This is a genomic window from Pseudoalteromonas sp. CO342X (assembly GCF_004208915.1).
Classification (GTDB): Bacteria; Pseudomonadota; Gammaproteobacteria; order Enterobacterales; family Alteromonadaceae; genus Pseudoalteromonas; species Pseudoalteromonas maricaloris.
On record NZ_SGPH01000012.1, the window covers coordinates 115,344 to 160,050 of the forward strand.

Annotated in this window: 45 protein-coding genes and 1 tRNA gene (1 of these 46 running past the window's edge); 26 read left to right on the top strand and 20 right to left on the bottom strand. The window is 42.6% G+C overall.

What is annotated here, in order from left to right; genetic code table 11:
* A protein-coding gene (locus EXT47_RS04385) for a response regulator (RefSeq protein WP_039496869.1) crosses the window boundary here: on the top strand, positions 1-89 show its 3' portion. Its footprint begins 1,864 nt before the window's first position; only the last 89 of its 1,953 coding nucleotides appear in the window; its start codon lies off the left edge, out of view; the stop codon is at positions 87-89.
* Positions 90-116: 27 nt separating this feature from the next.
* Here EXT47_RS04385 and EXT47_RS04390 read toward each other — a convergent pair whose 3' ends face one another.
* The 5 genes from EXT47_RS04390 to EXT47_RS04410 form a co-directional block, all read right to left on the bottom strand.
* Positions 117-371, bottom strand: coding sequence for a hypothetical protein (locus EXT47_RS04390; protein WP_010378914.1), 255 nt, complete (start codon positions 369-371; stop codon positions 117-119).
* Complete coding sequence (locus tag EXT47_RS04395; RefSeq protein WP_039496874.1) at positions 355-792, bottom strand: phage holin family protein; 438 nt, start codon at positions 790-792, stop codon at positions 355-357. The genes EXT47_RS04390 and EXT47_RS04395 overlap by 17 nt, the downstream gene beginning before the upstream one ends.
* 2 nt (positions 793-794) lie before the next feature.
* The gene (locus EXT47_RS04400) at positions 795-1,124 is read right to left on the bottom strand and encodes a hypothetical protein (protein WP_130125970.1); all 330 of its coding nucleotides are present in this window, start codon (positions 1,122-1,124) and stop codon (positions 795-797) included.
* A gap of 415 nt (positions 1,125-1,539) precedes the next feature.
* Positions 1,540-2,115, bottom strand: coding sequence for an outer membrane beta-barrel protein (locus tag EXT47_RS04405; RefSeq protein ID WP_017216222.1), 576 nt, complete (start codon positions 2,113-2,115; stop codon positions 1,540-1,542).
* A gap of 61 nt (positions 2,116-2,176) precedes the next feature.
* Complete coding sequence (locus EXT47_RS04410) at positions 2,177-2,740, bottom strand: BON domain-containing protein (protein ID WP_010378923.1); 564 nt, start codon at positions 2,738-2,740, stop codon at positions 2,177-2,179.
* Positions 2,741-2,975: 235 nt separating this feature from the next.
* On the opposite strand from EXT47_RS04410, the gene EXT47_RS04415 reads away from it, so the two are divergent.
* From EXT47_RS04415 to EXT47_RS04435, 5 genes are all read left to right on the top strand, one after another.
* On the top strand, positions 2,976-3,860 hold the full coding sequence (locus EXT47_RS04415) for a mechanosensitive ion channel family protein (protein WP_039496878.1): 885 nt from the start codon (positions 2,976-2,978) through the stop codon (positions 3,858-3,860).
* A gap of 164 nt (positions 3,861-4,024) precedes the next feature.
* The gene (locus EXT47_RS04420; RefSeq protein ID WP_039496879.1) at positions 4,025-4,471 is read left to right on the top strand and encodes a PA2169 family four-helix-bundle protein; all 447 of its coding nucleotides are present in this window, start codon (positions 4,025-4,027) and stop codon (positions 4,469-4,471) included.
* A 10-nt stretch (positions 4,472-4,481) separates the two neighbouring features.
* Positions 4,482-4,649 carry a DUF1328 domain-containing protein gene (locus EXT47_RS04425; RefSeq protein ID WP_010378934.1) on the top strand — a complete coding sequence of 56 codons (168 nt, stop codon included), beginning with the start codon at positions 4,482-4,484 and terminating at the stop codon, positions 4,647-4,649.
* A 40-nt stretch (positions 4,650-4,689) separates the two neighbouring features.
* On the top strand, positions 4,690-4,881 hold the full coding sequence (locus EXT47_RS04430) for a hypothetical protein (RefSeq protein WP_010378936.1): 192 nt from the start codon (positions 4,690-4,692) through the stop codon (positions 4,879-4,881).
* Positions 4,882-5,098: 217 nt separating this feature from the next.
* Positions 5,099-6,724 (top strand): methyl-accepting chemotaxis protein, encoded by a 1,626-nt coding sequence (locus EXT47_RS04435; protein WP_084204344.1) that lies wholly within the window; start codon positions 5,099-5,101, stop codon positions 6,722-6,724.
* Positions 6,725-6,921: 197 nt separating this feature from the next.
* Here EXT47_RS04435 and EXT47_RS04440 read toward each other — a convergent pair whose 3' ends face one another.
* Positions 6,922-9,078 carry a TonB-dependent siderophore receptor gene (locus EXT47_RS04440; RefSeq protein ID WP_039496883.1) on the bottom strand — a complete coding sequence of 719 codons (2,157 nt, stop codon included), beginning with the start codon at positions 9,076-9,078 and terminating at the stop codon, positions 6,922-6,924.
* Positions 9,079-9,431: 353 nt separating this feature from the next.
* Between EXT47_RS04440 and EXT47_RS04445 the strand changes: the two genes are divergently transcribed.
* The gene (locus EXT47_RS04445; RefSeq protein WP_039496885.1) at positions 9,432-10,748 is read left to right on the top strand and encodes a PepSY domain-containing protein; all 1,317 of its coding nucleotides are present in this window, start codon (positions 9,432-9,434) and stop codon (positions 10,746-10,748) included.
* 59 nt (positions 10,749-10,807) lie between these two features.
* Here EXT47_RS04445 and EXT47_RS04450 read toward each other — a convergent pair whose 3' ends face one another.
* From EXT47_RS04450 to EXT47_RS04460, 3 genes are all read right to left on the bottom strand, one after another.
* Positions 10,808-11,179, bottom strand: coding sequence for a hypothetical protein (locus EXT47_RS04450; protein WP_039496888.1), 372 nt, complete (start codon positions 11,177-11,179; stop codon positions 10,808-10,810).
* 145 nt (positions 11,180-11,324) lie between these two features.
* Positions 11,325-12,089: an ElyC/SanA/YdcF family protein gene (locus tag EXT47_RS04455; RefSeq protein WP_130125971.1), complete on the bottom strand. Its 765-nt coding sequence runs from the start codon at positions 12,087-12,089 to the stop codon at positions 11,325-11,327.
* A gap of 100 nt (positions 12,090-12,189) precedes the next feature.
* Complete coding sequence (locus EXT47_RS04460; protein ID WP_010370874.1) at positions 12,190-13,077, bottom strand: LysR substrate-binding domain-containing protein; 888 nt, start codon at positions 13,075-13,077, stop codon at positions 12,190-12,192.
* A gap of 290 nt (positions 13,078-13,367) precedes the next feature.
* On the opposite strand from EXT47_RS04460, the gene metE reads away from it, so the two are divergent.
* Positions 13,368-15,644, top strand: a complete 2,277-nt coding sequence (gene metE / locus EXT47_RS04465) for a 5-methyltetrahydropteroyltriglutamate--homocysteine S-methyltransferase (RefSeq protein WP_039496892.1) — start codon at positions 13,368-13,370, stop codon at positions 15,642-15,644.
* Between the two features lie 58 nt (positions 15,645-15,702).
* Here the strand turns inward: metE and EXT47_RS04470 are convergent, their stop codons facing one another.
* Entirely contained in the window at positions 15,703-18,063 is a 2,361-nt protein-coding gene (locus EXT47_RS04470) for an EAL domain-containing protein (RefSeq protein ID WP_039496894.1), read from the bottom strand.
* A gap of 185 nt (positions 18,064-18,248) precedes the next feature.
* Between EXT47_RS04470 and pyrC the strand changes: the two genes are divergently transcribed.
* The 3 genes from pyrC to EXT47_RS04485 all read left to right on the top strand — a co-directional run bounded on the left by pyrC (position 18,249) and on the right by EXT47_RS04485 (position 21,613).
* Complete coding sequence (gene pyrC / locus EXT47_RS04475; protein ID WP_039496897.1) at positions 18,249-19,286, top strand: dihydroorotase; 1,038 nt, start codon at positions 18,249-18,251, stop codon at positions 19,284-19,286.
* Positions 19,287-19,453: 167 nt separating this feature from the next.
* Entirely contained in the window at positions 19,454-19,759 is a 306-nt protein-coding gene (locus EXT47_RS04480; protein WP_039496899.1) for an H-NS family nucleoid-associated regulatory protein, read from the top strand.
* A gap of 111 nt (positions 19,760-19,870) precedes the next feature.
* On the top strand, positions 19,871-21,613 hold the full coding sequence (locus EXT47_RS04485; RefSeq protein ID WP_039496900.1) for a DEAD/DEAH box helicase family protein: 1,743 nt from the start codon (positions 19,871-19,873) through the stop codon (positions 21,611-21,613).
* A gap of 35 nt (positions 21,614-21,648) precedes the next feature.
* Here EXT47_RS04485 and EXT47_RS04490 read toward each other — a convergent pair whose 3' ends face one another.
* Positions 21,649-21,981 carry a ribonuclease E inhibitor RraB gene (locus EXT47_RS04490; RefSeq protein ID WP_039496902.1) on the bottom strand — a complete coding sequence of 111 codons (333 nt, stop codon included), beginning with the start codon at positions 21,979-21,981 and terminating at the stop codon, positions 21,649-21,651.
* Between the two features lie 239 nt (positions 21,982-22,220).
* Here EXT47_RS04490 and EXT47_RS04495 point away from each other — a divergent pair, with 239 nt between their 5' ends.
* From EXT47_RS04495 to EXT47_RS04510, 4 genes are read left to right on the top strand one after another with little or no spacing between them, the layout of a single operon-like run.
* Positions 22,221-23,957, top strand: a complete 1,737-nt coding sequence (locus EXT47_RS04495; protein ID WP_130125972.1) for an autotransporter assembly complex family protein — start codon at positions 22,221-22,223, stop codon at positions 23,955-23,957.
* On the top strand, positions 23,957-27,616 hold the full coding sequence (locus EXT47_RS04500; RefSeq protein ID WP_130125973.1) for a translocation/assembly module TamB domain-containing protein: 3,660 nt from the start codon (positions 23,957-23,959) through the stop codon (positions 27,614-27,616). The genes EXT47_RS04495 and EXT47_RS04500 overlap by 1 nt, the downstream gene beginning before the upstream one ends.
* Entirely contained in the window at positions 27,613-28,434 is an 822-nt protein-coding gene (locus tag EXT47_RS04505; RefSeq protein ID WP_010370899.1) for a transporter substrate-binding domain-containing protein, read from the top strand. The genes EXT47_RS04500 and EXT47_RS04505 overlap by 4 nt, the downstream gene beginning before the upstream one ends.
* Before the next feature lie 2 nt (positions 28,435-28,436).
* Positions 28,437-29,303, top strand: a complete 867-nt coding sequence (locus EXT47_RS04510) for a peptidylprolyl isomerase (protein WP_130125974.1) — start codon at positions 28,437-28,439, stop codon at positions 29,301-29,303.
* 307 nt (positions 29,304-29,610) lie between these two features.
* Here EXT47_RS04510 and queF read toward each other — a convergent pair whose 3' ends face one another.
* Positions 29,611-30,456: an NADPH-dependent 7-cyano-7-deazaguanine reductase QueF gene (gene queF / locus EXT47_RS04515; protein ID WP_130125975.1), complete on the bottom strand. Its 846-nt coding sequence runs from the start codon at positions 30,454-30,456 to the stop codon at positions 29,611-29,613.
* A 127-nt stretch (positions 30,457-30,583) separates the two neighbouring features.
* Here queF and syd point away from each other — a divergent pair, with 127 nt between their 5' ends.
* Positions 30,584-31,135 carry a SecY-interacting protein gene (gene syd, locus EXT47_RS04520; protein WP_130125976.1) on the top strand — a complete coding sequence of 184 codons (552 nt, stop codon included), beginning with the start codon at positions 30,584-30,586 and terminating at the stop codon, positions 31,133-31,135.
* Between the two features lie 28 nt (positions 31,136-31,163).
* Here syd and EXT47_RS04525 read toward each other — a convergent pair whose 3' ends face one another.
* The 3 genes from EXT47_RS04525 to EXT47_RS04535 all read right to left on the bottom strand — a co-directional run bounded on the left by EXT47_RS04525 (position 31,164) and on the right by EXT47_RS04535 (position 32,496).
* On the bottom strand, positions 31,164-31,937 hold the full coding sequence (locus EXT47_RS04525; RefSeq protein ID WP_039496912.1) for a Zn-ribbon-containing protein: 774 nt from the start codon (positions 31,935-31,937) through the stop codon (positions 31,164-31,166).
* A complete protein-coding gene (locus EXT47_RS04530; RefSeq protein WP_045964353.1) occupies positions 31,937-32,197 on the bottom strand; it encodes a hypothetical protein in 261 nt (86 codons plus the stop codon). Before EXT47_RS04530 ends, EXT47_RS04525 begins: the two co-directional genes overlap by 1 nt.
* Positions 32,198-32,268: 71 nt before the next feature.
* Positions 32,269-32,496 carry a DUF2789 domain-containing protein gene (locus EXT47_RS04535; protein WP_010370914.1) on the bottom strand — a complete coding sequence of 76 codons (228 nt, stop codon included), beginning with the start codon at positions 32,494-32,496 and terminating at the stop codon, positions 32,269-32,271.
* Between the two features lie 276 nt (positions 32,497-32,772).
* Here EXT47_RS04535 and EXT47_RS04540 point away from each other — a divergent pair, with 276 nt between their 5' ends.
* Complete coding sequence (locus tag EXT47_RS04540) at positions 32,773-33,405, top strand: N-acetyltransferase (RefSeq protein WP_017216204.1); 633 nt, start codon at positions 32,773-32,775, stop codon at positions 33,403-33,405.
* Between the two features lie 912 nt (positions 33,406-34,317).
* A complete protein-coding gene (locus tag EXT47_RS04545) occupies positions 34,318-34,665 on the top strand; it encodes a DUF805 domain-containing protein (RefSeq protein ID WP_039496917.1) in 348 nt (115 codons plus the stop codon).
* Positions 34,666-34,740: 75 nt separating this feature from the next.
* Here the strand turns inward: EXT47_RS04545 and EXT47_RS04550 are convergent, their stop codons facing one another.
* Together EXT47_RS04550 and EXT47_RS04555 are read right to left on the bottom strand one after the other, a co-directional pair.
* The gene (locus EXT47_RS04550; RefSeq protein ID WP_039496919.1) at positions 34,741-35,046 is read right to left on the bottom strand and encodes a DUF3301 domain-containing protein; all 306 of its coding nucleotides are present in this window, start codon (positions 35,044-35,046) and stop codon (positions 34,741-34,743) included.
* Positions 35,047-36,075: a DUF3549 family protein gene (locus EXT47_RS04555; RefSeq protein ID WP_130125977.1), complete on the bottom strand. Its 1,029-nt coding sequence runs from the start codon at positions 36,073-36,075 to the stop codon at positions 35,047-35,049. It abuts the gene before it with no gap.
* Between the two features lie 158 nt (positions 36,076-36,233).
* On the opposite strand from EXT47_RS04555, the gene EXT47_RS04560 reads away from it, so the two are divergent.
* From EXT47_RS04560 to EXT47_RS04575, 4 genes are all read left to right on the top strand, one after another.
* Positions 36,234-36,551, top strand: a complete 318-nt coding sequence (locus EXT47_RS04560) for a YqcC family protein (protein WP_010370929.1) — start codon at positions 36,234-36,236, stop codon at positions 36,549-36,551.
* On the top strand, positions 36,551-37,285 hold the full coding sequence (truC, locus tag EXT47_RS04565) for a tRNA pseudouridine(65) synthase TruC (protein ID WP_039496924.1): 735 nt from the start codon (positions 36,551-36,553) through the stop codon (positions 37,283-37,285). The genes EXT47_RS04560 and truC overlap by 1 nt, the downstream gene beginning before the upstream one ends.
* Positions 37,285-37,728, top strand: a complete 444-nt coding sequence (locus EXT47_RS04570) for a flavodoxin (RefSeq protein ID WP_130125978.1) — start codon at positions 37,285-37,287, stop codon at positions 37,726-37,728. The genes truC and EXT47_RS04570 overlap by 1 nt, the downstream gene beginning before the upstream one ends.
* A gap of 204 nt (positions 37,729-37,932) precedes the next feature.
* Positions 37,933-38,133: a hypothetical protein gene (locus EXT47_RS04575; protein WP_045989219.1), complete on the top strand. Its 201-nt coding sequence runs from the start codon at positions 37,933-37,935 to the stop codon at positions 38,131-38,133.
* 229 nt (positions 38,134-38,362) lie between these two features.
* Here the strand turns inward: EXT47_RS04575 and EXT47_RS04580 are convergent, their stop codons facing one another.
* Together EXT47_RS04580 and gloB are read right to left on the bottom strand one after the other, a co-directional pair.
* Complete coding sequence (locus EXT47_RS04580) at positions 38,363-39,937, bottom strand: LysM peptidoglycan-binding domain-containing protein (protein ID WP_130125979.1); 1,575 nt, start codon at positions 39,935-39,937, stop codon at positions 38,363-38,365.
* 227 nt (positions 39,938-40,164) lie between these two features.
* Complete coding sequence (gene gloB / locus EXT47_RS04585; RefSeq protein ID WP_130125980.1) at positions 40,165-40,932, bottom strand: hydroxyacylglutathione hydrolase; 768 nt, start codon at positions 40,930-40,932, stop codon at positions 40,165-40,167.
* A gap of 52 nt (positions 40,933-40,984) precedes the next feature.
* Here gloB and EXT47_RS04590 point away from each other — a divergent pair, with 52 nt between their 5' ends.
* Positions 40,985-41,734 (top strand): methyltransferase domain-containing protein, encoded by a 750-nt coding sequence (locus EXT47_RS04590; RefSeq protein WP_045989216.1) that lies wholly within the window; start codon positions 40,985-40,987, stop codon positions 41,732-41,734.
* A gap of 67 nt (positions 41,735-41,801) precedes the next feature.
* Here the strand turns inward: EXT47_RS04590 and rnhA are convergent, their stop codons facing one another.
* A complete protein-coding gene (rnhA, locus tag EXT47_RS04595) occupies positions 41,802-42,272 on the bottom strand; it encodes a ribonuclease HI (RefSeq protein ID WP_130125981.1) in 471 nt (156 codons plus the stop codon).
* Positions 42,273-42,341: 69 nt separating this feature from the next.
* On the opposite strand from rnhA, the gene dnaQ reads away from it, so the two are divergent.
* From dnaQ to EXT47_RS04610, 3 genes are all read left to right on the top strand, one after another.
* On the top strand, positions 42,342-43,052 hold the full coding sequence (dnaQ, locus tag EXT47_RS04600; RefSeq protein WP_010370953.1) for a DNA polymerase III subunit epsilon: 711 nt from the start codon (positions 42,342-42,344) through the stop codon (positions 43,050-43,052).
* Between the two features lie 99 nt (positions 43,053-43,151).
* On the top strand, positions 43,152-44,522 hold the full coding sequence (locus EXT47_RS04605) for a TIGR03503 family protein (protein WP_130125982.1): 1,371 nt from the start codon (positions 43,152-43,154) through the stop codon (positions 44,520-44,522).
* A 110-nt stretch (positions 44,523-44,632) separates the two neighbouring features.
* Positions 44,633-44,706, top strand: a tRNA-Asp gene (locus EXT47_RS04610).
* Position 44,707 lies beyond the last annotated feature (1 nt).

Consider the following 44,707-nt stretch of genomic DNA (forward strand, 5'->3'; position numbering starts at 1 on the left):
AAAAATTGGCCGAGTCACAAGTAGATGACGTGTTGTTAAAGCCTATAACACTGGTGGATCTGAAAGAAATTAAAGAAAAGCTGGTTTAGATAAGAACCAAAGAATAGCGCAAGGAATTAAATGATACCTTGCGCTATTCTTTGTAGAAGTACGATTTTTCTTAGTGCACCAAACTTGCCATATTTAGCGCTGAGTGCGCCAAACATAAACATGAAGCCCAACCCTTGAGGAGAGCTAATCGCGCCGGTAAATACTTTTTTGGCTTTCACTTGGGTAAGGTGATTAAAATGTCTAGCGGTAATGAGCTTTTTCTTCTCTATCACCACTTCTTGGTGCAACTTATCAGTGATGAATTCAGCGAGCTTCGTCATTACTGGCCTCCTGCTTCGCAACTGAAGTATAAAACCCAGACGTCAGGTCATTTATGCTGTTATTAAAGAGCTTTAGCCCGGTGACGATCAGGTAATAAATCATTGCGATATTGATAGTAAGTACAATACCGGCAGAAATAAACCAGCTTAGGCCTGCGTAGGTTAAGGCGTAAGCAAATAACACATGCAAGCTGCCCCATACCATTGCCGTTAAAATTAAAGAAAACAGAATTAACCCGAGCGCGATACATAAAGTTTTTAAATTAGCTCTGAACTTCGCACCTAATAGGTTAATTTGTGCTTCAGCGATTTGCTGATAACTGTCGAATAATAGAGACACAGAATCTTTAAGCTCAGCGAGCGCTGGTGTGCGCTCGTGAGCTGCTGCTTGACGGTCTCTTACTTGAGCTTGGTCTTGCATGATTACTTATTCCTTAACAGCATAGTTGCCAACATACCGAGTGAAAATGCGATACCAGCCGTTTTTACTGGGTTTTCCGTTGCATACTTTTTCACACCAGATGTATTCCACGCACGTTCCCACTCTTTACGCTTGGCACCAATGGCTTCGCTTGAGTTATGACCTTTTTCACGCAGCGAGGTTTCAGTGCGAGATGCTGAAGCGTGCAGTGAATCTACTGACGCATGTAATGTATCTGCAATTTGATCCGTAACTGGGTGACTAGAATCATGGCCATTTGACTGTGGTTTTGCTGTGTTACTTGTCTGTGTTTGGTTTGCTTGGTTACTCATAAACTACTCCTTATTCGTTTAGTTCACTGTATTCGTTGCAAACCCTTTGCCAACTTAAAAGTTTAGTAATATCAGTCTATTAGATTTATCTCATGTTTTGTGTCGGTAGATGCGATACGAAGGGTGTAAATGTTACATAGCAGAACCTACAGGGTGTAGAGTTTAAAAAAAGTGACAGGTTTTATTTCTAGCTGTGAATGGCAAATATTACATCTAGAGTTTTTCTATCTTTAAATGCTGTTTTCTGCAAACAAAGGAATCGCGAGAAAGCACTCACATTATTCAATATGAGAGCCATACGCTGAAAACAAAAAAGGCGCTACCAAGTGGTAGCGCCAAAACCAGACTCTTGTGAAAGAGCCAGGACTGAGTCAAAGGGGAAATAATTGGGAGGCTATAAAGCCAAAATTACTGTTTAAAATTGATACTCGATTGAGACTGCTGCTACGTCCATATCTGGGTCGATATCGTCCTCAAGTTCGTAGCGCGTATATTCTAAACGCATGTTAATGTTTTCGTTTAGGTGGAACTCTACACCAGCACCATAAAGCCAGTCGCCACCTTCAAGGTTAGATGAAACACGACCTACAGCTGGAATATCAGCATAGATATCTGCATCCCATTCAAGCCAACCACCTTTTGCGTAAACTGAAAAGTATTCGTTTAATGGGGCTGAGAGACGTGTAGATAAAGAAATACCGTCGATTTCAGCAGAGTTGTCAATGTCACTTGCTTCGTCGAAGTTTTCATAGGCAAGTTCAAAGCTCCAATATGGATTGATTTTTGTACCTACATACGCTTTTAACATAGACGAGTCATCGTCGAACGAGGTGTCGTTCTCACGATCTTCCCACTGAAAAGAGTATTGGCCGTAACCGATACCTGTATAAATTTTATAATCTTCTAGTCCAAAATCAGACTCCGCGTGAGCAGCGGTAGATGCAAGACCTAGAGAAGCTAGTAGCGCAGCGGCAATAGTTAATTGTTTCATCTTTACTCCTTAAATCAATATAAATATGGGAGGGGGGAGTGCCCCCTCAAATCAAAATTGCTTATGATTTTTTAGTAACGCGAAGGTTATCTTTTACATCTTTAACGTCATTGGCGTTTTTCGCGATTTGCACAGCAAGTTTGCGCTCAGCTTCGCTACCAACATGGCCGTTTAGTGTTACGACTAAACCTTCCACATCAACATCGATGTCAGTACCATCTACATCTGTGTCAAACAGGTAGCGAGACTTAATTACTGTTGCGATTTTTGCGTCAGTAAAGCCGCTATCGCTTTCGTAGTTACGCTCTTTTTTGCGTTCATCTGACATATCAACGATAGTCAGGTCGTTTTTCACTTCTTTTACGCCATCGATACCTAGTACCAGCTCTTCAGCTAGCTTTTTGTCTACTGAGTGTTCAACTTTACCAGTTAGCACTACAACGCCATTTTTTACATCTGTGTTAATGTCAAAATTGTTCAGCTCACCGTTGAAAAGTAGCGTCGCTTCTGCTTTACCGTCTATCCAAGCATCGCTTGCTTCTTTTTCCCAAGAATTATCAGCAGCAAAAGCTGAAGCAGTAGTAAGTGAAGATACAAGTACAGTTGCAATTAATGTCTTTTTCATAATTAAACTCCTTTAATTTCGTAGTCGAATTACCTACTGCAGTTGTTGTGCCATGTTGTAAATTGCTGAATTTTATATATTTTTATTTTATGGGTAAGTTTTAAGGAAGAATTTACCGAGAAAATGTTTACATTACTTTGTAATAATTACCTTTTTCATGAACGGCTAATTAATATCAGTAGGAATGATTACTGCATTCGAACGTTGTTGCGTACTTATATAGGAGTTAGTAATTATGAATTTAGAAAAGTTTTGGACGTTAATTAATGATAAGTTAATCTCTTGGCTTGAATCCGGTGTGCAGTTACTACCGAATATGATCCTAGCCTTAATGATACTAATATTCTTTACAATGTTGGCTAAAATATCATCTATTTGGTTTTCTAAAGCGATTAAAAAAGCAATAAAGACAGAACAAGTTGCTTCTCTTATTAGTTCCATATTTAAAGTCTCTATTATTGCCATTGGGATTTTCTTCGCTTTAGATATAGTAAAACTATCAGGTGCCGTAATGTCATTGTTGGCTGGGGCGGGGATCATTGGCCTTGCTATTGGCTTTGCATTCCAAGACATGACTGAAAACCTCATCGCTGGATTTGTGATGGGAGTCAGAAAGCCCTTTATGGTCGGTGACATTATCAGAACCAAGGATTGCTTTGGCACGGTAAGCAAAATCAATTTGAGAAATACCTTGGTAGAAAATTTTTACGGCCAGCTGTCTTATATTCCCAACAAAATTCTCTTTAAGAATGAGTTACAAAACTACACTAAGCTTGGTAAGCGAAGGATAGAAGTACCAGTTGGTATCTCATATGCGGATGACCCAGAACAAGCCCGCGAGGTGATTGTTGAGGCCATTAATAAGCTTGATTTCGTAGTAAACCAAAAAGAAACGGATGTCTATGCAGAGTCTTTTGGTGATAGTTCTATTAATCTATTAGTGTGGTTTTGGATAGACTACCCAGCGGATCCCGGCTTTATGGTGGTCAGGCACCAAGCAATTTGTACAATTAGCCGTGTTTTAGCTGATAACGATATCTTAATTCCTTTCCCTATTAGGACGATGGATTTCAATGCAAAAGGCAGTACGACCTTAAGTGCGCAATTATCACAGGAATAATTTACATCTAGTTTGTAATATTTTCACCGCTCTGAAAGTTCTTATATTAAAAACCCTTGTAAAATAAAGGTTTATAATTTGGCATTTAATCTGCATTAACGAAAAGGACAGAAATAATATTTGCAAAATGCACTTATTAAATATTTAAGCGAAAGGAGTTATTTATGGCAGATTCAAATTACGACATGGAGCCGGTAAAAGAGCTCATTAAAGTATTAAATGGTGGTGTAGATTTTTACACCGAAGCTAAGAAGAAGCTAGATAATATCGAATTAAACCGCGTATTTGACCAAATGATTGTAGATAAAGCGCAAGCAATCTCGGATCTACAACCATTTGTTCTTATCGACGAGGGTGAAATAGAGACTGATTCAGCACTTAGCATCGACATTCGTGAATCGTACACCAAGTTGGTTAGTATGGTGAGCACCGACAAAGAGCACACCTATATTTCTCAGCTAGAAGAAGTGGAAGACAAAGTGTTGAGCAAGCTTGATAAAGCGTTAAGTAAAGATCTTCCACCTAAATGCAAGAGTGTATTACTGCAAATCCAAACCAGAATGCAAGCTTGTCACGATCAAATGAAGCAGTTGCAAGAGCTAACTGCCTAAGGAGAATGTTATGTTGAGTTGGGCTGTAATGTTTTTATTCCTAGCACTTGTCGCAGCCGTGTTAGGTTTCACCGGAATCGCGGGCGCTGCGGCAGGTATGGCGAAAATTCTATTTTTTGTGTTTATCGCCTTTATGATTATTTCGTTTATTTTTGGTAAAGCACGAGCTCCCAGGTAAAAGGGATTTAACGTACTAAAACGGTTTTAGGAGATAGATTATGAAATCAGCAATTACATTAGCGAAAGCATTTGGTTTTGTTTCAATTTTAGCACTTTTTGGCTGTAGTGAAGGCCCAGCGGAAGATGCGGGTGAGCGTTTCGATGAAACGGTTCAGGAAGTGGAAAACAGTGTAGAAGATGCCTGTGAAGATGTAAAAGAGAACCTGAACGCTGAAAACGAAGAGTGTTAAGTAGAAACAATTTCGACGTGGAATGTAAGAGGAGAAGCTGATAAAAGCTTCTCCTCTTTTTTGTAATAGGTTTAAAAATCAATACTCTAAAAAGGTGAGACACAGTAAAGAAATATGATGCACATCAAGACCACGCTGCTTAATCTGCAATTAATATTGTAATCTACGAACTTTGAGTAATACTTTATTTCTATGTTTACTCAATAAAAATCAGATTATGCTAAATAGGGTTTCAGTTAAAAGCAGATTGTTGTCGCTTTCGGGCATACCTGCGGTGTTTTTTATTCTTGCAACCATCTTCACAATCGGAACATTATCAAACCTTATCAATTACATTGACCGTATTTATGACGACAGAGTTGTACCGCTTAGACAAATAAAAGTGGTGTCAGATAACTATGCGGTGGTTATTGTGGATACGTTTCACAAGTTACGAGGCCATCAACTATCCAATGGTGCTGCGTTAAAGCAAATCGAAGAAGCTAAGAATATCGCAGAAAAAGAATGGAATAGCTATTTGTCCACGGACCTTACGAGCGAAGAGCGAAGCTTAGTAAAGCAAGTTGAAAAAGCAGAGATAAGTGTCAAGCAACTGCTGTCTAATTATATTAACCGAGTTAATGTAAATACCTTTGAAGAAATTCCTTACGATAAATTTGTCCATGACCTTTACGCTGCCTTTGACCCTCTCAGCGAAAGCTACAATGCACTTATTGAGCTGCAGCTTACTGAAGCGAGTGCGCTTCGAAACGTTGGTCGTTCAGAAGCCAGTGCTACAAAAATGGCGATGATTATCTCTTCTGTTGTTATTGTGATCGTAATGGTACTAATTGGCATGTTGATATTTAGGTCAATTAATGAACCGCTCAGCCGCTTACGTATGCGTATTGGTAATATTGCAAGAGATGCAGATTTAACACAACGAGTGGTAGTTGAGGGGCAAGATGAGTTAAGCCAGATAGGGAATGACTTCAATACCATGGTGTCTAGCTTACATGAGCTAGTTACCAATCTAGTCACAATCGTGAATAGCCTTTCTACGACCTCTAACGAGTTGAATGGTATCAGTCAATCGATTGCGGGTACTTCACAAGAGCAAGAGCAGCAAACTGTGATGATTGCAACCGCAGCAACAGAAATGAGCAGTGCGATACAAGAAGTAGCACATAATGCGATGAACACTGCGAACAAAGCTGAGATGTCCGGTAAGCTTGCGAAACAAGGGATGGATGTTATTTCGCAAAATATTCAGGCCATTGAGCGCCTTGCTAGTGAAGTAGGAGATAATGCGCAGCTAATTAAAGCGTTGAACGATCAGTCTAATGAAATCAACCAAGTGGTGTTAATGATCCAAGGTGTGGCTGAGCAAACAAACCTTTTGGCGTTAAACGCTGCAATAGAAGCTGCGAGAGCTGGGGAATCAGGCCGAGGTTTTGCGGTTGTTGCCGACGAAGTCAGGCAATTGGCACATAATACGCAAAAAGCCACGGAATCTATCCGAGATATGATCAGTAAGTTACAGGGCATGGCACAAAACGCAGTATCGTCGATGGAGAACGCGCAATCAAGTGCTGCTGCGGGGGTAGATAGGGCCAATGAGTCAGCTCAAATAATGACCGATATTGATAAGGCGGTGGATGAAATCGTTGGTATGAATATTCAGGTTTCAACGGCGACAGAAGAACAAACAACGGTGGTTGCGGAAATCAGTGAAAATATTAATGATTTCAGTAGCAGCATTTCTGAAATTACCCGAAATGCGCAAAGTAATGCCGATGTAAGTAACGACTTAGAAGCGTTGGCCGAGCAGCTAAACAGCCAAGTGCTAGTGTTTAAAGTTTAATGGTACCCATTTGGTAATTAACTTGAGATGTTCTGCTCTAAAGCTAGAAAACACGGCTAAGCTGCTTGATATGGGATAGGAAAGAGCGGGTTTCTAGTCAGAAGCCCGCACTATATTTTAGGCATTTTTCTGTGGCGGCTAAGTTTTAAAGGAATTGTTAACCCTATCACGCCACAGCATTTGCATAGTGCTTTACGTTAAAACAGATATTCCATACTTAAATTGTATGCTCTAGGCTCGCTGTACTTTTTCGGCACGAAACCGTATGTATCGTAATAGCTTTCATCTGTGAGATTACTGATATTCAGTTTAACGCTCAGCTGGCTAGAGAATTGATATTTGACGTGCGCATTTAGTAAAAGCTGGCTATCTTGCTCTGCGCGCACTGCGCCCCGACGACCACCTGCTGGAAGTCCAAGGTCAACACCCGGGACGTTTAAAATATCGACTTTTCTGTCCGTATCCCAAGTCGCATTTAGGCCTAAACGCCAAGCCCCATAAGTATATTTGGTGCTTGCATTGAGCGTTTGTCTTGGCGCATACAAGTTAATATCTTCGCCATGCTCATCGACAACATCAAAATCACTGTAACCAAGGTTTACTTGCCAATCATCTGTCAGCTTTGCTTCTAATTCAACTTCAAATCCATCGGCTTCAGCACCATCAACGGGTCGATACCTAGCAGGTCTTTGGTCTGCATATTCGGGAATAACAACACCGAAGTCCTCTTTTAAACTATCAAAGTAAGCGACGTTTAGACGTAGTTTGTCATCCCAAAGTGTGGTTTTGATGCCGACTTCTATGTTCCGGGCGGTGATTGGTGCTAATTGATTTAAATTGGCATCCACTTTATCCAGTTGCGGCTCATAAGCATCGGTATAACTTGCATACGTGCTGATCTGGTCATTGAGATTGTAAACCAGTCCCAAGTATAAGCTCTCACCGGTTTCTTCACCTTTATCGCTTGAGAACCCGCTCCAAGCAAAGTCACGCTCATTGGTACGTTCATAATCAAAAAATTTGACACCAAGAATGGCGTGAAGGTCATCCGTTAACGTTAACTTACTGCTAAGGGCAATGCTCTGTTCTTTCGTCGTTTTGTCCCAATAGCCAATGAATTGCTTATCTGTCGCGGTTAAATGAGCGGCCGGGTGAAGGTTATTAATCGATTGGAGTGGATAGAATATTGTTCTCGCGTTTTCATCCAGTTCTTCGAAGCGATCGTCAGTGGACTCAAAATCTGCATTTAAATAGGTGATATTTACCTGATGTGCGCGGTCAAATAACTCAAACCGACCAACCAGTCCCAAAATGAAATTAGTCCCATCAACCGTTTCAACCCAGCGTCTGTCACCGCCTTGAAGGCCAAGGCCTGTTTCTTTGTCTGGATTTCCACTAAAGTAGGTTAAAGTAATGTCAGCTTCTGTTTTGCTGTATTGTGCGCCAAAGTTAAGCTCCCAATCTAAATTGATTTGATGAGATAATTTTAAATGGTAACTTTGGTGAGTATTGCCGTTGTAACTATCTGGTGAAGATAAATTTGTTTTCTTGTCTATTTCGACGGAACTACCATCAGAGTAAAAAATTGGTAATCCCCAGGGTGATAGTTTCAGTTCATTGTCTTGGTAATGAACACTAAACGAGGCTTCGGTATCTTCGGAGAAATAATGATGCAATTGGGTGTATGCGACGATCTTATTACTATTTTCTTTGTCGACAAAGCTATCTCTTTCCTCATAGGCAAGAATAACTCGTCCGGCCAATGCTTCATCTTTCGTTAGGGAGCCTGTTGCATCTATGTGTGTACGCACTTTATTCCAAGAGCCAATCTCGGCACCAACTTCAACAAATCCACCTCGGTCTGGTTGTTTTGTGATGACATTTAATGTTGCCGATGGTTGTCCTGCACCCGCCATTAACCCCGCAGCGCCCCGAAGAACCTCTACTCTGTCATAGACAATAGTGTCTAAGCGACTCTCTTGTGGTCCAGCAATTGAGGTCGGTAAGCCATCTTTAACCAATGCATTGACGAGATACCCACGAGAAGTAAACTCAGTATTATCACCCGCTCCAAATTTGTATCTTGAGATGCCTGTTGCCTGTACCATGATGTCCTCAAGATCATTCAGTTCGAAGTCTTCTATGTAATCGTGGCTTAACACGGTAACAGACTGGGGGGTTTCTTTAATGGTAAGGTCAAGTCCTGTGGGACCCGAGTTACGCTTGATTGGCTTGCCTACAACACTGATCCGTTCAATATTGTCGCGCTCGGCTTTTGCTGCCGCATTTGGAGAAAAATAAAGGAGTGATAACATCAGAGCTAGTGCTGTAGATTGATGCGCTTTGGTTTGCATGGGTGTTTCCTTTCCTAAATTGTTTTTTCGTCACAAGAGATAAAGATGAAAGTTCCTATGAAATGTAGGAGCTATTTTTCTGAGATTGAACCAAGCTCTTGAATAGTTCTAACTGAAAACAGAAATTATTTTCAATTCTAAATGATAATTCTTTTTGTTACCATAAGGGGTAATGCAAAAAATGAATTATTGCCAAAATAATGGCTTACCCGAATCTCAGATTTGTTAGGTTCTGATTGTTAGATTGGGTGTCAATTAGGTTGGATAGCGCTGTCACAGGGCTTATCTATGTTTGAATATTAATACAAGGCAAGGAAGTGAAGTCGTTTTATGTCTTCGCTATTAGGTGGTCCATGACGGCAAAACAATGGTTCAACTGGCATAGTTTGAGTGGCGTGTGGTTTGGGGTGTTGCTGTTCATAATATGTTGGACTGGCGCGTTTGCGAGTATTGCCCACGAACTAGATTGGCTATTCAACGACCAGGTGAGGGCAGTAGAGGGCCAATCAAACATAAGCTTAGCAGCAGCTTACGAGATGGTACAAAAGGCGTATCCTGACGCCCGAATAGGGATTGCCTTTACAGGTCCTGATACTTATTTTGCGCATGACATCGTGATGCGAATGCCTGATAGTCCATGGCAACATGTTTATGTCGATCCGTATTCAGGAACTATTCTAGGTGCAAGTAGTTTTTTTAATATTCAGCGTTTTTTTCGTGATTTCCATATGCATTTTTTCGGCGTATTTGACAGCATCATTTCATACTATCTTGTGCTTATCTTTGCAGTTCCGTTGTGTATTTCGACCGTGAGTGCGCATTATGTATATCGCGGCTGGTGGAAAAAGTTATTTGCATTTACGTTTAGCGGGGATGCACGTGCCAAGATGGCAAGTGTGCATAAAATAAGTGGGGCGTGGGGCTTATGGCTTGCGGTTGTTATTTCGCTCACGAGTATCTGGTATCTATTTGAGTTTGTTCGCATGGATATGGTCGATGGTAAAACAGCTTTTACTGATGTTGGGGATTTTGCCGTTAATCCTTTGGCCGAACTGCCGCGACAGGATAAACCACAATTGTCGGTTGTGGAATTATTCGCAATAGTAAAAGCGGCGAGGCCTGACCTTGAGGTGAAAGCCATTCGCTATTCTGGAGGTTATTTTTATGCTGAAGGGCAATCGCAGGATTGGATAGTTCGGGATAGGGCAAACAAGATCTATGTTAACCCTTACACGGGGGAAGTTGTTTATAGCCAAACGGCATCGAGCCAAGGGCTGTATTGGCGCTTATCCGATACCGCGGACCCCCTACATTTTGGCAACTTTGTAGGGATATGGGGGAAAATACTGTGGTTTATATTTGGGATTGTACTTTCATTTTTGGTTCTCAGTGGTACTTACATGTATATTAAGCGGCAATTTAAATTGCGTCGCAAAGATGAATGCCGAGGTGTCGTGGTATCACTAGTGTTGGGTTTCGGATTGCTCTTATGTATTTGCTTTTACGCGCAACACACTATTGCGGGTTATGGTATGGCAGGAAAGTGGCCGGAGTTACCGACTGCTTCATTTACTTTTTTAGTAAGCTGGGTGTCACTCACTTGCTTGATTATCTTGTTTTGGAGCGCCGCTCTGCTCAATTTATGCCTGAAGCATCGGGGGGGGTCGTGATTGCTGCAGACCAAAAAAAACCTCGCAGCTGCGAGGTTTCTTCACTCATGAAACTGTGATTAAACAACACCACGAGGTAAGCGGCAGTCGTGATCTTTTGCTGCTAGTTCAGCAATCCACTGTTCTTCCGCTTTGAAGCCTTCTTCGTTTTCTGTAACGATAGTAAAGCTCGCTGATTTTATAGCTGCAGCCTTAGGCGCTTTCTTAGTCGTTTTCGCTTTTTTGGCAGGCGCCTGCGTTTTATCACTTGCTACAGCTGACCCTGAAGTTAGCTCTTCGGTTAATTCGGCTACCTCAGCAAGACGCATGTTTTTGCCACCATCGATGCTATACCAACCTGGCTTTGCAGTGATCTCAGGCTTTTTGCCATGTGCAGCTTCGTACGCAGCTTCGAAAGCGCTTAGTACTTCAGTTTTATCTAGTTTACTCATCGTAGATCCTAGTCGTGTTGTACGCGGATACGCGGGTTAAGATTAAACTCTATTTATACCCATATTTGCGCAAATTTTCAATTTTTTACGTTTTTCAGCGCTAATTTATCGAACTTTAGCCTGATTTTGGTGTCTTTTTCGGCGCTTAAAGTGCCTCAGGGTCAATAACACGACGGATCGTGATCCACATACTTCCAAGCTGTTCATGCCAAATCCGAGTGACTACTTCTAAGGCCTTATGGTTTGGAATAAATTGTCTGCTCGGTGGGTATTGCTTGAAGTTATAAAACTCCGTCGGTGCAGCGAACACTTCTATGCCTTGTGCTTCAAATAGGTTTTTTGCTCGCTGTATGTGCGAAGCCGATGTGACCAATGCGACGTCATAATCGACTAGTAAAGGTGCTAGCATTTTTGCTTCGTCCGCGGTGTCTTTGGCATTGGGGTTTTGCTTAATACGTGTAGCGGAAATACCTAGGCTCTGTGCGGTTCTTGCCATGAGTCCCGCGCTTGTTGCATGGCCATAGCCGTAACCAGAGACATACAGCTGAGCCTTTGGGTAAATATTAGCAAGTCTTACGCCTTCTACTAATCTGGCTAGACCGCAGCTGCCAAGTTGGGCGTTGCTGGGGAGAGATTTATCTGGATATAAATCACAGCCAAGTACCACGATTTTATCTATGTTGATGTGCTTGCTTTGATTGAATGCGGCGAGAGTGCCTGTATCCCACTCAATAATATGTTGTGCGACATAAGGAGTCGATAACGCCCATGTCGTGAGTAAGACGAACCAGCTTGCGATGTAAGACCCTTTACGCGTTTTGGCGATAAAAAGCATAAGCCCCATAAGCACCACTAAAGATAACGGTAAAGGCATCAGTAGTTGACCGATAACCTTTTTGACTTCAAACATTTAAACATGTCCTAGATTTAGATAAGCCTAACACAATGCTAGCATGAGATTGAAGCTGTAGAAATGTATAACAGTAAGGGCTCAAAAAGAGCCCAGTATATTATCTTGCGGTGGTTTTGCGGCAAGTATTGAGAAAATGGCGATAAACAGGGTTGTCTTTCATGCTTTTCTTCATAGCTAAATACATCGGTCGATTTAGCCCAAGTGCACCTAGAGGAATAGATTTAATTAATCCTTGGCTTTCATAGGGGGTTACTAACCAGTCCGGTAATGCCGCAACCCCCATGCCTGCACTTACCAGTTGGAAGATTAATAAACCTTGATCGACGGTTTTTAGCGTACCGTCAAAGCGTGCATTTTGAATAAAATGCTTAAATATGTCTTGACGCTCGCGAGGAATAGGGTAAGAAATGATGGTTTCATCTTTTAGGTCGAGTGCTGTGACATAGGCCTTCTTGGCCAATTCGTGATCTGGTGCAACGATTAACTTTAACTTAAAGTCAAATAGGTGTGCGTATTCCAGTTGCTCTGGTTCGCGAATGTCTGAGGTAAGTACTAAGTCCAGCTCATCTTCAATAAGGTCAGGAATTGCGTCGTAGCTAAAGCCACGTTCGTAATCGACTTTAATGTCAGGCCAAAAGGTATTGAATTCTTTAATTGTTGGTAGCAACCAGTGAAAACAGGCATGACATTCCACGCTTAATCTGAGTTGCGAGATAGGCTGATTAAGGCTTTCCTTCAAACGACACTTTGTTGCTTCAACTTTAGGTAAAACATCGTTGGCAAGTTCCAATAATAACATCCCTTGAGGGGTAAAACGTACCGGCTGCGTTTTGCGCTCAAAGAGTTGGCAGTCAAGTTTGCTCTCAAGATCTTTGATCTGATGTGATAAAGCTGATTGAGTCAGGAATAGCTCTCGTGCTGTATTCACAAGAGAACCAGTTTCTTTCAAGGTGGAGATAGTCTTTAGGTGCTTTATATCAATCATTATCAACAATTCTCATATTTGAAGTGAGCAAATCTCAGCATTACTCAATATTACGATTCTATTTAGTTATTATCAATGTCTAGACGTCTAAATACCTACGGTGAATTGTTCAAAAATTCACAAATCCACTATAACACTAAAAATGACAGCGTTGTCACTACTTCTGTAAAAATTTTGCAAAAAATTACAATTTAATTTTATTCATATGAAATCTGAGAAAGCATCAATTGTTGTTTTTGATCATGAGAATTATATTTTGGACATCCATACATCTAGACGGAATTAAAATCATGGCATTAACACATAACTTGGGTTTTCCACGCGTAGGCAAAAAGCGTGAACTTAAATTTGCAGTAGAACGCTATTGGTCAGGCGACTTAACACAAGTCGAATTAATCGCGGAAGGAAAACGCATTCGTGCAGAAAACTGGGCATTGCAAGCTGACGCTGGTGTTGACCTTCTCCCTGTAGGCGATTTTGCTTGGTATGATCACGTGTTGAATATTTCATTGCTTGTCGGCGCTATTCCTAGTCGTCATAAAAATGATGAGTCGGTAAATCTCGATACTTTGTTTCGGATTGGCAGAGGGCGAGCACCTAGCGGCTGTGCGTGTGCTGCAAGTGAAATGACGAAATGGTTCAACACCAATTATCATTACATCGTCCCCGAGTTAACTCAAACGCAGGAATTTTCCCTAACTTGGACGGAGTTGTTTACTCAAGTAGAAGAAGCACAATTACTTGGCTACCAAGCAAAGCCCGTATTGATCGGCCCGGTAACCTATCTCTACTTAGCTAAATGCGTTGGTCAAGAGTTCGATAAATTGGCTTTATTAGATAAGTTATTGATTGTATATCAGCAGGTACTTACCAAGCTTGCAGAGCAAGGCGTCGAGTGGGTACAAATTGATGAACCTATTTTAGCATTGGAAATCGATGATGCTTATCGCAACGCGCTGCGCCGGAGTTTTGATGCGTTGAGCGGCCAAGGAGTAAAAGTGTTGTTGGCCAGTTATTTTGACTCCGTACAAGCGCATGTTGAAGATATCCGGTCTTACCCTGTAGAAGGCGTACATTTTGACTGCGTAACGGCAAACTACGACTTGGCTGCGTTAGAGAAAGTAGTTGGGAAGGATAGCGTACTGTCTCTCGGGGTTGTGAATGGTCGTAACATTTGGCGCTCGGATCTTGAAGGTGTATATCAGCAACTTGCTCTGGTTCATGAACGTCGTGGTAATAATCTCTGGCTTGCTCCTTCATGCTCATTATTACATACGCCAGTCGACTTAGATCAAGAGCAAAAGCTTGATAGTGAGTTAAAGTCTTGGCTCGCATTTGCCAAACAAAAAGGGCAAGAGCTGGCATTATTGAAAAATGCATTGGAGCAGCGTGATATTACCCAGTTGGTCGAATATTCTAAGCCTGTAAAAGCGCGTTTGACCTCTACTCGGGTGAATAATAATGAGGTGCAGCAGCGTGTTTCAGCGCTTACAGCAAAAGACGGTCAACGTAATAGTGAATTCGCAACCAGAATTAAAAAACAAGCACAGTCGCTAAATTTACCCTTATTGCCAACCACAACGATAGGCTCTTTCCCACAAACCCAAGCGATCCGTAAGGCACGACGTGATTATAAAGCGGGTACGTTGAGTGTTGATGCTTATCAAAGCCAGATGGAAGCGGAGATCCGTTATGCCGTTGAAGAACAAGAAGCGCTTAACTTAGATGTGCTGGTTCATGGCGAAGCAGAGCGCAATGATATGGTTGAGTACTTTGGTGAATTACTCGAAGGTTTTGCCTTTACTCAGTTTGGTTGGGTGCAAAGTTATGGTTCGCGCTGTGTTAAGCCCCCTGTGATCTGGGGTGATGTCTCGCGTGCGGCACCAATGACAGTTAATTGGACGAGTTATGCACAGAGCTTAACCAAAAAACCGATGAAGGGCATGCTAACAGGGCCTGTGACTATTTTATTTTGGTCGTTTGTCAGAGATGACTTAGACAAGCCGAGCATCGCGAATCAAATCGCATTAGCACTGAGAGATGAAGTGGTAGATTTGCAAAATGCAGGGATTAAGGTGATCCAAATCGATGAACCTGCATTTAGAGAGGGGATGCCACTCAAAGCCAGTCAGTGGCAAACCTACTTAGCGTGGGCGGCGTATGCGTTTAGGGTATCTGCAAGTGGTGTGAATGACGAAACACAGATCCATACGCATATGTGTTATTCGGAGTTTAACGATATTATCGCCGCCATAGCGGATATGGATGCGGACGTGATCACAATTGAAACGTCACGTTCAAATATGACCTTACTTGACGCCTTTGAAGATTTTGACTACCCCAATGACATCGGGCCTGGTGTTTATGATATTCACACGCCAAACGTCCCTGAGGTGGCATGGATAAAAGATTTAATTCACAAAGCAGCGAAGAAAATCCCGGTAGAAAGATTATGGGTGAATCCAGATTGTGGGCTAAAAACCCGAGCATGGCCAGAAACCCGAGCTGCACTTGAGAATATGGTGACAGCAACTAAGGAGCTTAGAAGCGAATTAGGGGAAAGTTAATCTAAACCAGGCCACATACTTCATTGTTTATATACAGTGAATTATGTGGCGAGTGTATCTAGCTTCTACTCAGTAAAAATGCCATCGCTTGATCTGCGGCTAATGGTTTAGAAACAATATAGCCTTGACCAAACTGACAGCCTTTTTGCTTTAATAGCTGCCACTGGGTTTCGAGCTCGATACCTTCAGCGACAACGGTTAGGTTAAGTGATTGTGCAAGTTTCAAAATCGCATCAACTAGCGGGTTTTCTCTTTCAGTTAGTTGGTCAATAAAGCTCTTATCAATTTTAAGCACATGAATGGGGAGCTGGTGCAAATAACCTAAAGCAGAGTAACCGGTGCCAAAGTCGTCAAGGTAAAGCTTCACTCCAAGGGATTCTAATCCTTGAATAATTTTGGTTGCGAGGGCGAGGTTTGCTATCAATCCAGATTCTGTGATTTCCAAACATAAAGAGCCAGGTGCAAGCTCATAATGATGATAAAGTTGCTGAATTGTATCTACGAACTCTAAGCTTGCGAAATGTCGCGACGAAACATTTACGGTAACACGAGTCTTCGGCAGCTTTTGCGCTTTCCAGCGTTTGAGTTGTTTGGCTGCTAATTCCAACAAATGTAAGTCAAGCTCAATGATCTGTCCGGTTTGCTCTGCAATTGGAATAAAAGCATCTGGAGAAACGAGCCCGTTTTTGGGGTGAAACCAACGGACAAGGGCTTCAAAGCTTACAATAGCGCCAGTCGTGAGAGAAAATATCGGTTGATAATACAGCGCAAATTCATTGTTTTTTATGCCATGTTGCAGATCATTTTCAATATCGGCTTGCTGTTTCAGGCGCTTGCGCATGGCATTATTAAAATAGCAGACTTGACCCCGACCCGAAGATTTTGCTTCGTACATGGCGGCATCTGCTTGCTGAAGTAAATTAATTGCGCTATCGGACTCGTTATCAGTGAACGCAACGCCAATACTGCCAGACGCTTGCAGAACATGACCATCTATGTGAAGGGGCTTGGTTATAGCCGTGGTGATCCTATCAAGCAGCAGAGTGACTTGTTGCCTGTCTTGGACATTTTCCATAAAAATCGCAAACTCATCACCCCCGAGCCGTGCAAAGGTGTCGGTTTTGCGAATACAGCCATTTATCATCTCGACAATAGCAATCAAGAAATGGTCGCCAACATCGTGGCCAAGTGAGTCATTAATGCTTTTAAATCTGTCTAAATCGAGATAGATCAGGCAGTGCAAATTAGAGGACTCCACTCGCGCTAGTCTCAAAATGGCATGTTTGATCCGCTCTAATAATAAATAACGATTGGCAAGGCCCGTTAAATCGTCGTGCAAGGCTCGATGTTCTAGCGCCTGCCTTGAAAGCTGCCGGTCTATGGCCATGCTGACTTGACGACTTATATAAGTCAAAATAGATAAATCATGATTCACGAAAGCTTGGTCGTTATTGTAGCTTTGCAGCACAATCACGCCCTGATATTGATCATTAACCAAAAATGGTACGCCTAACCAAGAGCGTGGCGAGCGACCCACCATTTTAAAGTCACCCCGCGTGATATGCATTCTAAATTGATCGTTATCACACAGCAGTGGTCGTTGATTCTTCAGAATATAGTAGGATGCAGTATGCTTAATCTGATCTTTTGATACTTTTTGGTGTGCATTACATTTTTCGCCTCCCTCAATCAAATAATCGATTTCTAAAATATCCTGTTGAGTATCATAAAGGCCGATAAAGAAATTCTCGGCGCAAAGCTGAGAGGCAATGATTTTATATAAGTCATCATAAAAAGCTTCAAGGTTCTCAAAGCGGTAAGTAATATTCGCAATTTTAAGCAGGGACTTTTCTAAATTCTGTGCTTGGTGTAACTGGGCAATCGTGGTTTGGAGGTTTTCTAAGGTGCGTAACTGATGGATTTTGGCACTGAGCAGATGTGCGACCGTCGATAATATTTGTAAATGCGCGGAGGTAAAATAATCAGCCTCTGGATGCTCACAGTCAATCACACCGATTAAGTGGTCGTCATACTCAAGTGGTACACAAAGCTCTGACATGGCTGGTCGTAAGTCAGCAATATACATGGGGTGAGCGGCGACGTTTCCAGAAATAAAGGGCTCTCTAGTCGTTGCGACTTGCCCCGTAATACCTGAACCAATCTTTATCTTGGTTTGTTCAACACGATAATCCCCATTAGCATGGGAAACGCCCATACTCGCAGCGACTTCTAGATACTCTTGATAAGGATCAGCGAGATAGATAACACAATCTACAAACCCCAGTCGATTAACGACCTGTGTTGTAACGTATTCAAATAATTCGTCAAGTTTGGTTAGATGCAGCAGCGAGGAAGAAAATTGGTTAATGATGCTAAGCTGCTCAGTTTTTGATTCTAATTTTTGGTTCTCAGATAGCATACATATTTCTCATGAAAAGATGCTACTAAGTTAACTTAAATTGTACATATTTACCAATATTGTGAAAAATGAAAACGAGCTAAAAGTAAACTTACAAAATGAAATAATCTGCGGTTGGCCTGAAAAACTTTACTAACACCTATGTGCAGCCTATGATCGGGCAAATTCAGCAGTGGAAGAGAGCAATGACGAGCAAACAAACGCTAACGATTACACGACCAGATGATTGGCATGTACACCTACGTGATGGTGATGTCTTGGTCGACACGGTAAGAGATATTAGTCGCTACATGGGCCGCGCGATTATCATGCCAAACCTTGTACCACCAGCAACTTGCACAGAGACTGCTTTGGCTTATCGTGACCGCATTATGGCCGCTAATCCTCAAGGTAACTTTCAGCCTCTAATGGTGTTATATCTTACGGATAACACGACTCCTGAAGAAATCAAAAAAGCGAAAGCAACCGGCCATATTGTTGCTGCTAAGTTGTATCCAGCCGGTGCAACGACAAACTCAGCATCGGGTGTAACGGATATTGAAAATGTATATCCAGCGCTCGAAGCGATGCAAGAAGTTGGCATGTTACTACTCGTGCACGGTGAAGTGACGGACTCTTCTATTGATATTTTTGATAGAGAAAAAGTATTCCTTGAGACGAAACTAGCCAAAGTCGTTGATAACTTCCCGACGTTAAAAATTGTACTCGAACATATCACAACAAAAGACGCAGTTGATTTTGTTAATCAAGCGCCTGACAACGTTGCTGCAACTATCACAGCTCATCATTTGCTTTATAACCGCAATCATATGTTGGCTGGTGGCATTCGTCCTCACTATTATTGCTTGCCTATCTTAAAGCGTAATACGCATCAACAGGCGTTAATTGAAGCGGCGACAAGCGGAAGTAAAAAATTCTTCTTGGGCACAGACTCAGCCCCTCATGCGAAAGATAAAAAAGAAGCTGCATGTGGCTGTGCCGGTGCATACACTGCACATGCCGCAATTGAGCTATATGCAGAGGCATTTGAAGATGCTAATGCGCTTGATAAGTTAGAAGGCTTTGCGAGTCACTTTGGTCCGGACTTTTATGACTTACCGCGCAATTCAGATACCATCACGATGACTAAGTCTCCTTGGCAAGTGCCTGATACATACAAATTAGGTGAAGGAACGGTTGTGCCAATTAAAGCTGGGTCAACAATTGATTGGAAAGTTGAATAAGACTTAAACAAAGTGTAATTAAATCTTCTTAATTCTAACTAAAAAGCGCCATTATGGCGCTTTTTTAGTAACAAAATTAAAATTCATAGAATACAATTTGTTTTTTATTAATTTTAATATAGTATTCAATATAAATATTAAAACTAAGCTTAATTGAGAGAGTATCAATGCGTGAGATCAAGTCTTTTATTAAAAATGCAAGCTACGGTGATTTGGAAAAAGCGTTAGAGCTTATTCAAAAAGCACTGGACGAGCAAAAGGAACAACAGCAGGCTAAAGAAGAAGTATTGGCTATGCTGAAAGAAAAAGGACTTACGCTTGATGATTTAGTAGGCTCTACGCCAGCTGACCGTCGTTCTAAAGTAAAAGCAAAATACCGTATTGAAAAAGACGGTGAAGTAATTGAGTGGACTGGCCGTGGTAAAACACCTAAAGTATTCCAAGGTGTTAACCTAGATGATTATCTAATCTAACAATACTTTATTATGAAGGTTGTTCGGTATTGAACAGCTTTTTAAAATAGCCGAAATAAAAGGCGTATCTTATGGATACGCCTTTTTTGACTTAATTATTTATATCCTGAGGTGCTTATTTACGTTTTAAGACCTTACCAACAAGAAGCGGTACAAAATACGCTGAATCACTTTCGCAAATCAAGCGAGTCAGCTGTCATTGTGTTACCTACAGGCGCCGGAAAGAGTCTCGTGATTGCGGAGCTTGCACGACTTGCGAAGCACAAAATATTAGTATTGACTCATGTTAAAGAGCTCGTAGAGCAAAATGCACAAAAATATAAAAGCTATGGATTACAAGCGAGTATTTTTTCTGCTGGATTAAAAGAAAAGTCGTTACAGCACCAGGTGACTTTTGCCAGTGTGCAGTCATTGTCTCGAAACTTATCACAACTCAATCAATTTTATTCATTAGTTATCATTGACGAATGTCACCGAGTGAGTGGGGAAGATAATAGTCAGTATCAGCAAATTTTAAACCAACTGGCTCAGTTTAATCCTGAACTAAAGTTACTGGGCTTAACAGCAACGCCTTATCGATTGGGTATGGGGTGGATATATCATAAGCATTATCACGGTTTTGTTAGAGGAAAAGCTGAATCACCATTTAAGCAGTGTATTTACGAATTACCACTTAGATATATGATAAAAAATTCGTATCTGACGCCGCCTAATAAAATTGATCCTGCCGTTGAAAATTATGATTTTTCTAGTTTAAGTACAGATTCATTTGGACGTTATTCAGAATCTGATATGAATACATTATTACAAGCACAAACCCGTGCAACAAAGAGCATTATCACTCATTTATTGGCGCTCAGTGAAAATAGGGCGGGAGTAATGATTTTTGCCGCGACGGTTATGCATGCAAAAGAAATTCTTGGCTATTTACCCACGCAATATAGTGCGCTGATCACGGGTGAAACCAAATCTGCCGTGAGAGATGCACTTATCGTCCAGTTCAAAAATAGAGAAATTAAGTATTTGGTTAATGTTTCTGTGCTGACCACCGGGTTTGACGCGCCTCATGTTGATGTTATTGCTATCTTGAGACCCACGGAATCCGTGAGCCTCTATCAGCAGATTGTAGGCAGAGGACTTAGGTTAGACGAAAACAAGGAAGACTGTTTTGTCATTGATTATGCAGGCAACGACTTTGACTTATTTGCACCTGAAGTGGGAAGTAAAAAGCCAAATTCAGACAATGAGCCCGTACAGGTGCTGTGTCCAGGTTGTGGCTTTGCCAATATTTTCTGGGGCAAGGTAGATGAGCAAGGCAAGCTTATTGAGCATTTTGGTAGGCGCTGTCAGGGATTGCTTGAAGACGATGAAGGTCACTCGCAGCAGTGTGATTATCGTTTTAAGTTTAAAGAATGTGAGCAATGCGGTGCAGAAAATGATATTGCTGCAAGGCAATGCCATCAGTGCGGCGGAATAATGGCCGACCCAGATGATAAGTTGCGTGCAGCACTGAATTTAAAACATGCAATGGTGCTACGCTGCAGCGGATTATGTGGTGAAGTGCTCAGTGGCAATAAATTAAAAATTACTTACTTTGATGAGGATGGGGCAAGTTGTAGTGAAGTCTATGACTTTTCTAATCAAAAGAGTCTATTTATATTCCACCAGCAATTTGCAAAGCGGCGAAAATCTACGTCGGCACCTGCAAAATGGCAGTCAGCTGAAGAAGTAATAGACATTGACTTGATTGCTCCGGATTTCGTGATTGCTAAATTACACAAGAAGTTTGGTTGGCAGGTTTCTGAAAAGTTGTTTGATTATCAAGGTAGCTACAGAAAGGCTGACAAAAGTTAGCCTTTCTGTATAAAAATCGGATTTTCTGTGGCAGTTTATTCTTCCGAGGCCATTAAGCCCCAGCCGTCACCATATCCTTCATAACCATTGGCTATGCTTTCAAGGTATTGCTCCGTCTGACTCAGTAGCTCGTGCATCGGGACCATAGTCACCGTGGTGATCACTTCCCAAACACCAGTGTCAGGACATTGTTGTAACTGGGTTTTCGGTGCTAATTCGTCTTTCTCAATCGCACCAATGAAGCGCTTAGCATCATCAGCTTGCTCGAAAAGAATATAAAAATCGATATTCTGCATTTGCGTCAGATCAACGCCAGCAGCGGCAATCTCAGCTAGAAGCTCACCGTTATCATCATTTGGGAATTGCATAATTTCACTCTGCAGGTTCAATTGCTGCTATTGTCCGTCATCTTCAAGAAAATAAAAAGGATGAATGTAAATAAATGTGCGATAAAACCCACTGCGTTACAACAAAATACACCCTATGTTCAGCTTAAGCTCAGTAAAATTGCACTTTCTCTGAAAAGTCGTTTTACAGTATCCATTTTCACAAGCACAATGGCATTATCGATGCCCATAAGTCGCGATATTTAGGTCGTTTTATTTTAATGAAGCCGTATTTCTCTTGTTTAACACTAGCGCTTTTTTTGTGCTGCTTTTCCTCGTTTAACGCAGGTGCTGAGTCTCGTCCTGCATCAGTAACAATCTCCAACATTGAAGTCAAAGTCGAAAACGGCGATGTAGAAGACAACATCACTGGTTTTTTAAAATCTTACAAAGGTAAGCCAAAAGTCCCTCGGGTGATGAAAGAGGTGCGTGCAGACATACGTCGCGCTTTGCATGCCTTAGGTTATTATCATTTTGATATTCAACTCAGTGGAGAAGGGCAAAACGTCATAGCCGAAGTCAAACTTGAAGCACCACTGAAATGGAAAGATATTAATATTGAGCTTGTGGGGGCAGGTATGGACAATGCGGATTTAGTTTCGCTTATCAAAGATGTACCAATCCAAGTTGGCAAGCAAATCAATCATAGTGATTATCAGGCAACGAAAAGCCGCTTTGAAAGCGAGCTACTAGAACTTGGATATTTTGATTATCAATGGCAAGAGTCCAAATTGCTTGTTCACAAAGCGAATCGCTATGCTGGCGTGCGACTGCTGCTCAACACTGGTAAACGTTATCAATTTGGTGACCTTGCTATTGAGGGAAACACCAAAGCGGCTAACTATATACGTTCGCTAAGCCCATTTTCGAAAGGGCAGCCGTTTGAAGCGAGCCTCTTGTCTGATTTTAATCTGTCTTTAAATGCCACTCCTTATTTTAGTGCGATAAAGGTTTATCCGCTGTTAAAGGACCGGACGAGCGATCAGATCCCAGTTCGGGTGAGTGTTGAAGACAAACCCGCAAATAGCTTTGAAGTGGGTGCTGGCTACAGTGATGATGTGGGGGCAAAAACCCGTTTTAAGTGGACTAAACCTTGGATCACCGAGGATGGTCATTCCTTTGAGTCCAATCTGAGGTTGTCGCAAAAGCAACAAGATATCACTGCCAGTTATACCATTCCCGTAGACAATCCTAATGACGATTTGTGGCGTGTGTTAGGCGGTTATAAGGTGCAGGATGAAGTAACGGAAGGGATCAACAGTCGGATTTGGAACGTACAGGTACAGCGACAATGGCTAACGGATGACGAGTGGGTGAGGACTGCGTTTTTGAAACGTGAACACGAAACTACGGAACAGCTAGGCGAAAAACAACGGACGGAAATGTTGATCCCAGGTATTAGCTACTTAAAGAAAGAAAGTAAAGGTGGCGCGTTACCTTATTGGGGGAACGAGCGCCTGATCTCCATTGAAGCTGCAGCAGATTCTGTACTATCGTCTGCAAATATGTTGAAAGTGAGATGGAACAATGAATGGCTAAGAAGCTTTGAAACCAAGCATTTATTTTTTGGTCGCTTAGACTTAGGGGCGATCGTGACAAAGGATATTGACCAAATTCCGTTTACCCATCGTTTCCTTGCTGGAGGAGATCAAAGCATCCGTGGTTTTGCCTATGAATCCATCGGTCCTCGCGATGACGAAGGGCGCATACTTGGCGGCAGATATTTAGCCACAGGCACAGTGGAATATAACTATCAATTCCACCCAAGTTGGCGAGCCGCTTTGTTTGTTGATGCAGGTACTGCAACGAACGATTTCTCGGACGCTTGGGAAGTTGGAGCTGGGTTTGGTTTTCGTTATTTAACCCCCGTTGGTCCAATCCGGCTCGATCATGCTTGGGGGCTGACCAAAGAAAGTAAAAGCACCCGTCTTAGTATTGTTATAGGACCTGAAATCTAATGCAGTTCAGAAGCTTAAGAATCAAAATCATTACTGCCATTATTAGCCTATTTTTACTGTTGGTTTGTTTATGTTTTACCTTGCCGGGGCAACAGTTGTTGGTTTGGGTAGCGAATAAAACGGTTTCAGGGTTAGAAATCGATGGCTTAGACAAGCGCTTATTATCTGGCGCCAAGCTTACGTTGCGTTATCACAATGACGATATCGATATTCGCCTTAGAGACACCAAAGTCACTGTTGAGTGGTTGACCTGTGCCAGCGTTTGCATTGCGCTAGATGCAAAAGCGATAGCGATTGTACAAAAGCAGAAAAGTGTCAGCGAAGCGGAAACTACGGAAAGTGGCCAAGTTGAGTTACCACTGCCAATTGCAATAAAACGTGCGCAAGTTCAGCAATTTTCGTTGGAAACGCCGGATATTACTGTGCAATTGCAAGGCTTAGACACGCAGCTTTCAGGTTCTGGTTCACATTTTAATGTCCCTTTTTTGCTGTTAGACAGTGTGAAGTTGACCACAAAGGCAACCGATCAGCCCGTGTCTGCAAAATCGCCAGCACCACTTAATGCATTAGCGCCACTCCAACTACCTAAGATAGACCTGCCGCTAACCGCTGAGCTCGGCGAGTTAAAGATTAACAACCTCGCGATAGATGAGCAGACGCTTGAGAATATCAAGCTTTCTCATGCTGTAGTGGCTGAAAATGTGGACGTGGAGCAGGTTCAGCTTAACTATCAAGAATTTTTTATATCAGCAGCGGCAGAAGTCTTGCTTAACGACTGGGCTATTGATCTGAGGTCAACCTTGAGTGCGCCACAGGGGTTAGCCAGTTTAACACTGGCGGGTCGCCCTCACGATCTTACGCTTACTTTGAATAGTGAGGGAATGGCGTTTGCAAAACTGCAAGCCCATGCGGATTTGACAGCGACAAACTGGCCTTTTGAGTTACAGGGTCAAATAGATAAATTAGTTATTCCTTCAGAGCCCACGACTTTAAAAGGTGCCACACTAGGCTTGAGCGGGGATGTCTCAAAATACCATTTGTCAGGCTCAGTCGCTGTTAATACTGTGCAATTTGGTGATGTTACCGCGACACTTGAAGGGCAAGGTGGACTACAAGCGTTTACACTCGCTAAAGCAAAGCTTCAGCTAGAAAAGGCGCAAGCGCAAATTGCAGGACAAGTGAACTGGTCGCAAGGGGTGAAGGGTAAAGTGGACGGGGACTTTTCTCAGCTACCAGTCGATAGATTGCTAGGGCTAGTGCAATACGATGCTGGCCTGACGGAAAACGATATGCTGGCAGGGCAGTTCGCGCTTGATTTTGTGAGTAAAGGTGAGCAGTGGCAGGTTAATGTTGAGCACTTTAAGCTCGATGGTAAAGTAGCTGGTGCCCCGCTTAATGCGGACGTTAAGGTCGTTGTGGATGAGAGCCTACTAGGTGAGTTTAGCCACGCACGCCTGAATTATGGCAAAAATAGCCTGACGGTAAGCGGTGAGCTTGGTCAGCAGTTAGATCTCGATATTGACTTTCAGTTTGAGCAAGCGGCAAATACGCTTATTCCAGCTGACTTAAAGGGCAGTGGTGAAATCTTTATTCAGGGCGACCACCTTAAGCCGAGTATTCAGACCGATATTAAGTTTGACTCGGTGCGCTACCAAAATATTGCACTACATGGCTTAACGACGAAAGGCACGGTTGATATTGCCAATGAAGTGACTGGGCAAATTAAACTGGCACTAGACCGTTTGATTGTTGACTCTGAAATGGTTGAAGACATTCGTTTAGCTGTGAAAGGCAACCAGCAGCAACATAACGCGACATTGGATATTCGTGATAAACGAGTGGTTGCAAGCTTTGAAGTCAATGGCAAGATGCAACAGTCAACCTGGCAGGGAGAATTATCGTCTGGTGAGGTAACTTCTCAAGGGCAAACAATTGCATTGCAAAGTCCTGCCGCAATCGTGATCAGTGATGTCAGTCAGCGCATTGCAAAGCAGTGTTGGCAGATGGGTGATACCGATTTGTGTTTTGCAGCCGAGCAACAAGGCACACAAGGGCAGGCCGATGTTAAACTGGAGAAATTGGCACTGGCTAAACTACAAACTTGGTTGCCAGCAGAGCTCAAAATAACAGGTGAAACTCAGGCCGTGGCTAAACTTGCGTGGCAAAATGGCCAAGTAACGCGAGCCGATGGCGAGCTGAACATTGTTGATGCCGGCGTTACGACTCATGGGCAAACATTTTCAATTTCTGAATTTAAAGCGTTACTAAAAACCAATAACAAGCAAATCCACGCTGATTGGCGCATGACCTCCGATACCTTAGGTAAGTTCAGTGGTGATACACGCGTGCCGCTAGATAAACAATCCCCACAATTAGCTGGTAATGTAAAAATAGAGTCAATTGAGCTGGCTAAGTTGTCAGCGCTACTAAACCGAGTAACGGAACAAAGTTTTGACCTGCAAGGGGAAGTGTTAGGGGATATAAATATCTCAGGCAGCCTCGCAGCCCCTGAAGTGAACGGTAAACTAACCGCTCAGCGCTTATTTATGTCTTCGGACTCTTTGCCTGTGGAAATCGATAAAGGTCACATCAATCTTGATTTTAATACCACTTCCGCTCAACTAGAGGCTGAGTTAACTGCAGCAAAAGGCGGCAAGGTGGCACTCACTGGCGAAGCCTATTGGTCGCCCGAGCTCTCTGCTGAAGTCAAAATAAAGGGCGAAAATATTTATGTGCAACCAGACTCACAGATTGAACTAACCGCAAGCCCGGATTTAACACTTGCCTATAAAGATAAGATTGCGCGAGTACTTGGAGAAATTGTGGTGCCGTTTGGCCGAGTAAACATTGAATCTCTGCCTGAGGGAGTCACCTCACCAAGCGATGATGAGGTCATTGTTGATGCCAAGGTGCAAAAGCAGATGTCGGTGCCAATTCAACATGAAATAGACTTAAAACTGACCGTTAAAGATAATTTTAGGGTGAAGGCGCTTGGGCTAGATAGCTTTGTTACCGGTGCAATCGAAATTGATAAGCAAGTTGAGTCGCCAATGTTAGCAACGGGTGAGTTGCAATTGCGAGAGGGGAAATACCGTGCATTTGGCCAAGACTTGTTGATCCGCACAGGACAAATTGGCTTCAATGGCGCATTAGATAAACCTTATTTGAACATTCGAGCTATTCGAAATCCAGCGACAACCGCCAATGATGTAATAGCGGGTGTTGAGCTCACGGGCAATATTGCTAAGCCGCGTTTGACTGTGTTTTCAGAGCCTGCAATGGACCAAGCCAAGGCGTTGTCATACCTACTTAACGGTCAGCCTTTAGGGGAATCAGAAACCTCTAACAATGCGCTACTTACACAGTTTTTACTCTCACAGGGAATTGACCGCAGTGAAGGATTCTTTAGTAAGGCGGGGGAATCGCTTGGACTTTCGGATGTTAACCTATCAGCAAAAGGCAGTGGTGACGATACACAAGTTGAGGTGTCAGGCTATATCACTCCCAATGTTCAGGTCAGTTATCGTGTTGGGGTATTTGAGTCTATTAATGAAATTGCGCTGCGTTATCGTGTTTTTTCGAAGTTTTATGTTGAAGCCACGAGCGGTTTGTACAACAGTATAGACTTCTTATACAAGTTTGACTGGGATGACAAATGAAACTACTCTGGCTCGCTCTAGGTTTTGTGATATTTCCTCTCAAAGCACAAGAAACAACGGAAATTAGGATCAGCGCAGGTGCCGATCCGTACATTATAGAGCTGCTTACTTTGAGTTTGTCATACCAGATAGAGTCAGCGAGGCTCGTATCAGTGAGAAGTATTCCTTCGCAAGACAGAGCGGTGCGCCTACTTGGAGAAAAAGGGGGGCTGGATGTCAGTTGGTTAGTGACTAACTCACAGCGCGAAAAGGCCGCGAGCGCAATTCGCATTCCCCTAGTGAAAGGGATTTTGGGTTATCGCATTCCTTTAGTGCACAAACATAATCAAGCCTTACTGAGTGGAGTGCGCTACATTGGCGACTTGCGCAGAGTTACTTTTGGTTTACGCAGAGATTGGCCTGACCATCAGATTTTTGAGCGTAATGGCCTCAGTGTGACTTCTTTCTCACAAGAAGACAGTGGTTACGACATGTTGTTGAAAAAGCGTTTTGATGTGCTACCAAGCGATTTAGTGAGTATTGAAGCTGCACTGAGTGACACGGACTTGGTCGCAGATCAGCATGTGGTGTTTTACTACCCTTCGGCGGTATATTTCTTTGTGTCTCACGACAACCCGTTGCTCCATAGCCAAATTGAAAAAGGCCTCAAAAGCGCACTGCAAGATGGCCGATTTGAGGCGTTATTCTTAAAACACTTTTCCGCTCGTCTTGAAAAGCTAGATCTTAAAAACAAAACAGTCATAGAATTAGACAATCCAAACCTGCCACCCAGTGCGCCGTTGGAGGTGCCATTTTATTGGTATAAACAAGGAAAATAAGAATGAAAAAAACCTTACTACTTATTGCGCTTGCCATAAGTATATCCCCTGTCTTAGCAAAACCTTATACAAAGTCACCATCGGAAGTCGTTGCTGAGGCCAAAAGCAGCGACTGGCAGCAGTTGGACCCTGAAAATATTCTTAAAATAGAACTACAAACAGGGCCGGTCTATATCGCGCTTAACCCTGAACTTGCGCCCAATCATGTGGCAAATATTAAAGCGTTAGCGCGAGAAGGATTTTACACTAATTTGAGTATGTATCGGTTTGTGGAAAACTTTGTGGCCCAAGGCGGCGATATGTCGGACAAGAAAATGCCACAAAAAGGAAAAAAAGCGATTGCCGCTGAGTTTTTTTATAGCACAGAATCAACTTTGAAGATCACATCGCTAGATGCTGTGGACGGCTACGCGCCACGTACCGGGTTTTTAAATGGTTTTGCCGTAGGACAAAATGAAGCTGGAACCAAAACTTGGATGACGCACTGCGTTGGTTCGTTTGCCATGGCCAGAACTAACGATACTAACAGTGGTGGTACCGAGTTTTACATCACGTTGACGCCGCAGCGATACCTAGACAAAAACACCACCGTGTTTGGACAGTTGTTATCGGGAATGGAGCATGTTCAGCACCTAGATCGTAAACCTGTTGCTGGACAAGCGTTCAATGTTATCAAAGGGGTCACGGTACTTGCTGATGTAAAAGGTGCGCCTTCGTTTAAAAGACTGAAGACAAATACGCCGATTTTTGAGTCGCTAATTGCTGCGCGTAAAAATAGAGCGGGAGATTGGTTTGTTGATACGCCAAATCACACCGACATATGTTCGGTCCCCGTCCCAGTTGAAATGGAAGACGTGACAGGGGAATAAATAACCTGAGCTGCGGATAATTAATGCCTTTCTAGCAGCTAGTTTTAGCGCTAACTGCGTTGAATTCACTTCCAATAGCCAGCTATTGGTGCGTAAATTCGCCTTGCCTACAGGATGTAGGTACCTTAGCGAGAGCAGGACGCGGAAGCGGTGTTTTCCCTAAAACTCTCTGGCTAGACAAGGAAAAAACTAAGTTGTGCTTTAGCAACAATGAGTTGGAACATTCCTTATCCAAACCTCAGGTTAAATAGCAATACTTAGATGTGATAAAAAGCCAAGCCATGTGAGAACATGGCTTTTTTACGTTTTACTGTCGGTTAGTTCTTACCTTATACGGAGTTTGATCTTGTTCACTCGAACGATATGGATTGATATCTAACCCGCCGCGGCGAGTATAGCGCGCATAAACCGATAATTTTTCAGGGTTAAAGGTGCGCCAAAGCTCACAGTAAATGCGTTCCACACATTGCTCATGGAACTCGTTGTGGTCACGGAATGAGATCAGGTACTTAAGCAGCGCTTCTCGGTCGATTTGCTTACCACGGTAACTTATCACCACGCTTGCCCAGTCTGGCTGGGAGGTGATGAGGCAATTTGACTTGAGTAAGTGGCTGTGAAGCGTCTCATCAACCACATCCTCAGAGGCAAGTTGTAGTAAGTCACTATTTGGTGTGTAGCTATCAACTTCAATATCCAGCTCGTCGATACACTCACCTGGGAGGCGCGAGAAAGGAATACAATCGAATTCGTCTGCGCCAAATAATGTCACGCTAACTTGGCTATTTGATGCCGTGGAAAGATCCGCAGCTAACGTTTGGCGCACGGTTTCCATCGTATCAAAGCGACTTTGGTTAAAGCTATTCAAGTAAAGTTTGAACGATTTCGACTCAATGATATGTGAGCTTTGGCAAGGAAACACAAAAGTGGCAACCGCAACTTGAGGTTTACCTTTGTTATTGAGCCAAGACAGTTCGTAGCCTGTCCAGGTATCTTCACCTTTGAATGGTAAAGCGGACTCATCAACATTGATTTGGTCACGATTAAGTTTACGTGCAATTGGGTGCAGCAGGCTTGGAGTATAAACACTGGCGTATTCTGTGGTTTTACCAAGCACAGAAGATTGCAGCTCTGGCGAGTTACTGTAGTCTGTCATGTTAATTCAAATCTCGTTACAATGCGGTCATTATAACGAATGTTTACCTCGGGATTAATAGCATTTTGCTTAATTAAACGAAACAAGTATTCAGCCCGAGGTGAGAAAAATAAAGAGAGCTTTATATATGACTCAGCCCGTAAATATGGCGCGCTTGCATCAAGCCTATGTAGATTATCATCAACAGATCTTTAAAGATTTACCGAGTACCGAGCATGATGAAAGTTGGCCAAGCCCATGTGAGCAGGGTGAACCGAACAAGCTTAACGAGATAAAATGGCTAGCGGTAGAGCGCTCACCAGCGGGACATTTAAATGATTTAGCCAGAGCGTTGGAAACGCAATTTCCTGACGGATTGAACGGACTGTATGGTGACTTCTTCGCTGGTAATATCGTGGCATTCATCGAGGGTAAGCAAATTGAGCTACTGCAAGTATGGAACGAAGATGACTTCGAGCGCTTGCAGCAAAATATCACCGGCCATATTTTAATGAAGCGCAGGCTCAAACAACCTGAAACCGTGTTTATTGGCTTAACAGAAGCAGATGACTTATTGGTGTCGGTCGATATCGCTACGGGTCAAGTTGGGTTAGAGTTTGTCGGTAAGAAGCAGCATCATGTTTTGGCTGATTCTATCGCAGAGTTTGTGGAAAAACTGACAGTCAACTACCCAATATAGCTAATTGATATAAAGGAGCTTGCGCTCCTTATTGAAAGTCCCACGAAATATTCGAGACCAATTGGCAAGTTTCGCAGCGAAAGTCGAAAAGGCCGAACCAAGGCTCTTCAAGTAACCAGTCTCCCTGGCAGCTTGGGCATTTTCTTGCTTTTTCTGCGGCGAGGTTTTCGCCGCCAACACGATACAGATAATAGTAAACCGGTTTTTTTGTGAGAAAGCGAATACGTTTGCTCAAATCCATGCCACGTCTAAACAAATCGCTACTCGTACTGGAAATTTCTTCCAATGCAGCAAATTCGCAGCGAGTCGCGCCATTGATCTGTATTTGATCGCAGGCTTGCCAATCTTCTTTCCATTTGATCAGTGCTTTATAATCACCGTTGGCAATCGCTGGGATTTTATATAAAGGCACTGGTAAAAAGTCGTCGCCACAATACAGTGGACTACAAGTGTGTACGTATGTGGTGTAGAGAATGTAGCTTGACGGTTCATGACAGGCATCAGCGCTGTTGGCATGTATATCTTGCCCAAAAACTTTGACCTTAGGTGCAAGCAAGCCTGATTGCTGTAGCTGGTCAATCGCAAACTTCACAAAAGGACTATGGTTTAATGGATGTAAAGCGTCTTCTTCTGGACACATCACACGAGTAACGAAATAGCCATCTTTAAGTACAGTTGGAAATTCGTCACCAATGATTTGACCATTAAAGCGAAGCGCATTGACCACACGGTTAATGGCCTGCTCGGCAGCATCTAAGGTGGTTTCCTCATAGCAATCAAAAGTTAAGTCGACAACAAACACTACGACTTCTCCAATAAGGCAATGAGCTTATCAAGCTTAGCTTCAATTCTATCTAATTGGCTTTGTGAACTTGCTTTGACGACCTCTTCAACCTCTTGATAGTGATCAATACAGGTAGGGTCTTGTTTGTACGCAGCAATGCCTGAGATGACGTCTGGCATTGCGACGCTTTGAGTTAATTTGCTTTTTGTTAGCGCGACGGTTGGAGTCTTTCCACTATCGACTAATTTTTTGATAGCTCTGGCAACAGCAGGGTGCATAGAGGTTCCTAAACGCCTTAATTATAGGAGTGGATCATAGCACCAAGTTACGCAAGGAGCGATTGCTTTAGCTATCTTAACATTGCATCTAGTTCGTCAATGATTTCACTCCAATCGGCGTCCTCTTTCAGTGATTCTTCAATAAAGTGACGCTGTCCTTCATTCCAAAATGGTGCTTGGCTTAACAGCATATCGTCAGGAAGGCGGTGTTGTTTGACAAACCCTTCAATCGCCTTGGGATTGTTGTCGAGCCCTAGTTGGGCAAATAAAGTACTCATAGTGTGGCGACTAGTATCCATTTCGTTCTCCCTCGTTTGCTTGAATTTTACTCACTAACTATAGTAAAGGTGGTTGTAAAACCTTTAGCAAGTCATCATCGATAAAAACCATAATGACTAATGCGATGATAAATATACCTGTCCACGACTGAATAAATTGTGACTTGTATCAATATCTATCACAAGCGAGTAGCCGTACATTATTAAAGTACACAGAAAAAATTCTGAGGTTTTGATATTAAGTAGTATTTCGGCATGATTATCAGAAGCTTGGGGCAATAACAATAAGGAACCGTGATGTCAGTAGAAACTTCTCAACATGAATTAATCGTTAGATATTTAAATCCAGAAGATATCAATGTAGCCGCGAGTGTGTTGTATCAGGCTTACCATGATGATCCGTTACTCAAACAGGTATTGGAGGCAAAACAAGAAGCAATTTTTGAAAAAAAACTCAGAGCCTTAATACGAGAAGAGTTGTCGGCATTTGGCCAAACGGGTCAGCCTATGGTGGGGTTATATCATCAAGATAGATTGGTCGCGGTAGCATGCGTTATTGCAAATGGCGATGAATTGGACGCAAATCGACAGTGGCATTGGCGATTACGACTCATGATGAGTGCGGGATATTTGCAAACTCAGCAGCTTATCGATAAAGAAAAGTCGATTAGACAAGCGTTGCAAACGCAGGAGCCGTGTCACTTTTTATCCCTAATTGCCGTTGACCCGCATGTTCAAGGGCTTGGCTATGGTCACTATTTACTCACCGCGCTGGATGATTTAATTGCACAAAGTGAAGAAACGAAAGGGATGGCAGTATTTATTACTAAGCCAGAACACGCGCAGTTTTTTGCGGGTCACGGTTATCAAGTTTTACAAAAAATGGCGTTTAGCTCTGTAGAAGGCACATTGTTATTTAAGAGCAAATAGCAACAATGGAAATTACCCTGTGAGATATCTCCTACGAGAATGTGGGTTAAGGCGCTTTGTAGTACCGAATTTGTAGTGTTATTTTTGTTTATCTTTTTGTTTTTAAATGAATTGTTCTACTTTTCTTTTAAATGACAGCAAAAAGATTGTTCCTAGCTATCTAACAAAAATGTTCGATCCCCGTAAACTTAACAATGTAAGGAAACACAAGAGCAGGAGCTCAGCGTCAAAGGATAAGGAATTTGACAACAAGAGAAGGGTGTATTGCATAAGGCAAGGAAGAGCAGGAACTCGAGGAAGCGAGTGTGAAGCGGAGCTTCACTAGGGATAAGGAGACACATGGAGTGTCAAGGAGCGCGGGAAGCGTAGTGGAGCAAGGAAGAGTAAATAGGGATGAGCAAGGCTCTAGGATGAAGGAGCGCAATCTGGATGATTGCGAAGTGGATGGGTTACATTGGACGTAACAATGTATAGGGAGCACATAGGGAATATGTGAAGCGGAGCCAAGATGGCGTAGGAGCGCGGGAAGCGAAGTGGAGGCCAAGGGGGCTAAAATGGAGATGCACTGGAAGTGCTAATGGATGACACAAGGATGAGAGCCGGGTAAGTCGGAGTACATACCCGTTCAGGGGAAGAAGAATTGGCGGATTGCTTTTGGGTTGTAAAGCAGAGGAATCGGATACCTCTTGGGATAATCGTCAGGATTGAGGCGCAGCAGATAGGCTAGCGCCTTAGTTTTTTGTGGCGTTTGTAAATTTGATATTTATTTTCCTAGTAATTTAGTTGAAGTTTTCAAAACTTTCCGCTTGCAGTTTCATTATTACCTTTCGATCTCATTACTAGATTAATCCACTCTCATTTTAGTCTTATTTTTTAGTGCACGATGTTGGCGCAATAGCTAAGGAAAAAGAAATGGAATGGTATCTAACAGTATTAAAAAGATATTCCGATTTTAGTGGACGTTCAAGACGCAAAGAATATTGGATGTTTATCTTGATAAATGCGTTGATAGGCTTTGCAATTGGGATTGTCGACGGGCTTTTTGGAACCCTGTTTTTGACAGGTATCTATTATTTGACGGTTTTAGTACCGACGGTTGCCGTATCTATTCGTCGTCTTCACGATACTGGGCGCTCGGGCTGGTGGCTGCTAGTGAGCTTTGTGCCTATTGTCGGTTTATTAGTGATGATATATTTTACCACTATGGATAGTGAGGTTGGTGAAAACGACTACGGACCAAGCGTCAAAGGATATGTTTAAAATAGTCGTACTATAAATTCAGAGTAGGCACTTGTATTCATATGAATTTAAGTGCCTACTTTCGCACTCACCGAATTAACTTGCGATTTTATAAGCGGGCAATTCTTTTTTGACTAATCGTTCATTTTCTAAGTAAAGCTTACCTTGATAGGCTGACTCGCCATCTGAACTAAACTCAAACATAAATTGGCTTTTTATTCCGAGTTTACCGTCTTTTAATACGCCGAAACGGCGCTTAATACAGGCAACACTTAACAGTTGCACTTGCAAACTTTCAGCTTGATGCTGTGCATGCCTATTTGCCGCTTCTGCGATCTGGCGGCTATACCAAAATAGCGCGATAACAGATGAAACGATGATAAAAAGCCAAAGCGTTGTCATTTAAGAAAATAACCTTCCAATTGCACGAGACAGAGTTTCACTGCGATTTTCTGCTCTAATAATCCCTAAAACATGTGGGCGTAACATAGGTATTGCAACTAAGTCTGCGAAAATACTGCTGAAAAGTCCATCGATTTGATTATTCTCAGCGGCTTTTTCCATATAGGTAAAGAGCCTTTGCTGGTCGGTTAGTGTCTCCCAAGCACGCCCTGCAATAGTGAGTAAGCAATCTGCATCTGATCCCAACTCAGATGCTAAAATGGCGTCTACGGCATGTGCGATGAGACCAAGCGCGTGACTTCCCGACATCGCACGTAAATTAGTGACTACGGCGTCTTTATCTTGCTGTTGGCATGCATGGGTCAAAGCGGCTACAAAGTCTTCGGTTTGAGATGTTGAGATGGTAACGTGTTCAAGCATTGCGGCTAATGGTGTCTTAACTTCTGCTGGCAAAACAGACCAGGCCTGTTGCAGGTTGCTCGCGTTATGACCGTGGTCTAGACGTAGGGCAAAGTCAGCAATACCTTGTAGTGCTATTTCTTGCCAGCGCTCGAACCCAAGCTTGCCCGAAAAGTAGAGTTCGGCGTGCTCGTAATATTGAGAAGCCGGACGATTAAGCTCACGCTTTAATAGCGCATTGAACGCAGCGAGTTTGTTCGCATTTGGCGTGAAGACATAAGGGTTGTTATCAAGTTTCCCTTGAGCAGCTTCACCCGTGAGTTGTGTACCTAATGCTTCGAGCACCATGGAGGCAAAGTGGTCACGACTGGCGATAATGAGCTTGCTTTGCTCATCTAGTGGAAATTTTAAAAACCAAACATAAGGATCAACTGTCGCCTCATTATCCCAAAATTGAATTGCCATGATGGCATGACCACCAAGTGGATACGGATAAGGGACTTGAGTATTCTCGATTTGCGCAAACTGCTTCTTATCTATTTTTGTGATCCGTCGACCCAGATCATAGACTCGCCACTGCGTACCGGCGTTTGTTAGTAATTCACCTAAAGTTGAAATTTGCGCTGTCATGAATGCTCTATATGTTACTTATATTTTCAATAGCGGCAATTATAGCTACTTTTAGGTGCGCTGATAAGCCTATGAAAAAGGTGTACTTGAGAGAATTGGCTAGCTCCTAAATAATGCAAATTGCTATAATGTAAAAAATTGAGAAAGAGACAGAGCCGGTGAATTCGGAATTATTGATTCAGTTAGATGAACTAGAGACTTGTTTAAAAGCAACGGGCCTTTGGCAAGACGAGCCAATTTCGGCTAAGGCACTAACCTCTACGGAGCCATTTTGCTGCGATACGATGACCTTCGCGCAGTGGTTGCAATTTGTATTCTTGGGCAAAATGCGAACAATGGTAGAAAGTGGTGAAGCATTACCGGAAAATATGGCGATTGCGCCAATGGCTGAAATGGTGCTGAGTGAACATCTTTATTTTAATGCGGTGCATCAGTGCTTAAAAAACCTTGATAATACAATTGCAAAGAGCGCGTAATGCTTGAGATCTTATATCAAGATGCGCATTATGTTGCGATAAATAAGCCGTCAGGGTTATTGGTTCATCGCTCGTTTTTGGATAAGCGAGAAACACAATTTGCGATGCAAATGCTGCGTGATCAACTTGGTCAACATGTTTTCCCCGTTCACCGTTTAGATAGACCAACATCAGGCGTGCTGCTGTTTGCGCTAAGCTCTGAGGCCGCGCGAGACATGAATGAAGTCTTTATTAGCGGTAATATTCAAAAACGCTATTTAGCGCTTGTTCGCGGGTTTGCTCCTGAATCTAGATTCGTCGACAGACCACTCAAAGAAGAACTTGATAAAATCGCTGATAAGTTTGCCTGTCAGGATAAAGCTCCGCAGGAAGCGCAAACACAGATAAATTGTTTATTGCAGGGTAGCTTGCCAATTCCTTTTGGTAAGTATCCAAGTATCCGCTACTCGTTGGTGGAGTGCTTCCCTAAAACGGGTAGAAAACACCAAATTAGGCGTCACCTCAACTATTTAGCACATCCGATTATAGGTGATGTCAATCACGGTGATAATAAACACAACCACTTTTTTGTCGATCATTTTGGCTTACGTCGGTTGATGTTATTTGCAACTAAATTGGAATTTGTACATCCTTATAACAACACGACGATTTCAATTACCGCAGATTTGGGGGAAGAAGCATTGGCTGTCTTCGCTCAGCTCGGCTGGTCAGACAACGAGAAGGACTATAAATAATGGCAAAAGTTTCCATTTTTGTGGGAAGTATGTATGGCAATGCTGAAAACTTGGCAAACGACAGTGCTGAGTTTTTGAATAAATCGGGTCATGAGGCAAGTGTTATTGAACCTGCTTCCATCGTTGATGTAGTGCAAGCTGAAAACATTTTATTTATTTCTTCCACTACCGGATCTGGTGATATTCCCGATAACTTGTTGCCTTTATTTTTGCAAATGCAAAGCGAATTTCCGATGCTAACGGGCAAGAAAGTAGCGGTCATCGCATTGGGGGACTCTAGTTATGGCGATACTTATTGTGGTGCTGGAAAGCAAATTGATGCCCTGATTGAAGAGTTGAACGCCACTCGAGCACAACCGCGCTTAGACATCGATGCATGTGAATATTTTGAGCCTTGGGAGCCTGCTGAGCCTTGGCTTCAAGCATTGGCAAAAAACCTTTAGGTTTTATCTTCTGTTCAGCATTACCTTTCAATTTACGCGGCTTAATAGGTCGCGTTGCCTGCTTAAATAGCAAACTCATCAGCATAGTCATAGTGACCAAAAAAACATAAATATTTACATTTCGGTTACGTTGTGTGATATTGGTCTTGGCTGTATGAAAAGTGACCGATATTATAAAGTTCAAAATAATGAAAAGGAAAAATAATGATTAAACCGATTCTATTTGCTGTATCTGCTATTTTCGCCACCGCGATGTCGTCTAATGCTACCGCATTCGAAGAAATTTACCTTGAATGTTACAAAAATGGTGAGTTGTTATGGGCTGACTCTTTTAGTGATTATCGAGACGCGGATAACGCATCGAGAATTTGCAGGAGGATTGGTGGTACGCCAATAATGTATTAACGATATCAGTTCTTTATGAAACTTTCTTTAGATAATACTAATCAGCATTGAAGTCTAACCAAATTTTGGGTTTAAATCAGCTGTATGCGACATTGAAAAACTGTGTATTTAAACGATAGTACTGTCGTAATTTTTAAGGAAAAGTGAGTCAAAAGAGCTGCTTTAATATGTAAAAATCCAATATCATCACTGATATTGGATTTTTATTTTTGAACTTTATTTCTTAGCGCTAAACACGTTTAGTCTGAACTTTCAGTTTTAACTTCTGACCAGGCTGAAGATACTTCTGTCCAGTCAGGTTGTTCCATTTGACGATTTCATTCACGCTAACGTTAAATTTAGTGGCGATACGTGCTAGTGAGTCGCCTTTACGCACTTTATAAGTGATTGTGCGCTCGGTGTTGACGAGGACGGTTTGAGTCGCTGCTTTTTCATCTTTAAAGACGGTAAGCTTTTGTCCAAGGCGTAAAACCGCATTGGTTTTTAACTTATTCCAGCTAGCTAATTGCTTAACCGTCACATCATATTCGCGGCTGATATCCCACAATGTATCGCCTGACTTTACCGTGTGGCTGAGCTTTTTCTTGGTTACTTTGTTGGCGGCAAGGCGCACTTCTGGCGGTAAATGCTCACTTTGCAATTCGCCATCACTGAGTGGCACCAATAACTTCTGGCCAACACGGATCATATTGCCATTGATGCTATTGAGTGAGCGAATGGTGCCGATACTAGTATTAAACTTAGTCGCAACAACCGACAGGCTATCTCCTTTTTGCACCGTATAATATTGCCAACGAAGCCTATCTTTTACTTCAGTTTTAGCTAATTTCTCTTGAAAAGCGTCAACCTTTTCCATGGGTAATAATAACTGGTGTGGACCATCTGGATCGGTGGCCCAACGATTAAATCCTGGATTTAGGCGATAGAGTTCAGTTAAAGATATATCAGCCATTTCAGCGGCAAGCGCTAAATCAATTTGTGATCCTACCTCAACGGTATCAACAACTTGGGCATTGATGATAGGCTGCCACGCGACCTTAAACTCATCTGAGCGTTTTAAGAGGTCGGATAAGGCAAGTAATTTAGGCACATACGCGGTGGTTTCGCGAGGTAAATCGAGAGACCAAAAATCGGTAGGCAAATGCTTTTTACGATTTTTTCGGATTGCATTGAGCAACCGGCCTTCACCTGAGTTGTAAGCTGCAATTGCGTTTAACCAATCGCCTTCCAGCGTTTTATGGAGGTAGGTGAGGTAATCAAGCGCGGCTTGCGTTGATGCGATAATATCGCGACGACCGTCATACCACCAATTTTGTTTAAGGTTGAAGCGTTCACCTGTTTGAGGCATAAATTGCCAAATACCGGAAGCGGTACGGTGTGAATAGCCAAATGGATCGAATGCGCTTTCTACAATAGGCAACAATGCGATTTCAACAGGCATATTGCGCTTCTCTACTTCTTCAACAATATAATAGAGGTAAGGTTCTGCGCGTTTTGCGATACGGTCTAAATAGGCTTGGTGACGTTGATAGTAATTACGTTCGGCGACAACCGGTCTATTTTGTGGTACTTCGATAGATAACTGATAACGGATCCGCTCCCATACGTCGTCAAATACAGGCACAGCATCTTCATCTTCGTCTTGCCATGAGGTACTGAGTGTTTGAGAGATATCATAAGGGCTCGCGTGATCTAAGTTGGCCTGCTTCACTTGTTCAGTTGCAGTTTCCAATGGTGTTTCTTGCGTGATTTCACAACCACTTAATATTGCTAATGATGCAACAATAAAGGCGAGCTTTTTCATAAATGCGTTCTTTTGCTTGGGGGTTCGGACAAAAACTCGGCAATATTACCGAGTTTGTATCAGCATTTAAAGCTTCTTTATTATTTTATTTCGACTTCCTAAAAATCGTTAGAAATGCTTATCTTTGGCGGTATTGCAAAGAAAATGGATAATTTATTCAATACTTTCCATGTAAGTGCGCCAAAAAAGCGTCATTTTGGCGTTACATTAGGTCACTATTGAATATTTTAGAAGTTATCCTTCCATTTTCTCAGTGCACTAAAGCGAGCTTCTGGTGTATTTTCTGGCGCGATAAATTGCGTTGGTACTTGGGTGAGAATGGCTTCATTTGCGGCACGCAAAAATGGATTGATTGCTTTTTGTTGTTCAATAGTTGTAGGTACTGTGCGCTCGTTATTGGCACGTAATGACTTTGCTTGTTGGTGATACTGGGTTAGTGCTTGGTTAGTGGGCTCAACGGCCTCAGCAAAAGCAAGATTCGCGAGCGTGTACTCGTGTGTGCAATACACTTTACATGTGTCAGGTAGGGTGAGTAGCTTTTCAAAGGAGCGCCACATTTGACTTGGTGTTCCCTCAAAAAGCCTGCCACAACCTGCATTGAATAATGTATCCCCCGTAAAAGCCAGCTCATCATTTACATAACAGATATGGTCTAACGTGTGTCCTGGGGTGGCGATAATGTTCAGCGTGGTATCAAAAAGTGTGATCTTATCGTGTTCACTAAGGCCATGAGTAATGCCTTTATATTTACCATTTTTAGGCCCGTAGACTGTTAAGCTAGGAAAATGTAATAAAAGCGGGGCAATGCCATCAGTATGATCCCAATGGTGATGGGTGACTAATATGCCTTGGAGTGTTAAATCAAATTTGGCGAGGTAATCTAAAACAGGTTGTTCGTCACCAGGGTCAATTACCCAACAGTTTGAACTTAGAGGGTCTTTTATCACCCAGATATAATTGTCATCAAATGCTTTGATTGCATCGACTTGCACCATAACGCAATGCTCTATAAAGTGATTAATAACACCAGTATAACGAGCTTAGTAAATGAAACCAGCGTTAAGTTTTTTACAAGGACCCAAACCCGATGAGTGGCAAGACTTTCCTCACGGTGAATATTTAAAAGTGGGGATCCAAAAACGACTGGATGAATGGCTACCAAGAATGTTTGGTTACCACATGCTAAAACTCGGCTGTTTGAGCGGTCAAATGAATACCTCTGCCAGCCCGATTAAGCATCAAGTTTGTGTTGCCCCACAAGGTAAACATGTCGGGGTATTTGCTGAAATTGACGAGCTACCTTTTTACGAAAACTCAGTCGATGCTTGTATTTTAAGCCAATGTTTAGAGTATCATTCTGATCCGCATCATATTCTACGCGAAGCCCATCGCACACTTATTCCCGGTGGTTATATTGTGATCTCAGGTTTTAATCCCTTTAGTTTATGTGGTGTGGCGCAAATGCTTCCCTTTAGTAAAGAAAAACTACCTTGGTCAGGGCGCTTCTTTACTCCATCGCGGGTGAAGGATTGGCTAGATTTACTCGGGTTTGAGATTGTTGGTGACGAGCGCTTTATCTATGCGTCTTTAGCGCGAGGCTCGAGGCTTTCTCGTTTTGCGCCATGGCGCCGCTTTTGTCGTCATTACTTAAAGCCGATGGGAAGCGTGTATATGTTGGTGGCAAGAAAGCGGGTGATGCCGCTCACTCCAATCAAACCCAAGTGGCATGTAAAGCCTAAGTGGACACCCGCTGTGAAAGGGGCTGGACTCAGGCAAACCTGTCAAGATAAAGATTAGCTTTGTGACTTAAGGTAACCATTGATATTGATGGAGTAGGTACAGGAACATTGCCTTTAGAGGCGTATTAAATACCGGCTTCGTAGCCTTCATCTACAAGTAGGTGTGAACCTGAAGCTGCTTCACGCGCTAAATCATCGACAAGCTCATTGTATTTATTTCCAGCGTGGCCTTTTACCCAGCGCCATTGGATAGTATGTCGGCTGGTGGCAGCGTCCAGTCTTTGCCATAAATCGACATTTTTTACTGGTTGTTTGGCTGCGGTTTTCCAATTGCGCTTTTTCCAATTTTCAAGCCAAGACTCTATGCCTTGCTTAACATATTGGCTGTCGGTATACAGAATGATGTCGCAGGGGCGCTTTAATGTTTCGAGTGCAACAATAGCCGCAAGCATTTCCATTCTGTTATTGGTTGTGAGTTTATACCCTGCACTCATTTCTTTTTCATGTCCTTGATAGGAAAGGTAAACACCATAACCACCTGGACCTGGATTGCCTAAACACGAGCCATCGGTATAAATCTCTACGGTTTTTTGCACTGAATTGCCTATTTTTATGTAAAATGTGCGAATAGGGCAAAATAATAGCAAAGTTAAGCGGGCAACGATATGCACACACGGCAAATAGTACTGGATACAGAAACCACAGGTATTGATCCTAAAGCAGGGCACAGGATCATTGAAATTGGTTGTGTTGAGCTGGTCAATCGCAGACTAACGGGGAATAACTTCCACGTATATATTAACCCTCAGCGCGACATTGAAGAAGAAGCCATTGATGTTCACGGTATCACCAACGAATTTTTACGTGATAAACCTTTTTTCCATCAAATTGCGCAAGAGTTTTTTGACTACATTAAAGGAGCTGAGCTCGTCATTCATAACGCGCCGTTCGACGTCGGCTTTATGGACCATGAGTTTGCTAAGTTAAACCAAGGCTTTCCGGCGACCCATGACTATTGCCAAGTGCTAGATACTTTGGTGATGGCAAGGGATCTTCATCCGGGCCAGAAGAACAGCCTAGATGCGCTTTGCCGTCGCTACGATATCGATAACTCAAAGCGTACGCTGCACGGCGCTTTGCTGGATTCTGAGATCCTTGCTGATGTTTACCTGTCGATGACGGGAGGCCAAAAAAAGCTGAATTTGGCGAATCAAAATAAAGGTGATCAGGCTAACTCAGCTGGTGGCATTATTCGTTTAGACAGCAATCGCCCTGCACTTAAAGTTTTACGTGCTTCTGCCGATGAAGAACAAGCACATACAGAACGTTTAGAGCTTGTAAACAAAGCTTGTGGACAAAGTCTGTGGCAACAATAATGAATATAATCGGTATCGTTGGGGTGGAGTAGACGCTTAACTAGGGGCTTTATCCCAAAAAAGATCACTCAAGCCATCAACGCAATGTAGGGTTAATGCATGAATCTAAAACAGCTGTTCTTGGGGTTTGTACTGCTAGTAAGTACGGTTGTTGGCGCTCAAACACCACAGATTACGATGTTGCAGCGGGACGGTAAGGTAAATGAAATCCCTCTTTTAGATAACCGTTTTCGCATTGATTATAATATTGAAGAGATCACTTTACTGTTTTTTCGCGCTCCTGGCGCTCCCGCCGTGGTACTTGTGAAGCCTGATGGTAGTAAATATTATGCGACCAGTTCGCTGGATAATGATGCACTGCAATGGTACGACGAAGTCAGTTATGACTTGATCATTCTAAAGAACCCAACGCCAGGCCCTTGGCAAGTCATCGGACAGATCCAAAAAAACAGCCGCATAATGGTGCTTGGTGACATTGAGCTCGAAGTTGAAGCTTTGCCCCCGCTATTATTCCGTGGTGAAGTGCTGAAGGTAACAGGGCGCGTGACTAATGATGGCAAGCCGATTGACGTGGGTTACTTCAGGGATGTCGTGACTTTGTATGTGGAGTTCTCTAGTACCAATAACGATGAATATGCCAACTTTGGTGCAGGTACGCAAAGCGTGACCGACTTTAAAGATGATGGCCGAGAGTTTGATGAAAGACCTCTGGATGGAATTTTTACTGGTGAGTTTAAATTAAACTTTCCAGCGGGAGAGTGGCAGCCTGAATTCTTTATTGAAACGCCCATTCTAAAAAGAAGAGTGATCAAATCACCTATTGTTATCGCTGAGCCGCCATTTAACTTTGAATTGATGCTAGCGGGTGAAAACGAGCTTGAACATGGCCTTACTATTACGATAGACGACACTGTTGTGAAACCTGAGACCATATTGCTACAGGGTAAAATTTTCTACCCTAATGGTGAAGAGCAGATGTTTACCTTAGATGCAGAAGAGCGGCTTTATCGTCAGCTGCCAATCAAGAATTATGATTGGGGGCGTTATAGTGTAGAAATCTCCGCATTTGGTGAAAATATCAATGGCCGTGAGTTTATGGCAACACTGCCAAATTACAATTTTGAAATTGAAAGACCCATTGAAAAAGTGCCTGAATTGGAAGCCGCTGCGTTACCTGCAGTGGAACAACCTGAGCCAGAACCAGAGCCGACTATAAGTACAGCGCTATTAGTCAGTATTATTGTTGCTGGTAACTTAGTTGTATTATTGCTCGGTTGGTTAGCCATTCGTATTCTGGTGCAAAAAAAGCCAATTAGACTAAAAGTACCAATGCCAAAGAATCCATTTAAGAAAACCGAAGAAGTCATTGATCTTGATGATTTAGGACCATCTGAAAATAACGCAGCAGGGAATGGTTCAAAAAATGACAAATCAGGTGATATTTTGAACCTTTCAATGAAAGATAACTAAAAAACACGGTTTTTTTTCAAAAAACGGTTGACTCATGAGGGGGTCATTCGTATTATTCACGCCGCTGTCAGGGAGCACACCTTACAGCAAACACTGCAAGAATATGACGCGGAGTGGTAGTTCAGTTGGTTAGAATACCGGCCTGTCACGCCGGGGGTCGCGGGTTCGAGTCCCGTCCACTCCGC

Excerpts from the sequence above, each read along its gene's own strand:
- EXT47_RS04535 (WP_010370914.1), bottom strand. The coding sequence starts at position 32,496 with ATGGATACTAGTCGCCACACTATGAGTACTTTATTTGCCCAACTAGGG.
- metE (WP_039496892.1), top strand. The coding sequence starts at position 13,368 with ATGGCATTAACACATAACTTGGGTTTTCCACGCGTAGGCAAAAAGCGT.
- gloB (WP_130125980.1), bottom strand. The coding sequence starts at position 40,932 with ATGGTGCAAGTCGATGCAATCAAAGCATTTGATGACAATTATATCTGG.
- EXT47_RS04440 (WP_039496883.1), bottom strand. The coding sequence starts at position 9,078 with ATGCAAACCAAAGCGCATCAATCTACAGCACTAGCTCTGATGTTATCA.
- EXT47_RS04445 (WP_039496885.1), top strand. The coding sequence starts at position 9,432 with ATGACGGCAAAACAATGGTTCAACTGGCATAGTTTGAGTGGCGTGTGG.
- EXT47_RS04425 (WP_010378934.1), top strand. The coding sequence starts at position 4,482 with ATGTTGAGTTGGGCTGTAATGTTTTTATTCCTAGCACTTGTCGCAGCC.
- EXT47_RS04495 (WP_130125972.1), top strand. The coding sequence starts at position 22,221 with ATGAAGCCGTATTTCTCTTGTTTAACACTAGCGCTTTTTTTGTGCTGC.
- EXT47_RS04555 (WP_130125977.1), bottom strand. The coding sequence starts at position 36,075 with ATGACAGCGCAAATTTCAACTTTAGGTGAATTACTAACAAACGCCGGT.
- EXT47_RS04460 (WP_010370874.1), bottom strand. The coding sequence starts at position 13,077 with ATGATTGATATAAAGCACCTAAAGACTATCTCCACCTTGAAAGAAACT.
- EXT47_RS04605 (WP_130125982.1), top strand. The coding sequence starts at position 43,152 with ATGAATCTAAAACAGCTGTTCTTGGGGTTTGTACTGCTAGTAAGTACG.
- EXT47_RS04470 (WP_039496894.1), bottom strand. The coding sequence starts at position 18,063 with ATGCTATCTGAGAACCAAAAATTAGAATCAAAAACTGAGCAGCTTAGC.
- EXT47_RS04545 (WP_039496917.1), top strand. The coding sequence starts at position 34,318 with ATGGAATGGTATCTAACAGTATTAAAAAGATATTCCGATTTTAGTGGA.
- EXT47_RS04450 (WP_039496888.1), bottom strand. The coding sequence starts at position 11,179 with ATGAGTAAACTAGATAAAACTGAAGTACTAAGCGCTTTCGAAGCTGCG.
- EXT47_RS04550 (WP_039496919.1), bottom strand. The coding sequence starts at position 35,046 with ATGACAACGCTTTGGCTTTTTATCATCGTTTCATCTGTTATCGCGCTA.
- syd (WP_130125976.1), top strand. The coding sequence starts at position 30,584 with ATGACTCAGCCCGTAAATATGGCGCGCTTGCATCAAGCCTATGTAGAT.
- EXT47_RS04500 (WP_130125973.1), top strand. The coding sequence starts at position 23,957 with ATGCAGTTCAGAAGCTTAAGAATCAAAATCATTACTGCCATTATTAGC.
- EXT47_RS04540 (WP_017216204.1), top strand. The coding sequence starts at position 32,773 with ATGTCAGTAGAAACTTCTCAACATGAATTAATCGTTAGATATTTAAAT.
- EXT47_RS04435 (WP_084204344.1), top strand. The coding sequence starts at position 5,099 with ATGCTAAATAGGGTTTCAGTTAAAAGCAGATTGTTGTCGCTTTCGGGC.
- truC (WP_039496924.1), top strand. The coding sequence starts at position 36,551 with ATGCTTGAGATCTTATATCAAGATGCGCATTATGTTGCGATAAATAAG.
- EXT47_RS04570 (WP_130125978.1), top strand. The coding sequence starts at position 37,285 with ATGGCAAAAGTTTCCATTTTTGTGGGAAGTATGTATGGCAATGCTGAA.
- EXT47_RS04590 (WP_045989216.1), top strand. The coding sequence starts at position 40,985 with ATGAAACCAGCGTTAAGTTTTTTACAAGGACCCAAACCCGATGAGTGG.
- EXT47_RS04510 (WP_130125974.1), top strand. The coding sequence starts at position 28,437 with ATGAAAAAAACCTTACTACTTATTGCGCTTGCCATAAGTATATCCCCT.
- EXT47_RS04490 (WP_039496902.1), bottom strand. The coding sequence starts at position 21,981 with ATGCAATTCCCAAATGATGATAACGGTGAGCTTCTAGCTGAGATTGCC.
- dnaQ (WP_010370953.1), top strand. The coding sequence starts at position 42,342 with ATGCACACACGGCAAATAGTACTGGATACAGAAACCACAGGTATTGAT.
- EXT47_RS04480 (WP_039496899.1), top strand. The coding sequence starts at position 19,454 with ATGCGTGAGATCAAGTCTTTTATTAAAAATGCAAGCTACGGTGATTTG.
- EXT47_RS04390 (WP_010378914.1), bottom strand. The coding sequence starts at position 371 with ATGACGAAGCTCGCTGAATTCATCACTGATAAGTTGCACCAAGAAGTG.
- queF (WP_130125975.1), bottom strand. The coding sequence starts at position 30,456 with ATGACAGACTACAGTAACTCGCCAGAGCTGCAATCTTCTGTGCTTGGT.
- EXT47_RS04430 (WP_010378936.1), top strand. The coding sequence starts at position 4,690 with ATGAAATCAGCAATTACATTAGCGAAAGCATTTGGTTTTGTTTCAATT.
- EXT47_RS04455 (WP_130125971.1), bottom strand. The coding sequence starts at position 12,089 with ATGTTTGAAGTCAAAAAGGTTATCGGTCAACTACTGATGCCTTTACCG.
- EXT47_RS04575 (WP_045989219.1), top strand. The coding sequence starts at position 37,933 with ATGATTAAACCGATTCTATTTGCTGTATCTGCTATTTTCGCCACCGCG.
- EXT47_RS04530 (WP_045964353.1), bottom strand. The coding sequence starts at position 32,197 with ATGCACCCTGCTGTTGCCAGAGCTATCAAAAAATTAGTCGATAGTGGA.
- EXT47_RS04505 (WP_010370899.1), top strand. The coding sequence starts at position 27,613 with ATGAAACTACTCTGGCTCGCTCTAGGTTTTGTGATATTTCCTCTCAAA.
- EXT47_RS04410 (WP_010378923.1), bottom strand. The coding sequence starts at position 2,740 with ATGAAAAAGACATTAATTGCAACTGTACTTGTATCTTCACTTACTACT.
- EXT47_RS04580 (WP_130125979.1), bottom strand. The coding sequence starts at position 39,937 with ATGAAAAAGCTCGCCTTTATTGTTGCATCATTAGCAATATTAAGTGGT.
- EXT47_RS04405 (WP_017216222.1), bottom strand. The coding sequence starts at position 2,115 with ATGAAACAATTAACTATTGCCGCTGCGCTACTAGCTTCTCTAGGTCTT.
- EXT47_RS04400 (WP_130125970.1), bottom strand. The coding sequence starts at position 1,124 with ATGAGTAACCAAGCAAACCAAACACAGACAAGTAACACAGCAAAACCA.
- EXT47_RS04420 (WP_039496879.1), top strand. The coding sequence starts at position 4,025 with ATGGCAGATTCAAATTACGACATGGAGCCGGTAAAAGAGCTCATTAAA.
- EXT47_RS04395 (WP_039496874.1), bottom strand. The coding sequence starts at position 792 with ATGCAAGACCAAGCTCAAGTAAGAGACCGTCAAGCAGCAGCTCACGAG.
- EXT47_RS04415 (WP_039496878.1), top strand. The coding sequence starts at position 2,976 with ATGAATTTAGAAAAGTTTTGGACGTTAATTAATGATAAGTTAATCTCT.
- pyrC (WP_039496897.1), top strand. The coding sequence starts at position 18,249 with ATGACGAGCAAACAAACGCTAACGATTACACGACCAGATGATTGGCAT.